Origin of the sequence: Haladaptatus sp. DYSN1 (genome assembly GCF_029489995.1) — an archaeon.
GTDB lineage: Archaea > Halobacteriota > Halobacteria > Halobacteriales > Halococcaceae > QDMS2.
This window is the reverse complement of sequence record NZ_CP120470.1, coordinates 2,938,600-2,992,767: the sequence shown is the minus strand read 5'-3', so window position 1 is coordinate 2,992,767 and position 54,168 is coordinate 2,938,600. Positions and strand designations below refer to the sequence as shown.

The 54,168-nt window shown below is 63.7% G+C and carries 62 protein-coding genes, 2 tRNA genes and 1 pseudogene (2 of these 65 cut by a window edge); 35 read left to right on the top strand and 30 right to left on the bottom strand.

Annotation, left to right across the window (positions count from 1 at the left end; genetic code table 11):
• From P0648_RS16220 to P0648_RS16195, 6 genes are all read right to left on the bottom strand, one after another.
• Window positions 1-734, bottom strand: the 5' portion of a protein-coding gene (locus tag P0648_RS16220; protein ID WP_276246257.1) for a DUF5787 family protein. 232 nt of this gene lie to the left of the window's left edge; 734 of the gene's 966 nt are visible here — the first part of the coding sequence; it begins with the start codon at window positions 732-734; its stop codon lies off the left edge, out of view.
• A gap of 322 nt (window positions 735-1,056) precedes the next feature.
• Window positions 1,057-1,740, bottom strand: coding sequence for a haloacid dehalogenase type II (locus P0648_RS16215; protein ID WP_276246258.1), 684 nt, complete (start codon window positions 1,738-1,740; stop codon window positions 1,057-1,059).
• Between the two features lie 38 nt (window positions 1,741-1,778).
• On the bottom strand, window positions 1,779-2,024 hold the full coding sequence (locus P0648_RS16210) for a hypothetical protein (protein WP_276246259.1): 246 nt from the start codon (window positions 2,022-2,024) through the stop codon (window positions 1,779-1,781).
• Window positions 2,025-2,133: 109 nt separating this feature from the next.
• Complete coding sequence (locus P0648_RS16205) at window positions 2,134-3,045, bottom strand: helix-turn-helix domain-containing protein (protein WP_277504797.1); 912 nt, start codon at window positions 3,043-3,045, stop codon at window positions 2,134-2,136.
• A 65-nt stretch (window positions 3,046-3,110) separates the two neighbouring features.
• Window positions 3,111-3,377 carry a hypothetical protein gene (locus P0648_RS16200; protein ID WP_277504796.1) on the bottom strand — a complete coding sequence of 89 codons (267 nt, stop codon included), beginning with the start codon at window positions 3,375-3,377 and terminating at the stop codon, window positions 3,111-3,113.
• A 99-nt stretch (window positions 3,378-3,476) separates the two neighbouring features.
• Complete coding sequence (locus P0648_RS16195) at window positions 3,477-4,394, bottom strand: helix-turn-helix transcriptional regulator (RefSeq protein WP_277504795.1); 918 nt, start codon at window positions 4,392-4,394, stop codon at window positions 3,477-3,479.
• Window positions 4,395-4,568: 174 nt separating this feature from the next.
• On the opposite strand from P0648_RS16195, the gene P0648_RS16190 reads away from it, so the two are divergent.
• The 10 genes and pseudogenes from P0648_RS16190 to rdgB all read left to right on the top strand — a co-directional run bounded on the left by P0648_RS16190 (window position 4,569) and on the right by rdgB (window position 10,548).
• The gene (locus P0648_RS16190) at window positions 4,569-5,801 is read left to right on the top strand and encodes a translation initiation factor IF-2 subunit gamma (protein ID WP_276246263.1); all 1,233 of its coding nucleotides are present in this window, start codon (window positions 4,569-4,571) and stop codon (window positions 5,799-5,801) included.
• A 19-nt stretch (window positions 5,802-5,820) separates the two neighbouring features.
• Window positions 5,821-6,189: a twitching motility protein PilT gene (locus P0648_RS16185; RefSeq protein WP_369685074.1), complete on the top strand. Its 369-nt coding sequence runs from the start codon at window positions 5,821-5,823 to the stop codon at window positions 6,187-6,189.
• A 2-nt stretch (window positions 6,190-6,191) separates the two neighbouring features.
• Window positions 6,192-6,761: a DNA-directed RNA polymerase gene (locus P0648_RS16180; RefSeq protein ID WP_276246265.1), complete on the top strand. Its 570-nt coding sequence runs from the start codon at window positions 6,192-6,194 to the stop codon at window positions 6,759-6,761.
• 2 nt (window positions 6,762-6,763) lie between these two features.
• A complete protein-coding gene (spt4, locus tag P0648_RS16175) occupies window positions 6,764-6,964 on the top strand; it encodes a transcription elongation factor subunit Spt4 (RefSeq protein WP_276246266.1) in 201 nt (66 codons plus the stop codon).
• Window positions 6,964-7,515, top strand: a complete 552-nt coding sequence (locus P0648_RS16170) for a GTP-dependent dephospho-CoA kinase family protein (protein WP_277504791.1) — start codon at window positions 6,964-6,966, stop codon at window positions 7,513-7,515. Before spt4 ends, P0648_RS16170 begins: the two co-directional genes overlap by 1 nt.
• Before the next feature lie 63 nt (window positions 7,516-7,578).
• Complete coding sequence (locus tag P0648_RS16165; RefSeq protein ID WP_276246268.1) at window positions 7,579-7,896, top strand: 30S ribosomal protein S24e; 318 nt, start codon at window positions 7,579-7,581, stop codon at window positions 7,894-7,896.
• Window positions 7,897-8,031 carry a 30S ribosomal protein S27ae gene (locus tag P0648_RS16160; RefSeq protein WP_276246269.1) on the top strand — a complete coding sequence of 45 codons (135 nt, stop codon included), beginning with the start codon at window positions 7,897-7,899 and terminating at the stop codon, window positions 8,029-8,031.
• Between the two features lie 3 nt (window positions 8,032-8,034).
• A complete protein-coding gene (locus P0648_RS16155) occupies window positions 8,035-9,612 on the top strand; it encodes a bifunctional N(6)-L-threonylcarbamoyladenine synthase/serine/threonine protein kinase (RefSeq protein WP_277504790.1) in 1,578 nt (525 codons plus the stop codon).
• Between the two features lie 31 nt (window positions 9,613-9,643).
• Complete coding sequence (locus P0648_RS16150; protein WP_276246271.1) at window positions 9,644-9,916, top strand: DUF5808 domain-containing protein; 273 nt, start codon at window positions 9,644-9,646, stop codon at window positions 9,914-9,916.
• Window positions 9,917-9,985: 69 nt separating this feature from the next.
• A pseudogene (gene rdgB, locus P0648_RS16145) lies at window positions 9,986-10,548 on the top strand (RdgB/HAM1 family non-canonical purine NTP pyrophosphatase).
• 30 nt (window positions 10,549-10,578) lie between these two features.
• Here rdgB and P0648_RS16140 read toward each other — a convergent pair.
• Together P0648_RS16140 and P0648_RS16135 are read right to left on the bottom strand one after the other, a co-directional pair.
• Window positions 10,579-11,049, bottom strand: coding sequence for a hypothetical protein (locus P0648_RS16140; protein WP_277504789.1), 471 nt, complete (start codon window positions 11,047-11,049; stop codon window positions 10,579-10,581).
• A gap of 117 nt (window positions 11,050-11,166) precedes the next feature.
• Window positions 11,167-12,249, bottom strand: a complete 1,083-nt coding sequence (locus P0648_RS16135) for a putative sulfate/molybdate transporter (protein WP_277504788.1) — start codon at window positions 12,247-12,249, stop codon at window positions 11,167-11,169.
• Between the two features lie 137 nt (window positions 12,250-12,386).
• Between P0648_RS16135 and P0648_RS16130 the strand changes: the two genes are divergently transcribed.
• The 3 genes from P0648_RS16130 to P0648_RS16120 all read left to right on the top strand — a co-directional run bounded on the left by P0648_RS16130 (window position 12,387) and on the right by P0648_RS16120 (window position 15,507).
• Window positions 12,387-13,391, top strand: coding sequence for a substrate-binding domain-containing protein (locus P0648_RS16130; protein ID WP_277504787.1), 1,005 nt, complete (start codon window positions 12,387-12,389; stop codon window positions 13,389-13,391).
• A gap of 677 nt (window positions 13,392-14,068) precedes the next feature.
• Complete coding sequence (locus P0648_RS16125; protein ID WP_276246276.1) at window positions 14,069-14,758, top strand: ABC transporter permease; 690 nt, start codon at window positions 14,069-14,071, stop codon at window positions 14,756-14,758.
• Window positions 14,755-15,507, top strand: coding sequence for an amino acid ABC transporter ATP-binding protein (locus tag P0648_RS16120; protein WP_277504785.1), 753 nt, complete (start codon window positions 14,755-14,757; stop codon window positions 15,505-15,507). Before P0648_RS16125 ends, P0648_RS16120 begins: the two co-directional genes overlap by 4 nt.
• Here P0648_RS16120 and P0648_RS16115 read toward each other — a convergent pair.
• Entirely contained in the window at window positions 15,504-16,181 is a 678-nt protein-coding gene (locus P0648_RS16115) for a TrkA family potassium uptake protein (protein WP_276246278.1), read from the bottom strand. The two genes, P0648_RS16120 and P0648_RS16115, sit on opposite strands and share 4 nt — an antisense overlap.
• Before the next feature lie 88 nt (window positions 16,182-16,269).
• On the opposite strand from P0648_RS16115, the gene P0648_RS16110 reads away from it, so the two are divergent.
• A complete protein-coding gene (locus P0648_RS16110) occupies window positions 16,270-16,464 on the top strand; it encodes a hypothetical protein (RefSeq protein ID WP_276246279.1) in 195 nt (64 codons plus the stop codon).
• Window positions 16,465-16,567: 103 nt separating this feature from the next.
• Window positions 16,568-16,753 carry a hypothetical protein gene (locus tag P0648_RS16105; RefSeq protein ID WP_276274746.1) on the top strand — a complete coding sequence of 62 codons (186 nt, stop codon included), beginning with the start codon at window positions 16,568-16,570 and terminating at the stop codon, window positions 16,751-16,753.
• Between the two features lie 3 nt (window positions 16,754-16,756).
• Here P0648_RS16105 and P0648_RS16100 read toward each other — a convergent pair whose 3' ends face one another.
• Both P0648_RS16100 and P0648_RS16095 read right to left on the bottom strand, forming a co-directional pair.
• Window positions 16,757-18,040, bottom strand: a complete 1,284-nt coding sequence (locus tag P0648_RS16100) for an LVIVD repeat-containing protein (protein WP_277504780.1) — start codon at window positions 18,038-18,040, stop codon at window positions 16,757-16,759.
• A gap of 147 nt (window positions 18,041-18,187) precedes the next feature.
• A complete protein-coding gene (locus tag P0648_RS16095) occupies window positions 18,188-18,490 on the bottom strand; it encodes a hypothetical protein (protein ID WP_276246281.1) in 303 nt (100 codons plus the stop codon).
• Window positions 18,491-18,637: 147 nt separating this feature from the next.
• On the opposite strand from P0648_RS16095, the gene P0648_RS16090 reads away from it, so the two are divergent.
• Window positions 18,638-19,462 (top strand): alpha/beta fold hydrolase, encoded by an 825-nt coding sequence (locus tag P0648_RS16090; protein WP_277504778.1) that lies wholly within the window; start codon window positions 18,638-18,640, stop codon window positions 19,460-19,462.
• A gap of 132 nt (window positions 19,463-19,594) precedes the next feature.
• Here the strand turns inward: P0648_RS16090 and P0648_RS16085 are convergent.
• Together P0648_RS16085 and P0648_RS16080 are read right to left on the bottom strand one after the other, a co-directional pair.
• Window positions 19,595-19,666 (bottom strand) — tRNA-Thr (locus tag P0648_RS16085).
• A 48-nt stretch (window positions 19,667-19,714) separates the two neighbouring features.
• Entirely contained in the window at window positions 19,715-20,389 is a 675-nt protein-coding gene (locus P0648_RS16080) for a hypothetical protein (RefSeq protein ID WP_277504777.1), read from the bottom strand.
• Between the two features lie 60 nt (window positions 20,390-20,449).
• On the opposite strand from P0648_RS16080, the gene P0648_RS16075 reads away from it, so the two are divergent.
• Complete coding sequence (locus tag P0648_RS16075) at window positions 20,450-21,148, top strand: enoyl-CoA hydratase/isomerase family protein (RefSeq protein ID WP_277504775.1); 699 nt, start codon at window positions 20,450-20,452, stop codon at window positions 21,146-21,148.
• 30 nt (window positions 21,149-21,178) lie between these two features.
• The gene (locus tag P0648_RS16070; RefSeq protein WP_276246285.1) at window positions 21,179-21,760 is read left to right on the top strand and encodes a hypothetical protein; all 582 of its coding nucleotides are present in this window, start codon (window positions 21,179-21,181) and stop codon (window positions 21,758-21,760) included.
• Window positions 21,761-21,778: 18 nt separating this feature from the next.
• Here P0648_RS16070 and P0648_RS16065 read toward each other — a convergent pair whose 3' ends face one another.
• The 4 genes from P0648_RS16065 to P0648_RS16050 all read right to left on the bottom strand — a co-directional run bounded on the left by P0648_RS16065 (window position 21,779) and on the right by P0648_RS16050 (window position 26,027).
• Window positions 21,779-22,612, bottom strand: a complete 834-nt coding sequence (locus tag P0648_RS16065; RefSeq protein WP_276246286.1) for an NAD+ synthase — start codon at window positions 22,610-22,612, stop codon at window positions 21,779-21,781.
• Between the two features lie 108 nt (window positions 22,613-22,720).
• Window positions 22,721-22,791, bottom strand: a tRNA-Gly gene (locus tag P0648_RS16060).
• A gap of 112 nt (window positions 22,792-22,903) precedes the next feature.
• Window positions 22,904-24,136: an MFS transporter gene (locus P0648_RS16055; RefSeq protein WP_276246287.1), complete on the bottom strand. Its 1,233-nt coding sequence runs from the start codon at window positions 24,134-24,136 to the stop codon at window positions 22,904-22,906.
• Window positions 24,137-24,212: 76 nt separating this feature from the next.
• Entirely contained in the window at window positions 24,213-26,027 is a 1,815-nt protein-coding gene (locus P0648_RS16050; protein ID WP_277504772.1) for a hypothetical protein, read from the bottom strand.
• Between the two features lie 364 nt (window positions 26,028-26,391).
• Between P0648_RS16050 and P0648_RS16045 the strand changes: the two genes are divergently transcribed.
• Window positions 26,392-27,015, top strand: a complete 624-nt coding sequence (locus P0648_RS16045) for a transcriptional regulator (RefSeq protein WP_277504771.1) — start codon at window positions 26,392-26,394, stop codon at window positions 27,013-27,015.
• On the opposite strand, the gene P0648_RS16040 is transcribed toward P0648_RS16045, so the two are convergent.
• From P0648_RS16040 to P0648_RS16020, 5 genes are read right to left on the bottom strand one after another with little or no spacing between them, the layout of a single operon-like run.
• Entirely contained in the window at window positions 27,012-27,722 is a 711-nt protein-coding gene (locus P0648_RS16040; RefSeq protein WP_277504770.1) for a hypothetical protein, read from the bottom strand. The genes P0648_RS16045 and P0648_RS16040 overlap by 4 nt on opposite strands.
• Window positions 27,723-27,752: 30 nt before the next feature.
• Window positions 27,753-28,034, bottom strand: coding sequence for a hypothetical protein (locus P0648_RS16035; protein WP_276246291.1), 282 nt, complete (start codon window positions 28,032-28,034; stop codon window positions 27,753-27,755).
• A 50-nt stretch (window positions 28,035-28,084) separates the two neighbouring features.
• A complete protein-coding gene (locus tag P0648_RS16030; protein WP_277504767.1) occupies window positions 28,085-29,176 on the bottom strand; it encodes a sorbosone dehydrogenase family protein in 1,092 nt (363 codons plus the stop codon).
• 8 nt (window positions 29,177-29,184) lie between these two features.
• Window positions 29,185-29,712 carry a gamma carbonic anhydrase family protein gene (locus P0648_RS16025; RefSeq protein WP_276246293.1) on the bottom strand — a complete coding sequence of 176 codons (528 nt, stop codon included), beginning with the start codon at window positions 29,710-29,712 and terminating at the stop codon, window positions 29,185-29,187.
• A 49-nt stretch (window positions 29,713-29,761) separates the two neighbouring features.
• Window positions 29,762-30,664: an acyltransferase gene (locus P0648_RS16020; RefSeq protein ID WP_276246294.1), complete on the bottom strand. Its 903-nt coding sequence runs from the start codon at window positions 30,662-30,664 to the stop codon at window positions 29,762-29,764.
• 133 nt (window positions 30,665-30,797) lie between these two features.
• Between P0648_RS16020 and P0648_RS16015 the strand changes: the two genes are divergently transcribed.
• Together P0648_RS16015 and P0648_RS16010 are read left to right on the top strand one after the other, a co-directional pair.
• Window positions 30,798-31,856 carry an aldo/keto reductase gene (locus P0648_RS16015; protein WP_276246295.1) on the top strand — a complete coding sequence of 353 codons (1,059 nt, stop codon included), beginning with the start codon at window positions 30,798-30,800 and terminating at the stop codon, window positions 31,854-31,856.
• A 234-nt stretch (window positions 31,857-32,090) separates the two neighbouring features.
• Entirely contained in the window at window positions 32,091-32,471 is a 381-nt protein-coding gene (locus tag P0648_RS16010; protein WP_276246296.1) for a DUF6176 family protein, read from the top strand.
• Window positions 32,472-32,475: 4 nt separating this feature from the next.
• Here P0648_RS16010 and P0648_RS16005 read toward each other — a convergent pair whose 3' ends face one another.
• From P0648_RS16005 to pyrH, 4 genes are read right to left on the bottom strand one after another with little or no spacing between them, the layout of a single operon-like run.
• Window positions 32,476-34,299, bottom strand: coding sequence for a heme-binding protein (locus P0648_RS16005; protein ID WP_277504763.1), 1,824 nt, complete (start codon window positions 34,297-34,299; stop codon window positions 32,476-32,478).
• A 40-nt stretch (window positions 34,300-34,339) separates the two neighbouring features.
• Window positions 34,340-36,109, bottom strand: coding sequence for a site-2 protease family protein (locus P0648_RS16000; protein WP_276246298.1), 1,770 nt, complete (start codon window positions 36,107-36,109; stop codon window positions 34,340-34,342).
• Between the two features lie 55 nt (window positions 36,110-36,164).
• A complete protein-coding gene (gene lysS, locus P0648_RS15995) occupies window positions 36,165-37,790 on the bottom strand; it encodes a lysine--tRNA ligase (RefSeq protein ID WP_276246299.1) in 1,626 nt (541 codons plus the stop codon).
• 1 nt (window position 37,791) lies between these two features.
• Window positions 37,792-38,508 (bottom strand): UMP kinase, encoded by a 717-nt coding sequence (gene pyrH / locus P0648_RS15990; protein ID WP_276246300.1) that lies wholly within the window; start codon window positions 38,506-38,508, stop codon window positions 37,792-37,794.
• 87 nt (window positions 38,509-38,595) lie between these two features.
• Here pyrH and P0648_RS15985 point away from each other — a divergent pair, with 87 nt between their 5' ends.
• From P0648_RS15985 to P0648_RS15975, 3 genes are all read left to right on the top strand, one after another.
• Window positions 38,596-39,384 (top strand): molybdopterin synthase, encoded by a 789-nt coding sequence (locus tag P0648_RS15985; RefSeq protein WP_276246301.1) that lies wholly within the window; start codon window positions 38,596-38,598, stop codon window positions 39,382-39,384.
• A 280-nt stretch (window positions 39,385-39,664) separates the two neighbouring features.
• Complete coding sequence (locus tag P0648_RS15980) at window positions 39,665-39,916, top strand: hypothetical protein (protein ID WP_276246302.1); 252 nt, start codon at window positions 39,665-39,667, stop codon at window positions 39,914-39,916.
• A 195-nt stretch (window positions 39,917-40,111) separates the two neighbouring features.
• A complete protein-coding gene (locus tag P0648_RS15975; RefSeq protein ID WP_276246303.1) occupies window positions 40,112-41,230 on the top strand; it encodes a site-2 protease family protein in 1,119 nt (372 codons plus the stop codon).
• Here P0648_RS15975 and thiL read toward each other — a convergent pair.
• Window positions 41,227-42,108 (bottom strand): thiamine-phosphate kinase, encoded by an 882-nt coding sequence (gene thiL, locus P0648_RS15970; RefSeq protein ID WP_277504757.1) that lies wholly within the window; start codon window positions 42,106-42,108, stop codon window positions 41,227-41,229. The genes P0648_RS15975 and thiL overlap by 4 nt on opposite strands.
• Before the next feature lie 90 nt (window positions 42,109-42,198).
• Between thiL and P0648_RS15965 the strand changes: the two genes are divergently transcribed.
• From P0648_RS15965 to P0648_RS15950, 4 genes are all read left to right on the top strand, one after another.
• Window positions 42,199-43,218: a lysylphosphatidylglycerol synthase transmembrane domain-containing protein gene (locus P0648_RS15965; RefSeq protein ID WP_277504756.1), complete on the top strand. Its 1,020-nt coding sequence runs from the start codon at window positions 42,199-42,201 to the stop codon at window positions 43,216-43,218.
• 39 nt (window positions 43,219-43,257) lie between these two features.
• Window positions 43,258-43,713: a 30S ribosomal protein S19e gene (locus P0648_RS15960; protein ID WP_277504754.1), complete on the top strand. Its 456-nt coding sequence runs from the start codon at window positions 43,258-43,260 to the stop codon at window positions 43,711-43,713.
• An 82-nt stretch (window positions 43,714-43,795) separates the two neighbouring features.
• On the top strand, window positions 43,796-44,149 hold the full coding sequence (locus tag P0648_RS15955; RefSeq protein ID WP_277504752.1) for a DNA-binding protein: 354 nt from the start codon (window positions 43,796-43,798) through the stop codon (window positions 44,147-44,149).
• A complete protein-coding gene (locus tag P0648_RS15950; protein WP_277504749.1) occupies window positions 44,149-44,739 on the top strand; it encodes an alpha hydrolase in 591 nt (196 codons plus the stop codon). Before P0648_RS15955 ends, P0648_RS15950 begins: the two co-directional genes overlap by 1 nt.
• A 1-nt stretch (window position 44,740) precedes the next feature.
• Here P0648_RS15950 and P0648_RS15945 read toward each other — a convergent pair whose 3' ends face one another.
• Window positions 44,741-45,463, bottom strand: coding sequence for a bifunctional 2-polyprenyl-6-hydroxyphenol methylase/3-demethylubiquinol 3-O-methyltransferase UbiG (locus P0648_RS15945; protein ID WP_277504748.1), 723 nt, complete (start codon window positions 45,461-45,463; stop codon window positions 44,741-44,743).
• A 112-nt stretch (window positions 45,464-45,575) separates the two neighbouring features.
• On the opposite strand from P0648_RS15945, the gene hisS reads away from it, so the two are divergent.
• From hisS to P0648_RS15910, 7 genes are all read left to right on the top strand, one after another.
• Window positions 45,576-46,880 (top strand): histidine--tRNA ligase, encoded by a 1,305-nt coding sequence (hisS, locus tag P0648_RS15940; protein ID WP_276246310.1) that lies wholly within the window; start codon window positions 45,576-45,578, stop codon window positions 46,878-46,880.
• A gap of 261 nt (window positions 46,881-47,141) precedes the next feature.
• Window positions 47,142-48,392 carry an aminoacyl--tRNA ligase-related protein gene (locus tag P0648_RS15935; protein ID WP_276246311.1) on the top strand — a complete coding sequence of 417 codons (1,251 nt, stop codon included), beginning with the start codon at window positions 47,142-47,144 and terminating at the stop codon, window positions 48,390-48,392.
• 54 nt (window positions 48,393-48,446) lie between these two features.
• Window positions 48,447-49,253, top strand: a complete 807-nt coding sequence (gene truA, locus P0648_RS15930; RefSeq protein WP_276246312.1) for a tRNA pseudouridine(38-40) synthase TruA — start codon at window positions 48,447-48,449, stop codon at window positions 49,251-49,253.
• Window positions 49,254-49,300: 47 nt separating this feature from the next.
• Window positions 49,301-51,088: an oligoendopeptidase F gene (pepF, locus tag P0648_RS15925; RefSeq protein WP_276246313.1), complete on the top strand. Its 1,788-nt coding sequence runs from the start codon at window positions 49,301-49,303 to the stop codon at window positions 51,086-51,088.
• Window positions 51,089-51,205: 117 nt separating this feature from the next.
• Window positions 51,206-52,426, top strand: a complete 1,221-nt coding sequence (locus tag P0648_RS15920) for a proteasome-activating nucleotidase (RefSeq protein WP_276246314.1) — start codon at window positions 51,206-51,208, stop codon at window positions 52,424-52,426.
• A 45-nt stretch (window positions 52,427-52,471) separates the two neighbouring features.
• Entirely contained in the window at window positions 52,472-52,951 is a 480-nt protein-coding gene (locus tag P0648_RS15915) for a pyruvoyl-dependent arginine decarboxylase (RefSeq protein ID WP_277504745.1), read from the top strand.
• Between the two features lie 59 nt (window positions 52,952-53,010).
• Window positions 53,011-53,397, top strand: coding sequence for a DUF5811 family protein (locus P0648_RS15910; protein ID WP_276246316.1), 387 nt, complete (start codon window positions 53,011-53,013; stop codon window positions 53,395-53,397).
• On the opposite strand, the gene P0648_RS15905 is transcribed toward P0648_RS15910, so the two are convergent.
• Together P0648_RS15905 and infB are read right to left on the bottom strand one after the other, a co-directional pair.
• Window positions 53,394-53,627, bottom strand: a complete 234-nt coding sequence (locus tag P0648_RS15905; RefSeq protein WP_276246317.1) for a hypothetical protein — start codon at window positions 53,625-53,627, stop codon at window positions 53,394-53,396. The genes P0648_RS15910 and P0648_RS15905 overlap by 4 nt on opposite strands.
• Window positions 53,628-53,680: 53 nt before the next feature.
• Window positions 53,681-54,168, bottom strand: partial view of a translation initiation factor IF-2 gene (gene infB, locus P0648_RS15900; protein ID WP_277504742.1) — the final stretch only. It continues 1,312 nt past the right edge of the window; only the last 488 of its 1,800 coding nucleotides appear in the window; its start codon lies beyond the right edge, outside the window — the gene reads right to left on this strand; its stop codon occupies window positions 53,681-53,683.

Sequence of the window (54,168 nt, the reverse complement as noted above, 5' to 3'; positions counted from 1 at the left end):
GGAAGGTCGAAACTTCGCCAGCCTTTGCCATACGCGCGCTCGGCCATCCGGCGGCGGAGTCGGGCCTTTTCTTCGGGCGTCGCGACGCGCATGTCGGTCCGCCCGGCGAACTCGTCGACGATGTCTACGCCCGACGCAGACGGGTCAAGCGGGGTCGGTTCCCGCACGACTTCGAGCCCCCCCGTTTCGGGTCGAAACCGCCAGACACCGACTTCTGCGGGGATGCGGTTCAGGTGCGCCCGTGTCACGTAGGATTCAGTGGCGAGAATCACCTCGTCGAACACGCCGAGAGAGACGTCTTTTCGCAACTGGAGTTCCAAATCGCCCGGCACGGAGAGGTCTGGTTTGTTCTCGATGCCGACGACCTTCCCGAACCAGTCGTCGGGATAGCGCGCCGTCTGGCGGACGTAGAGGCGTGACCCCCGGCGCACGCGCTCGAAGAAACCGATGTCGATGGCGCGCTCTGCGACGCTCCGTGCCCGCTCTGGGTGCATATCGAAGCAGTTGCGGTAGTATTTGGCCTGCCCGACGCCCGCACTGCTCTCGATGGCCGCGTCGGGAATCTCGTGGGGTGTAATCGACGCCCGGGCGTCGAACTCGGGGCCGGGTTGGACGCAGACGATGTCCATGATGCGCCGCCCGTGGACGCTCGCGCCCAGTTGGCGGGCGATAATTTGCGCTCGCTCGCGCTCGAGCTGGGCGCACAGGGCCACCTCGAACGCGAATTCAGACACGTATGAAGGGTGGTGTTGGTGGCTGAAAAACCTCGTGCTAGATGGAGTTTTGTGTGGGTATTCTGGAGCTGTGTCACACGGGGCTTCCAACACCTCGAAAGCCCCCGACTTCTCGACGGCTGCACCTCGCTGCGCGCTTCGCTCGCCGAGAAGTCGGCCCCTTTCAGTCCCACCCACGTGGTTTGCCTCCCCGCTCTACGGGCCGGGAAGCGCGTCTCGTCGCGCGACCCGGGGGAGGGCAGGCATGCTATCTCTCATTGTGGCTCGTGATTCGTGCGGTCTTGGACCACTCACGAACTTCTCCCGAGCAACTTCGACCCTCCTAAACACCCAGCTCGTCAGCCAGGTCGTAAAACGTCTCAATCGTCAGGTCAGGCTCTCCGCCGAACGTCTCGTAGGGCGTGCCCTTCCTATCCACCCACACGCCTTGCATCCCGGCGTGCTGTGCGCCCATCACGTCGAACCAGCCGGCCGAAACGTGGGCGATCTCTTTTATCGGGGTTCCCGTCCGCCCCGCCGCGTGGCGATAAATCTCGGCGTCCGGCTTGAACGTCTCTACCTCGTGGGCTGAAATCGTGTCGGCGAGGAGGTCCGTGATTCCGGCGTGTTTCACCATCGAGTCGAGCATCTCGGGGTTTCCATTCGAGACGACGTAGCAGTCGTAGCCGCCGTCTTGCAGGCGCTCTATCCCGTCGCGCACGTCGTCGAACACGTCGAGTTCGTGGTAGACGGCGAGGATTTCGTCGCGCTCGTCGGTGGAGATGTCCACGCCGTGGACGTCTAAGGCGTACTGGAGGGCGTCGCGGTTCATCTCGTAGAAGGGCTGGTAGGCGTCAACGAAGTTCGCGACCATCGTGTACTCGATGGAGCGCGCGCGCCACAATTTAGAAACGGGTTCGGGGTCCGCAACCCGGTCCGCGAGCGCCTGCTCTGCGGCGTCTACGTCGACAATTGTACTGTACGAATCGAAGGTGACGGTCGTAACCCGGGCCGCGTCGAATGCCATGTCAGTGGGTTGCGCGCCGGGTTACAGAACTGTTTCCCTCACCGGGTGAGGAGCGACCCCACGGCGAACGGGAGCGCAAGCAAGCCGGCGACGCCACCGACCCACAGCGCCACGAACAGGGCTGGTGCGGGCAGGAGGGCCGTCGCCGCCACCGCGAGCGCGGCGAGTGCCGCGAACGCGAGGGTCACGAACAGCAGCGTGACGAGTGCGTCTGCGGCGGCGTCAGTGGGCGTTCTCGGGCCGAGTCGGGCGGCGGATGACAGGTGCGGGTTGGTTGCAGCCATGGGCTTCTTCCTCAGATAAAGAAAGGAGCCACGGCACCTTATATGATTCCTGAATTACATTTCTGTAAACGGGTGGACTGAACTGCGTTTCTGGAAGAAATGTGATAGTTCAGGCGGTCGTCCGCGAGTCGGCGGGTGCGGTGGCGGGGAACGTCTCTACGTCCGTCACGCGCAGGTCGCCGTCGAGGGTGACGCGCAGTTCCTCGTCGTCGAGCGGAATCGTGACCTGAATCGACCACGGGTCTTCGGAGACGATGGTGGTGTGGTTGTCGGAGACGCACCAGTCGAACTCCCAGTACGGCGTCGCACAGAGGTCGATGCCGTGATTTCGATGGAAGGTAACCACGTCCGACTGGTCGAGCAGTTTCAGCCCCACCGCAGAGCTAATCTGGTGGTTGCACTGCGCGCAGGTCAGCTCGACGCAGACCTCGCCCGCGAAGTCGGCGTCCTCGGCCCGTCTGAGGGTGGTCTCCATCCGCCCGGTACACTCGGGGCAGACGCCGTCGGCAGCGAGACAGTGGAGGTGGCGCACGCGCTGGTTGAACGCGGCCATGATCTCTTCGCGGGTGCGGTCGTTCAGGCCGCCCGGCGGGAAGGAGTAGCGAGAGTGAAATCGCCCGCAGACGGTGCAGTCGATGGTGATTTGTTCGTCGGCATAGGCGGCCTGTAGCCCGCCGCCGCAGTCGGCACACGACCCGGAAATCCCGAACGAGGGTAGTTCCGGATCCTCGTTGAACGAGCCTTCGAGGACGGCGCGGACGACCTTCTTGCCCGCGTGGCGGAAGTCGTAGCCGTCGTCGGTTTTCTTCACGAAGTGACCGGTCAGCTTGCCGAGGTGGTAGTTGAATTGCGCGGAGTCGCGCATCCCGACCGACCGCCGGAGTTCCGAGAAACTGACGGGCCGCTCGGGAGCCGTCCAGAGCGCCTCCAGGATGGCGAGGCGCGTCTCGTTTGCGATGGTGGAGAACGCGTCGGCAGGGGCGAGACACTCCTCACAGTCCTGGATAGAGGATTCCTTCATTGTGGTAACAGTTGTGACCTTCCTGCAAAAAGGTTCAGTGAAAAAAATTTAGTATGCTTTTGTGATTACGTCTCGACCGCCGAAACGACGAGTTTGATGGCCGCGAACGGGACGAGCACGAGGGCGCTCACGAGGCCGACCATCCCGAGGACGAACAGCGCGGGGCCGGGGAGGAGCGAACTGACACCCACGGTCAGGACCGCGAGGGCGGTGGCGATGGCGAGTAGGATGACCCCAGCGCGGAGGTACTCGCTGAGGCGCTCTGCGGCCGTTCGAGCGGGTCTGCGGTAGGCGTACTGTGCGGCAGACAGGGTGCGAGTGTCGGTCTTCATGGACAGGTGAACGGAGGCGTTCGGGGTTAAAAAGAGTAATCTGAATTACATTTCTGTAAGCGACGATACTGAAGTCTGTTTCTGTCGAAAATCGGATAATTACTCGCGCCGGTAGGACTTCGCCCGCTCGACGGCGACGACGTCGAAGGTGTCGTCGAGGGTGACGCGCAGTTCCTCGGCTTCGAGGCTGATGTCGACGCGTGCCATCCACGGGTCGTCCTGGATGACGGTCGTGTGCTCGTCGCCGACGCACCACGGCAGTTCCCAGTAGGGAATGGTTCTGAGGTCGATGCCGTGGTCGCGGTAGAAACTCACCACGTCGGGCTGGTCGAGCAGGGTCATCCCGACGGCGGCGATGGCGCTCGCGTCGCACTGGACGCAGCGGTGGCTCACGGCGATTTCGAGTTCCGGCAGGCAGTGTTCGCCATCGACGATTTTCGAGCCCATCGAACTGCCACACTCGGGGCAGACGCCGTTGGCGGCGAGGCCGTAGAGGTGGCGCACCCACCGATTGTAGCCCGCCATCAACTCGTCGCGGGTGCGCCCGTAGATGCCCGCTGGCGGGTAGGGGTAGGCGCTGTGCACGCGGTCGCAGGCCGGACAGGCCACAGTCAAGTGTTCGCGCTCGTAGGTCGCCACGAGCGTCTCGCCACAGGAGACGCACGTTCCGGGGAGCGGGAACGCGTCGATGCTCACGTCGTCGGTGAACATCCCCGAGATGAGGGTGCGCATCACGCGCTTGCCGGCGAACGTGAGGTCGTAGCCGTCGTCCGATTTCTTGACGAAGCGGTCGAGCAACTGGCGCAGGTGGTAGTTGAACTGCGCCGAATCCTTCATGCCGACCGCGCGATGCAGGTCCGAGAACGTCACGGGTCGCATCTCTGCGGCCCACAGCGCCTCTAAGATGGCCAGCCGCGTCTCGTTCGAGATGACGGCGAACACCTCTGCGGGCGCGGTTTTCGGCGTCGCCGAGAGTGGCACGACGGGTGCATCGCCCGGCGTGGGATGTGAAGACATACCTCCTGTATGCCGCGAGGGGGCTAAGCCCTTCCCTGAAGGAATCTTCAGTAGGCCTGGAAAAACCCACAGCAGGCGGAGGGGCGCTCTGGGCCGCCCTCGCGCGGGGTGTGGGGCGAGAACAGTAGGTTTATGCGTCGCTCGGGGTGACTACTCTGTAAGATTACTCTCGAAATGACAGGGAAACATCAACAACCGGAGGTGAACATCGGACTCGTCGGTCACGTCGACCACGGAAAGACGACGCTCGTGCGAGCGCTCTCGGGGGAGTGGACGGACCAGCACTCGGAGGAGATGAAACGCGGTATCTCCATCCGCCTCGGCTACGCCGACGCGACGTTCCGCAAGTGTCCCGGTGTCGAAGCGCCGGCGTGTTACACCGTCGACGAAGAGTGCGAAGACGGCACGGAGAGCGAACCGCTTCGCACCGTCTCGTTCGTGGACGCGCCCGGCCACGAGACGCTCATGGCGACGATGCTCTCCGGAGCAGCCATCATGGACGGCGCGGTGTTGCTCGTGAGCGCCACCTCGCCCGTGCCACAGGCACAGACCGAAGAGCACCTGATGGCCCTCGACATCATCGGCATCGACAACATCGTCATCGCCCAAAACAAGGTCGACCTCGTCGACGCAGAGCAGGCCCGCGAGAACTACAAGCAGATAAAAGAGTTCACGAAGGGCACGGTCGCAGAGGACGCTCCCGTCGTCCCCATCAGCGCCCAACAGGAGGTCAACTTAGACCTGCTCATCCAGGCCATCGAAGAGGAGATTCCGACCCCAGATCGCGACCCGAGCGACGATGCCCGACTGCACATCGCCCGCAGTTTCGACATCAACCGCCCGGGGACGACCTGGGAGAACCTGACCGGTGGCGTCATCGGCGGGTCGCTCGTCGCGGGCGGTCTCGAAACCGACCAGGACATCGAAATCCGCCCCGGCCGCGAGGTCGAAGAGGGCGGCAAGACCGAGTGGCGACCGATTACGACGAACGTCCGTTCCATCCAGGCGGGTGGGCAGTCGGTCGATTCGGCCACGCCCGGTGGCCTGCTCGGCGTCGGTACTGGCCTCGACCCAAGCCTCACGAAAGGCGACGGACTCGCCGGCCAGATTGCAGGGCCACCAGGGTCGCTGCCACCGACGCGTGAAGCCTTCGAGATGACGGTGGACCTCTTAGACCGCGTCGTCGGCGACGACGAGGACACCGTCGACGAGATTTCGACCGGCGAACCGCTCATGATGACGGTCGGGACGGCCACCACCGTCGGTGCCGTCACGAGCGCCCGAGACGGCGAATGTGAAGTTCGCTTAAAGCGCCCGGTCTGCGCCGCAGCAGGCGCGAAAGTCGCCATCAACCGCCGTGTCGGCGCGCGCTGGCGACTCATCGGCGTCGGCACGATTACGGAGTAGGATGGCGGTGACGGTGCTCATGGACGCGAACGCCCTGATGATGCCGGTCGAACTCGACGTGCGCGTGTTCGACGAACTCGACCGGTTGCTCGGCGTGGTCGACCTCGTGACACCCGAAGCGGTCGTAGCCGAGTTGGAGAAACTCGCTGCGGGCGCGAGTCGCGAGGCGGTCGCCGCGAGCGTCGGAGCGGACCTCGCCCGCGAGCGCTGTCGCACCCTCACACACGATGCATCGTATGCGGACGACGCGATCGTCGAACTCGCCGACGACGGTGAGTGCGACTACGTCGTCACGAACGACGGACCCCTGAAACGGCGGTTGCTGGCCGCTGGCGTACCAGTAATTGGTATAAGGGGCCGGAACAAACTGGCAATCACTCGACCATAAGTATGTACAAACGGGTCAGACTCAAGGACACAGTCGAGGTGCCACCGAAGCACCTCGCGGACGTGTCTCCACAACTGGTAAAGCAGCTGTTACAGGACAAACTCGAAGGGCGGATGGACGAAGACGTGGGCAGCATCGTCAGCGTGACGAAGGTCCACGAAATCGGCGACGGCGCGGTCATCCCGAACAAGCCCGGCGTCTACTACGAAGCGGATTTCGACGCCCTCACCTACGACCCACAGATGCAGGAAGTCGTAGACGGCGAAGTCGTCGAAGTCGTCAACTTCGGCGCGTTCGTCGGCATCGGTCCCGTGGACGGGCTGCTCCACGTCTCACAGATTTCAGACGAATACCTCGCGTTCGACGAGGAGGGGCAGCAACTCGCCTCCCGCGAGTCCAACCGCGCCCTCGGCGTGGGCGACTCGGTTCGCGCCCGCATCGTCACGAAGAGCATCGACGAGCGCAACCCACGCGACAGCAAAATCGGCCTCACGGCCAAGCAGGTCGGCCTCGGCAAACACGGCTGGCTGAAAGAGGAACGCGAACGCCGGCAGGCCGCCGCGGGTGAGTAGACATGGCGAAAAAGCGCAAAGTGTGTCGCGACTGCCACCGCGTCCTCGAAGTCTCGGACGGTGACGTCTGTCCGGACTGTGGGTCTACGAGCCTCACCGAGGACTGGGCGGGCTACGTCGTCATCGCCCATCCCGAGAAGAGCGACATCGCCAAAGAGATGGGCGTCACCTCGCCCGGCGCCTACGCACTGAAGGTTCGATAGTGACCGACGACGCCGTCCTCACGCTCCCCGACGATTTGCGGTCGGCGTTCAAAGACCCGCTCGGACCGCTGTTTACCGACCCGGACGAACTCCTCCAGCAGGCAGGCCGCCCGATTATCGCCGTCGGCGACATCGTCACCTACCACCTGACGCAGGCGGGCGTCGTCCCCGACGTGGCCGTCATCGACGGCAAGACCAAGCGCAAAGCCGTAGACGAGGCCATCTCCGAGGCCATCGGCGGATACGACCGTCGTCTCACGTCGGTCAACCCGGCCGCGACGCTCACCGAGGAGTTGCTCTCGGTGCTGCGGGAGGCCATTGACGCGCCGGAGACCGTCGTCATCGTCGTCGAGGGCGAAGAGGACCTCGCGACGCTGCCGGCCATCGTCGCCGCCCCGGAGGGGGCAAGCGTGGTTTACGGCCAACCCGACGCGGGCATGGTGCTCGTCACCGTGACGCCGGAGGTCCGCCATCGCATGTTTTCGCTGCTCGAAGCGATGGCGGGCGACCACGAAGCGGCGTGGACAGCCCTCGGCGTTGACGCAGAATAGGCCGCCAGTCCCTTCGAAATCCTTTTAGCCGGTTCGCCGCCAAATCCCTGTAACTGAGTTACCATGGACATTACCATCCTCGAAGAATCGGAAAATCCGATGCTTCACCGAACGGACGTTCGCTTCGAAATCATCCACGACGAGGCCACGCCGTCGCGCCTTTCGGTCCGCGACAGCCTCGCCGCGAAACTGAACAAAGACGCCTCGGAAGTCGTCGTCCGCAAGATGGACACGAAGTTCGGCATGCGCAAGACCCGCGGCGTCGCGAAGGTCTACGACAGCTCCGAGTTCGCCCGTGAGGTCGAACAGAAGCACATGCTAGAACGCAACAAGATTCTCGCAGACGGCGAGGACGCAGACGCCGAGGCGGAGGAAGCGTAGATGGCCCGTCACGAACTCTACAACGAAGACGGCACGACCGACCGCGAGATGTGCCCAGAGTGTGGCGACGCATTCCTCGCAGAGCACAGTGACCGCTTCCACTGCGGCCGCTGTGGCTACACCGAGTGGAAATAGGGGATGCGCGTACTCGGTATCGAGGGGACCGCGTGGGCGGCGAGCGCGGCGATTCACGACACCGAGACCGATTCAACTGTTATCGTCTCAGACCCCTACCAACCAGCGACGGGTGGGATTCACCCGCGCGAGGCCGCAGAACACATGGCCAGTGCCATCCCTCGCGTCGTCTCCGAGGTCCTTGACGAGGCAGCGGGCCCCGTCAACTACGTCGCCTTCTCTCGGGGACCGGGACTCGGCCCGTGTCTCAGAATCGTCGGTACGGCCGCCCGGTCGCTCGCACAGGCACTCGACGTTCCGCTCGTCGGCGTCAACCACATGGTGGCTCACCTGGAAATCGGCCGCCACCAGTCGGGATTCGACTCGCCGGTCTGTCTGAACGCGAGCGGCGCGAACGCCCACCTCCTCGGCTTCCACAACGGGCGCTATCAGGTGCTCGGCGAGACGATGGACACCGGCGTCGGCAACGCAATCGACAAGTTCTCTCGGCACGTCGGCTGGTCGCATCCCGGCGGCCCGAAAGTCGAAAAGTACGCCGAGGGCGGGGAACTCATCGACCTGCCCTACGTCGTCAAGGGAATGGACTTCTCGTTTTCCGGCATCATGAGTGCGGCCAAACAGGCCTACGACGACGGCGCGTCTGTCGAGGACGTCTGTTTCTCGCTGCAAGAGAACATCTTCGGGATGCTCACCGAAGTCGCAGAGCGCGCGCTCTCGCTCACCGGAAGCGACGAACTCGTCCTCGGGGGTGGGGTCGCCCAGAACGCCCGCCTTCAGGAGATGTTGCGGACGATGTGCGAGGAGCGGGACGCTGACTTCTACGCCCCCGAACCGCGCTTCCTGCGCGACAACGCCGGCATGATTGCGGTGCTCGGCGCGACGATGGCGCAAGCAGGCGACACCATCGCCGTCGCGGAGTCGGCGGTCAACCCCGACTTCCGCCCGGACCAGGTGCCCGTCACCTGGCGCGAGGACGAGAGCGTCGCCGTCGTTGGCGAGGCCGGACGTGAACTGGTCGGCGCGGAGGCCACCGTCACCGTCGAAGGTAACCAGGTCGTGAAACGCCGCCTGCCCAAGACGTATCGCCATCCCGAGTTGGACGCCCACCTCCGCAAGACTCGCACCGTTCAGGAGGCGCGTCTGTTCAGCGAGGCGCGAAAACACGGCGTCCCGACGCCCGTCGTCTACGACGTGGACGTCCGCGAGGGCGCGCTCACGCTCGAATTCGTCGGCGAGAAGGATTTGAGTGCGGACCTCACCGCCGCGCGCGTTCGGGACGTGGGCCGCCACCTCGCCGCGCTCCATCGGGCGGGATTCGTCCACGGCGACCCGACGACACGCAACGTCCGCGTCGGCGAGTTCACCTACCTCATCGACTTCGGCCTCGGGTTCTACACCGACCACGTCGAGGACTACGCGATGGACCTCCACGTCTTCCACCAGAGTCTGACGGGGACGGCGAGCGACCCAGAACCGCTGCGCGACGCGGTAGAGGCCGGCTATCGCGAGGCGGGCGACGAGCGCGTCCTGCGCCAACTCCGGGAAATCGAGGGTCGCGGGCGGTATCAGGAAAGCCACTAATTCCTTAACCCTCCCCTTCGTATGCGTTCGTATGGCTGACAAACCATCGTCCGGAGAGATACTGGGGATTCCGTACAACTTCGAACGCCCGAGCCTGAAGCGCATGCTGCAGTCGTACTGGCAGCCAGGCGACGAGATGCTCGTCGAGAAGCCCTTCGGCATCGGCTACACCCTGAACCTCGCCAACTGGCGGTCGTGGATCGTCCTCGGCGTCGTCGGCGCACTGCTCTACCAGGAGCGCAACAAGGTCGTCGAGAAAGAAGACCTGCCGGACGAGGGGCCGGTCGAGGTCATCGTCGACTGAGCGCGACTCGTTTTTCCGCCCGGCATCGACATTCGACAGGCTATTTTCCCCGCCCACGCCCACTTGGATATGCTCCGGTTCGTCACAGGCAACGAGGGGAAGGTCCGCGAGGCAGAAACCTACCTCACGGAACCACTCGCACAGGCCGACTTCGACTACACCGAAATCCAGAGCGACAGTTTAGCCGAAATCGCGCTCCACGGCGCACGAGAGGCGTTCGACCACCTCGACGGCGACGACCCCATCATCGTAGACGATTCGGGACTGTTCATCGACGCACTCGGCGGCTTTCCCGGCCCGTACTCGGCGTACGTCGAGGACACCGTCGGCGTCGAGCGGGTCTGGAACCTCACTGAGATGGAGGACAATCGCCGCGCTCGATTCCGCTCCGTGGTCGCTTACTACGACGGCGAACGGGCGGAGACGTTCGAGGGAGCGTTCGTGGGCGCATCGTCGCGCCCCGCGGTGAGGGTGGCTTTGGCTACGACCCAATCTTCGAGCACAACGGGACGACGCTCGCGGAGATGGACGTGGAGACGAAAAACTCGATTAGCCACCGCGGGCGGGCGCTGGCGAAGTTCGCCGAGTGGTTCAGCACCGACGGCGAGTGGAATCCGGGCGTTCCGGAATAGGCGCGAGCGTCGAGGGTTGCCTGCCCCAGTCTACGCACGCGGGTCGCGGTCCGGGCCGGGATACTCGCCGCCGCCGACCACGTCGTAGAGCGATTCGGGGTCGAACAGTTTTGCGAAGGCGTCGGGGTGCTTGACGCTCGTTTTCACGCGTTTTTGCATGGCCACGCCAGCCTTCGCGCTCCGGAAGCCTTCGTCGAACGAGAGGATGTGGGCGGCCTGCCCGTGGTAGGCCGAGGCGAGCGCGGGGTGGTCTTGTGGCGGATGTTCGACGCGCACTCGGAGGGTCTCGATTTTCGCGCGCCAGTCTGCGGCGAGTTCGGCGTCCGCGAGTCGGGTGATGACGGCTTCTGCGTCGTCGAGCAACTCGTCTGAGGCCACCAGTTCGACCCACGAGTGGCGGCGAACGTGGTCGAGCGCCTCGCGGGCGGGGCCGCCGACGAGCAGGTCCGCGGCCAACACGTCCGCGTCGGCGACCACGCGTGCGGGGTTGGGGTTACTCATCGCGCACCTCGGTGAGGGCGTCTCGCACCGCTCGTTCGGTGGTTTCGTGACGCGCCGCACGCTCGAACAGGTCGGCCCAGGTCATGCTCGCAGGTTGCAGGGCGCGGGCGAAAACCGTTACGCGCGCCGGGAGAGAAGCCACCAGCCAGCGAGGCCGACGACGAAGGCGACGCCCACGCCGAAGACGAGGCCGAGCAGGCCCACCGCGATGGTGACCGGCAGGTGGTCTGATTCGAGCGAGACGCGACCCAGCTGGAGGGCGACCACGACGAGAAGGACGCCGAGCAGCGCCATCGGGAAGCCAACGAGCACGCCCGCCACGAGTGCCGCAAGCCCGTAGAGGACGCCGAGGATGACGTTCGCGCCGCCGGTTCGCGCACCGAAGGCGTACTTGCCGGCGAGGCCGCCGCTGCCGTGGCACATCGGAAGGCCGCCGAGCGGGACGGCGAGCAGGTTCATCGAGCCCATGCTGCCGGCGAGGCGGTCTGCGGACACGTCGCGGTCGAAGAGGTCGGAGAGCAGGAGCGAGGTGGCGACGGCGGCGTTGCCGACGGTCATCGCTAACTGGCCGGCGAGGCCCTCCGTTGCGGCGAGCGAGAGCGTGGGTGGCCCGGCCGGGAATAGTGCCAGCGAGGGAACGGAAACAGTAAACGGCGTCTGTGAGAGGGCCACGAAAACCCCGACTCCGAGCACGACGAGCGCACTCGCCTGCGTGTATCCGAAGAGCGCGACGACGCCGACGAGTGCCACGCCGCCGACGGCGATGGCTGGGTCACCGACACCAAGGGAGAGACCGGTCTGGGCGAGCAGGAGGGCGACGGCGAGTTGTACGCCTCGGATGACCGGTAATCCCACGCTTTCGGAAAGTCGAGAGAGCGTTCCCAGTCGCCCCGCGACGAGCAAGATTCCTCCGGCCAGCAGGCCCGCGGCGACGAGTTCGCCGTGGGTGATTGCGCCGGCGATCGCGAGTCCGGCGAGTGCCTTCATCGGTTCGACCGAGAGGGGAAGTCCGTAGCGGACGCCCCAGACGACCTGAAACAGCCCGAAGAAGAGCAGAATGTGGGCGAGCGACGCTTCTGTGAGCGTTCCAATCGCGACGATGAGCGGGAGGGCCGTAATCGAATCTCCTAACGCACCAGTCAGCTCGTTCGTCGTGAATTTGAGTGCCGGATGGGTCCGCTCGGCGTGCCCAATCGCCATTGTGTGGGTCGTAGCGCTCGATTGGCTTCATTCTTCTCAGTAACCTCATCTCCAAACGTTTTCCACACAATGAAACCGAATTTGGTTATTCCGCTTCATCAAGATTTAATGCGGGTACCGCCATCGATACGCTCAGGATGCAACGACGACGGTTCCTCCAGGCGACGGGCGCGGGCGCGCTTCTCGGGCTCAGTGGCTGTCTCGACTCCGATGGCAACGACGCGGCGAACAACCAACAGACGCCCGCGCAGTCCGGGCAAATTGGCGACGGCGAACTCGTCCTCGCGACGACGACGAGCACGTACGACACGGGCCTCCTCGACGCGATTCACCCGACCTTCGAGAAGAACTTCGGTGTGACGATAAAGACCCTCCCGAAGGGGACGGGTGCGAGTCTCCGAACCGCCCGTGATGGGGACGCGGACGTCATCCTCGTCCACGCCCGGAACGCAGAAGACGAGTTCATGCAGGACGGGTTCGGCGTCAACCGCCGCGACGTGATGTTCAACGACTTCGTCGTCGTCGGCCCCGAGGACGACCCCGCTGGCATCAACGGAATGGGGAGCGCCACGGAAGCGTTCTCGACCATCGCCGAGTCTGAAGCCGTGTTCGTCTCGCGGGGTGACGATTCCGGCACGCACAAGAAAGAACGCATCATCTGGGAGGAGGCCGGCGTCGAACCGAGCGGTGGGTGGTACCGCGAAGTCGGGAAAGGGATGGGTGATACGCTCATCCAGGCAGACCAGACGGGTGCCTACACGCTCGCAGACCGGGGGACGTACCTCTCGATGCAGAGCGACATCGACCTCGTCATCCACGTCCAGGGGCCGCTCAAGGGTGGACCGGTCATCCTGAAAAACCCCTACGGCGTGATGGCCGTAAACCCCGCAAAGTACGAGGACGTGAACTACCAGGCCGCGATGGCGTACATTGGATTCCTCACGAGCCCTCAGGGCCAGTCGATGATCGAGAACTACACCGCGAACGGCTCGCAGTTGTTCTTCCCGAACGCCATTTCAGAAGAGCCGAACTTCGAGCAGTACGTCCCCCAGGGTTACTCCGCGTCGCAGGCGCAGTCGCTCTCGACGCGCGACAAGCAGTACCTCTACTGGGTCGACCAGCAGGTTCCGGCCGATTACTAACGGCCACTTTCACCCACAGCGTGTGCCCGCCCGATTCCCCACTCACAGAAATACAAGGAGGAAGCCCACGGCTTTAGCCGTCCTCAGAACGGCAGAGCCGTTCTGATGGGCTGCACAAGAGCTGTACTCTTGTGAACGTGGGAGGAATCCGATAGCAGATGGATACCGACGACGTTACATTGCCAACCCCATCGAAAACGCTTTGATTGGTGGTGTTGGCCCTTGAACTGCCTGATTGGGATGTTGCACCACGGGAACTTCGTCCAACACAGGCACACGTCGCGGGCGCACTGCGAGCGACGTGAACCCCGCTTCGTGGGGCGAGGGCGCATCCTCTCCGTCGAAACATCCGACGTCCAGCATGGAACACTGTACCACGGGGCACAAGAACCGCAGGCGGTTGTGCTACCTCCACGTTTCGGTGGACGCTGTTCTGGCCACGTCCGCGTGAGACACGCACTCCCTGTGGGTTGGGTCGCCCGTCAGGAGGCCCGAGAGTCCGAGACGATGAACACGAGTGGTTGCTCCATGCTCCCACGCTGTCAGGCGTTAGAGTCGGAGTCTCCTGGACAATTAAATTGCCACGGCGGGTGGCCCACCGCTGAGGCAAACCCACGACTGTAGTCGTGAGTACCTGACTCGTGGCCTTTTAGTCACCTGACACCCGAGGACAGCACGTGTTAGAGAGCCTCGCGGACCTGAACTGGCGCTATCTCATCAGCATCACTGTCGTGTCCCTCCAGGTGAGCACGACGGCGGTGCTATTGAGCACCCTGTTCAGCCTGCCCGTGGCGCTCTCTGTAGGATTCACCGACTTCCCCGGTAAGCGCGTCGTCACCGCCGTCATCAACACGGGGATGGGTCTCCCGAGCGTGGTCGTCGGCCTCGTCGTCTTGCTCGCGCTCTCTCGGTCCGGCCCCCTCGGGAGCCTCCAACTGTTGTTCACCCCGGAGGCCATGATCATCTCGCAGGTCATCCTCGCGGCCCCCGTCATCACGAGCGTGACGCTCTCGGCCATCGAGAGCGTCGGCCAATCGGTCAGAGACGCCGCCTATGCCGCCGGTGGCACCCAGCTGGACGTGGCCCTCGTCGTCGTCAAAGAAGCCCGGTACGGCATCGTCACGGCCATTCTAGCGGGTTACGGTCGGGCAATCAGCGAGGTCGGGTCGATTCTTATCGTCGGGGGGAACATCGTCCTCTCCGACGGCACGTCGCTCACCCGAACGCTCACGACAGCCATCACCGTGGAGGCTCGACGCGGGCGCTTCGAGACGGGTATCGCCCTCGGTATCGTCCTCCTCGTCCTCGTCCTCGGCGTGAACGCGCTTGGGGCGTGGGTCCGCGACCGCGGACGGTGGGACGCATGATTCGAATCGAGAACCTCTCACACGGCTTCGACAACGGGCGGGTCCTCGCCGACGTTTCGCTCGCCGTCGAACCGGGCGAAGTCCTGGCTATCGTGGGTCCCTCTGGAACCGGGAAAACGACGCTGTTGCGCCTGCTCGCGCTGTTCGACCCGCCTCAGGAGGGGTCGGTTCGCGTAGACGACACGGACGTCTGGTCGCTCCCACGAGAGAACCGCCTCGCGCTCCGACGACGCATCGGCATGGTGTTCCAGGACCGAAGTCTGTTCAGTACGACCGTCGGCAAGAATGCGGCCTACGGCCTCGAAGTGCGTCGGTCGTGGACCGACCGCCTCGCCGGGCGACTGTCCCGAAACGGCACCCACGAGGCGGTCCTCGACGCCCTCGAAACGGTCGGCATGCGCGACCAGGTAGACCAACACGCCCTCGGGCTGTCGGCGGGTGAAGCCCAGCGCGTCGCGTTCGCCCGGGCACTTGCCGTCGAACCGGACGTGCTCCTCCTCGACGAACCGACCTCGAATCTGGACCCCCGGAACACCGCGTTGCTCGAACAGGCCGTAGACCGGGCGCGTGATCGTGGCATCGGCGTCGTCATCGCGACCCACGACATGCAGCAAGCACGCCGCGTGTCCGACCGCACGGCGGTGCTGTTGGCTGGTGAGTGTATCGAACGCGGGCCGACAGAACGAGTGTTCGAGCACCCACACGACGAGCGGGCGCGAAAGTTCATCACCGGCGAACTGGTGTACTAGCTGGCCGTCGCCTGTCGGTTCTCACCAAGCAGGACGTTTTTCACTTCGTCCATGTCACCAACCTCTGCGATGACCGAGACGCGATCTCCCGGCTGGACGACGGTCTGGGGTAGCGGGATAGTCTGGGCGTTGTGCGCCCGACCGTGGGCGTAGAGGACGGCCCGGTCTGGGAGTTCGATTTCGCTGATGTGCAGGTCGATGACCGGCGAGTCGTCGGGCAGCGAGAAACTCGCGAGCGAGAGGTCTGCGGTGAGGTCTGCGATGATGTTGAAGTCGCCGCCGAGCAGCGCGTTCTTCGCGCCGATAGCTCCGAGGCGCTCGGGATAGATGATTTCGTCTACCTCTGCCGCGTACTTCTGGTAAATTTCTTCGCGGTAGTCCTCGTCGATGCGCATGACCGTTCGACAGCCGTGGTTCGCGGCGACGATACAGGCCGCGTAGTTCACGTTCAGGTCGCCGGAGAGGCCGCCGAAGGCGTCCGCCGAATCGAGGTCTGCGTCGTTCAGTATCTGTTCGTCCATCGCGTCGCCTTCGATGACCGAGAACCCCTCGTCGCGGGCACGGTCACACTTTTTCGGGTCGATTTCGATGATGGTGACGTCGTGCCCCTCCTCTTTTAGAATTCGCGCGGTTCGGTGACCCACGCGCCCGAAGCCTACAATGACATACCTCATACGGCCTCCATACGACGGCGGGCGTAAAAACGTTAGTTACTGACTATCACGTCGCAAGCTTCAGGCTCATCCTCCGTCTTCGTGGTGTATGGCGCGACAGCGAACCGCCGTCCGGGGATTCGGTCTCGCGATGATCACCCTCGCGTGCGGTGGTCAGGTCTGGCTGTTCACCATGGTCGGAACGCCCGCGGTCGGCGAGTGGTTCCTCTACCTCTCGCCAGCCTTCGGACTGCTCGGATTCGTCGGCTTTGGCACCCTGCTCACCTCGTATATGGACCGGTAATCGCTCACTTCACGCCGCTCCCGTCAGTTAATTTCAGAACGTTGGACAGTAGATATAAGTTCGCGCGGCCCAATCGTCCATCCGGGGGTGGGACGCGGTGACTGTGCCACGAACCTCGTCAGTCCGGTTCGTCGCATACCGCCCTGAATGCCGTCGGATTGGGGTCCCGGCGGCGGTCCCCTTCGTTTCGACGCAGACGCGACAAGCCGTGCTCACGTCCGTCATCATCCACGGTTCGTGGCTCGACTGTCCACGCCGTCTCCTGCCCCTTTCGAAAAACGAGGAGTGACGACTATTCTTCGCCGTGTGGCGGCTGGAGCGCTGCGTTGCTCGGCCGCGACCCGCTGAACTTCGGCGCGGCGCGTTTGCCGCGGTCGTCGCTGAGGAACACGATTCCGCGACCGATGTCGCTCGCGATGGTCGTCCCGCGCTCGTAGACGGCCCCCCAGAACGAGGACCCATCGGGGTCGTAGCGAGACAGTTCCTCGGGATTCGCAGGGTCGGTCACGTTGAACACCGTGAGGCCCCCGTCGTACCACGAGGTATAGAGGCGATTGCTCGTCACGTCGAAATTATGCGACGTGCGGAACGCCTCGACGTCAGGCGGACTGATGCGTGCCACCTGTTCGGGATTGTCGAAATCAGTCACGTCGAACACCTTGATGCCGCCGTAGTCGTCGTTGTCCGGGTTGTCGACGTATCCGCCGGGGAACGTCTCTGCGCCCACGAACACGTACTTGCCGTCGGGAGTTGGTTGGACGTAGTGGGAATTCCCCGGGAGGGTGAGGAGGCGTTCCCAGAGATTCCCGTTGGGAGCTTGGTCCGCGTTCGGAGCCATTCCGAACCCGCTTACAGCCTCGGGGTTTGCCGGGTCGCTCACATCGAGCACCCACGTCCCGGCGTCCCAGTAGGCGAGGTAGGCGTAGTCACCCTGAACGTACACGTCGTGGATGAAATTGGTCTCTCGGTCGAGTTCCGGTCGGTCGTCCTCGACGGCCCACCGCGAGAGCAGCGACGGGTTCGTCGGGTCGCTCACGTCCACGATTTGCAGTTCGCTGTCGTCGAACGGCGCTTCCTTCGCAATGTAACAGACGTCTCCGACGAGGTAGTGGTTGTGGACTCCCTCGGGAAGGACCTGCCACGTCCCCTGGAACTCGGGGTTCGCTGGGTCGCTGATGTCGTAAAAGTGCGTCCCGATTTCGTCTTCGGGAGCGCGGTCTTCGTCCCCATCGCCGTCGCCGTGGTCGTGTTCTTCGCTACCCTGACTGCTGATGGCGAGCAGGTCGCCGTCTACTTTCACGTCCCAGACGCCCGCGCCGGGGACTTCCATGTCTACGAGCAGTTCCGGGTCGTGGGGTTTACGCCAATCGACGACGGCGAGTCCATCGTTCGTCGCCGCGTAGGCGTAGGTTCCCTGCGTCGTCACCTCCGTGATTCCGCTCACGCCGACTTCGCCGAGCAGTGAGAGGGTTCGGTCGTCTTGTTTCGCACTCGCTACGCCCATACCGCCCGCCGCAACCGCGGAGGCGCCGAGCAACTTGAGCGCCTGCCGTCGTGTCGTGTGGTTGGAAGGCATAATCCATCCCTTCGGTCACGCCGGAATTAATTAAAACATTCTTACGTTAGGAATAATATTGACGTTGATAGTTTGACACGCTTGCGCAGCTGGTTTTGCGACGACGGCCACGCGAGACAGACGACCTAATCGTCTTCAAACGCCGCGTCAGAACGACTGGTCTTCTTCGTCTTCGGATTCGCTCGCCTCGTTTCCGCTCGTTCCCCTGTCCGTGTACCCCTCGCGTCCGACGTACTCAGCTGGCAGATTTGCCTGAATCGACTCGAACAGTTCCACTGGCGAGCCGTACTCCTCGTCTTCGATGTGCGAGAGCACCTCCGCGATGGTCAGCTCGTCGTCGGTGTTCGCCGATTCGAGTTTCGTCTCCCCAATCTCCTCGCGGACCGTCGCGATGTCTGCGGGAAAGTCGAGTTCGGATTCGAGGTAGTCCTGCAGTTCTTGAACGTCCATGCTCGGAGATTCGTGAGCCAGTGGTTTCGGTGTTGTGGCAGTCTTCACGGCAATCCAAACTCTCACGTCCTTCGCAGATGCCGTATGTGGACGCCTCACGGCTCCTGTCCGCACACGTTCATCTTCTCACGCGACGCTGATACACCTGTGCCAACGATCCGAACGAACGACGTTCTCACCTACTACGAGGAGCGTGGCGACGGGCCACCTCTCGTGTTCATTCACGGGGCCATCGTGGACCACAACCAGTGGAACCCGCAGATAGACGCCCTCAGCGACGGCTACCGGACCATCGCCTACGACGTGCGCGGCCACGGCCAAACCGGGGGCTCCGACCGAGACGCCTACTCCATCGACCTCTTTGCGGACGACCTGGACGCGCTCATCGACGGCCTCGCTCTCGACCGACCGGTCCTCTGTGGCACCTCGACGGGTGGCTGCATCGCGCAGGTGTACGCCGCCCGCCACCCCGAGAAAATCGCTGGCCTCGTGCTTGCGGACACGTTCACGCCCGCCCTCCTCACTCGCGGCGAGTGGCTCCAGCGGTCTGCGATGCTCAAAGCGACGATTCCGTTCGTTCGCCTCGTCGGCTACGAGCGCGTCGAGAAGGTCCTGGTCTGGATTCAAGAACGCCTCTCCCGGGGCTCGAGCGGCGATTACGAGCAAATCGAACGGCTCCGCGAGCAGGGACCAAAGATGACCACCGACGAGTTCGCGAAGGTGATTCGAGCCGTCGCAAGTTTCCACGAGACGACCGTCGAGTACGCGGCGATTACCGCCCCGACGCTCGTGCTCTACGGCGAAAACGAACCGCCGTTTCTCCGCCGCCACGCACCCCTCCTCGGCGCTCGAATCGACGGGGCCGTCGTCCGGGCCGTCCCCGAGGGTGGCCACGCCTCGAACCTCGACAACCCGGCGTTCTTCAGCGATGCGATGCGGGCGTTTCTGGAGGCGAACGTCGTGGCTGTGTAGGATTTGGATTGCTGGGACACGTGAGGCTGGGATTTGAACTCAGTCGCTAACGCTCCTTGCTCAAATCCCGCTGACGGCTCACTACTCACTCGAAACGACTCGCTATCGCTCGTTGTGTGAGTTCGTAAGAAGAGCCCAGGCCGGGATTTGAACCCGGGCTCTCGTCCTTACCAAGGACGCGCTTTACCGCTAAGCTACCCAGGCAGGCATTACCCACTTACGGCGGTTTGTTGTTAGACGTTTCGATTCGCATCAGGGATCCGTCGCCGAGGTTCGGACCCCGTCGTCCAGTCCCTTGCCCGCGTCGTGGGCCGCGAGATGGCCTGCGAGCGACTCCGTGACGGCGTCCGTGTAGAGAATCGTCGCCGTGGGGAAGGCGATATCGTCGTAGGTCGTCGTCAGGTCGCGGACGAACGCCCGCAGGGCGGGTGAGATAGTCGCGCCGACGGCGGTAGTTCCCGCGACGAGCGCGAGGTCGAGGACATCGCGTTCTAAGTTGCGGTCTAAGTCGTCGGTGTCGGCGTCGGGTTCGCCTCGCAGCGTCTGGTCGCGGCCGAAGGCCTGGACCGTCGCGACGGCGTTGTCCGCGGCTTCGGTCCGGGCGAGAAGGTGAAATCCGCGGGAGACGAGCACGTCCGCGGCGAGTACGTCCAAATTCGCCTGTTCGACGTTGGTCTCCCACGAGGGGTTCTGTGTGAGGGTTCGCGTGAGGCGAAGGCCTTCGTAAATTAGCTGGACGCCCGCGGCCCGGGTTCGAATCGCGTGTGGTTCGGCACCGTCGATGGCCTGGGCACAAAGGAGCGTCAGGACCCCCGGGGCCATCGACCCTGTAGAGAGTATGGCCTCCAAGTCGCCACGGAGGCGCACTGGCTCGATTTCACGTATCGCGTCCAGCGCGGCGCGGCGGACCGCATCGGCTTCCTCCATTGCCCCAATTTAGCGGCGGGAAGGGCAAAGACCTTTGGAAACGGACGGTCACTTCCTGCCATGATTTCGACCACGGATACCGGGGCTTTGCGGGTGGTCACTCTGGACCGCCCCGCCCAGCGAAACGCCCTCACGGTCGACGGTCTCGAAGCCCTCTCCGAGGCCGTCACCGAGACGGACGCGACAGTCGTCTACATCCACGGCGCGGGCAGCGCCTTCTCCGCGGGGGCAGACCTCTCCGAAGTGCGGGACTTGGACGGCCAAGCAGCGAAGGAGTTCGCCGAACTCGGCCAGCGCGTCGCCGCGAACATCGAGAATGCGGAGGCCGTCACCGTCGCGGGTATCGACGGCGCGGCGCGCGGTGGCGGCGTCGAACTCGCGCTCGCCTGCGACGTTCGGGTGGCGACCCAGCGGGCGACGTTCGCGGAACCCGGCGTCGTGTTCGGCCTCTTCGGTGCGTGGGGCGGGACGGTTCGCCTGCCGAAAATCGTCGGCCAGGGCGAAGCACTCGACATCGGCCTCACCGGTCGCATTATCGACGCGGACGAGGCCCTTCGCGTGGGGCTCATCTCCCAGATCACCGAAAACCCGCAGGCGGTCGCAGAGCGCATCGCGTCGAACAACCCGGCTGCACTCCGAGTCGTGAAAGAACGCATCAGAGACGAGGCCACGACGGACGCTCAAGAGCGCGCCGAGGCCGAGGCGTTCGCCGACCTCGTCGAGACGGCGGTCGATTTTGACTCTCACCGAAAAGGTTGAGTCGCTTCCACGTGCAGGAGTTGCTAACCAATGCCCGAGTGTTCGTACTGTGATGCGTCGTTCGCAGACGAGGCGGCCTACCACCGTCACCTGCGCGACGAACACGCCGCAGAACTCGGGCCAATCGACCGCAGACGGGTGGGCGTAGACCGCGACCAGCCGACGGCCGTCGATGCCGCACCCTACGCGCTCGTGGTGGTCGTCGTCACCGTCGCGGCCATCATCGGCTACGTCACCTTCTTCGCGGGAAGCGACGAGATTCGCCCGACGAACTTCGGCGGCGCGCACTTCCACGGTCCAATCACAGTGACCATCGGCGGTGACCAGCTGGATTTCAGCCAGGACCGCTTCCAGCGTCAGGACGCCGCCTTCCACTTCGAGGGCGGTGACGGCACCACCTGGCACGGTCACGCGAATCAAATCACGCTCAAATACGCCATGGGGACACTCAACATCTCGGTGACGGAATCGACTGTCTCGTACGACGGCACGACCTACTCGGAAGCCGACGGCGACACGGTGCGCGTGCAGGTAAACGGCCGGTCTGTGACGCCGGGTGACTATCTGCTCGCTGAGGGTGACCGCATCGCCATCGTCGCGGAAAAAGGGTAGGTCCCGAAACGGAACGCCTCAGTGCCCCGAGAGCGGGTCGGGGCCCGGCGGGACGTGACGTTTGTGCTCGCTTTTCGTGTACAGTTCGTCTACCCGGTCGACGACGGACTCGTCTACGCCGAGGGTCGCCATCGTCTGTGCCTTCGTGAGCGGGCCGTCTACGTGCAGGGCGAGCACCTGGTCTAAGGTGTCGTAGGAGACGCCCATCTCTTCTTCGTCGGTCTGGCCGACCCACATCTCCGCGGTAGCGGTCTTCGCCGCGAGGTCTTCGGAGACGCCGACGTGGCGGGCCAGTTGCCGTACCTGCCCCTTATAGAGGTTCGCGATTGGGTGGCAATCGACCGCGCCGTCGCCGTACTTCGTGAAGTAGCCGACGAGCGCCTCAGACCGGTTGCCCGTCCCGAGGACGAGTCGGCTGTCGTGATTCGCGACGAGGTAGTTGAGCACGGCTCGCGTGCGGACGCGGACGTTCCCGGCGGCGAGCTGGTCGTCTGCGGCCTCCGGCACGGCGGCGAGGAACTCTTCGACGATGGGGTTGATTTCGATGACGTCGTACTCGATTTCGAGCAGCTGGGCGACGCGCTCTGCGTCGCTCATGTTGTCCGCCGCGTTGACCTCACTCGGGAGGACGAGGCCTCGGACGTGTTTCTTCCCGAGTGCTTCGACCGCGAGAAACGCTGTGAGCGTCGAGTCGATACCGCCCGAGAGACCGAGGACGGCCCCATCGACGCCCGCGGCGCGAACCTGGTCGCGGATGAACTGAGTGATGTGTTCGCGGTGGGCGTCGAGTTCGGCCTCTGTAAACGAGAGGTCGATTCGAGTTGCGACGTCGGCGGACTGAGTATCGGTCATTGGCGAAAGTAGGGGCGGGAGCGTCAAATAGCCTTGTTACCACGGCGAATTTGTGGACGTTCGTAGCGCGAACGGGGCCGTGGCTCGTCGATTCGAGGGTCTGAGAAGTGCGCCCGCCGGGAATTGAACCCGGATTGTAGCCTTGGGAAGGCTAAGTCATGCCATTAGACCACGGACGCGCTGTCTGCGTCTTTCCATTCTTCGGCGTCACACTTGAACGTAGCGCTTCTCTCGGGTCGTGACTGCGCGGCTGTACAGCGATTCGGTTCCGCAGCGGATGTACGTTCGCCCTCACGTCCCGTAGGTTCCGGGTACGGGCAACAGCGCGTAGACGATGGCCGAGACGACAGTCACGCCGCCGAGGACGAGGAACGTCGTCTCGAACCCGGAGAAATCGCTGAGGAGGCCGACGAGGGCCGGACCCGCCGCGCCGACGAGGAAGAACACGGTTCGGACGAGTCCCCACGATGCGCCCTGCACCTCGTCCGGGAGCAACCGGATGATGTAGGCGTTCGTGACCGGATAGGTCCCGAGTCGCACCCCGACTACGGCCGAGAGAATGGCGAACGGGACGACCCCGGAGACGAACGGGACGACGAACAGCGGGAGTGCGCCGATGGCCGCCGCGACGGCGAGGACGGCCCGGTCGCTGTACGTGTCGGCGAGGCCGCCCGCGAGCGGTTGGGCCACCGCTCCGGCGAGGAAAATGAGCCCATAGAGTCCCGCCGCTGTCCCCTGATTGAGTCCCTTCACTTCGGTCAGGTAGGTCGGAAAGAACGCGGCGAAGCCCTGAAAACTCGAGAGCAGGAGCGTAATCGCGACGACGGCGATGAGTACCGGACGCTTGAGCACACCCTCGACGATGCCGTCCATATCCTTGGCGACACTGCGCCCATCGTTGCCGACTGCTGCAGACCGGGCACGAGGGACGACGCGCCAGACGAACAGGGCGATGAGCGCGAACAGGGGGACGAGCAGGCCGAGGGTGGTGCGCCAGCCGATGCTGACCACCAGCACCCCGGCCAGAAAGGGGATCAGCGCCCCGCCGATGCTCCCCGCGGCGAACGTCACGCCGATTGCGGTTCCATCGCTTTTGTCGTACACTGCAGAGAGTATCGTCCCGCGTGCCGGGCCGTAGAGTCCCATCCCCAGGCCGAGCAACAGGCTACCGAGGACGAACGCGGCGAACAGCGGCGAGAGTGCGAGTCCGGCGACGGCAAGCGCGGTGAGGCCGAGACTCGCCACGAGGAGCGTCCGCTCGCCGAAGCGGTCGACGAGCAGCCCCGCCGGAAACTGCATGATGGCGTAGCCACTCCACAGCGCGGAGTAGGCGAGGCCGGCGGCGGCGTTGTCGAGGACGAACGCCGTCTTGATTTGCGGTAGAATCGCGGGCACCGCGGCTCTGAGTCCGTAGACGAGAAACCAGCCGAGCGCAATCGAAACGAGAATCGGGCCGCGGCCATCGCTCCAGAGTCCCCGAACGTTCGCTGCGAGTGAGGTTCGTTCGGGGGACTCTGTGGCCATGCACCGGGCGTTTCGGGCGAGCCCTCAAAACGGTATGTGAGCCGTCAGGGTCTGCCGGATTCTCAGGTTGCCTCGGTTAGAGGCCGCCCTGATTGACGCTGGTCGTCCAGCCTGTTCGTTCGCCCGACATGCTCGTTCCGCTTCTGAAGCGATTGCCCGTCACGATCCCGTTCTTGAGCGAGGCGCGACTGTACTGGTACAGCTTTCCGGCTTTGAAGTCGTTGTTCTGAAGCCGGATGTAGTCGGCACCGTCGTCGAGCAGCAGCGAGAGGCCGTCGTCTCCCTTCCCGTGATAGAACGTACAGCCACTGATGTCCACCCACGGCGCGTCGATGACGAGGCCGTGGCGCTTGCCGTCGGACGGCGGGTTCAACCGGACTTCCCAGTCCTTAATCTTCACGTTCGCGCGGCTGATGCGCCCGAGTTGCGCCCGGGTGCCGCTCCCGCCAGTGTCGTTGATGGTCCAGTTCGAACAGACGATCATCCCTTCGTCGTCGCCGCTGCCCCTGAACTCACAAATGTACTGGGAGTCGTCGGAGTTGACGTGAATGTTCGTCAGTTGGCAGTGTTTCGTGTCCTCGTTTACGCGGATGAGTTCGGAGGGCGTCCCCTGAACCGCATCGATGTAGATGCTGTTCGCGACGGCGTGGCGGGCTTTCGCGACCCAGAGGGCGGCATAGGAGTAGTCGCGGTCCTCCGCGTCGTCGTTTATCAGGTGGCACTTGTACGCGAAGTCCCCGTCACCGAGGCGGAGCATCCCGGCACCACAGTTTTTGATCTGGGTGTTTCGGACGCTCACCTGGCCGTTGTGACCGGCGCTGTAGATTCCGTTGTTGATGAACCCCTCGATGAACGAGTTCTCGATGACGATGTGACCGAGGTGGTCACGTTCGAGCGAGATGCCCATCGGGTGTTCTTGCTCTCTCTGGTCCGGGTTGTAGTACCCACCGTCCGGCATGGTGACGCTCACGTAGCCGCGACCGGTGTTCTTGAGCAGGGTCGGGTGGATGGAGTAGACCTGACCGTAGTCGCGGTCCATCTCGCCGATGATTTTGATGTTGTTGATGTAGAGGTACTCGTCTACAGCCGCCTGGATGGAGGAAGCCGCACACTGCGGCATGGTGATGTCGAACGTGATGTTCTCTGAGAGGAACATGTCTGCGTTGTCCTTCGCCCCGCTGCCCAACTTCAGGAAGTGGGTCATCTGCGGATCTCTGCATTTCACCCTCGCCTGTGGCTTCCCGATGATACCGAAGGCGTCGAACTTCTCGACGGTGACTGCGGTGTTCCAGGTGTACTCGCCCTCTGGGAGAACGTAGATGGTCGTGCTGTTGACGCCACCGTCGAAGTCGTCCTTGATGAACTTCCCGAGGTCGTCGTCCGTTCCCGGCTGGATGCCGCGCTCGGTGACGTCCACGACGTTCCAGCTCTTGACGGACATCGAATCGAGGATTGCGCCCTTGGTGATTTCCAGGCTTCCTGGATTTACGGCACCGGCATCATCCTCGTCTGCGCCCGAAATCGGCGACTGGAATTTGACCGGGCCGGGGGCGTCGCCGTCGCCCTCGTAGGCCCGCATCGACCACGTCTGGGCGGTCGAGTCACGGAGTTGGATGGTCCCGTTTCCGGAGCCGGAGGTGCTCCAGGACGAGAAATCATCCGACGTCGTGATGTCGTTCAGATTGAGGATGTTGTTCCCCTCCATGTTGAGGTTGCCGTCGATGGAGAGAGCGTCGTTCTCCGGGGTCAGATTTCGGAACGATGCGTTGGGGGATGGTCGGCCGTTGCCAACCACGCTCAGCCCTGTGAGCCCCGCCAGCGCGAGTAACCCCCGTCGAGTCGTATCGAACGTCTCGTCGTTGTCGTCCGGTTCGTCAGTATTTTCTTTCATGGTATAAATTGCCCCTCTGCAAGACAGTAACGAACTAACGACTGTTATTATAGAGTGACTAAACTATGACGAAACGAAAGGATGATGCTGCGTTAACAACTCGTTATCCAGCATAATTACGGGTTATTCCGGGTTTTACGGGCTCGTATTCCGGATGAAACGACATTTTCGAGATTGACATCTACAGTGGCTCACATTTTCGGCATCCGGCGGGTGTTTTTCCCGACAACCGTTATCGGAGCGGCCTTTCGACGTAGCAACCCCGTTATCAGGTAGGTAACAATACCCATGGCTCACTCATCACATACTGGGGGAAACGCGTGTACGGACAATCGGACAATTCGGCAACCGTGGGGGGTCGCCGATGAAAACAGTCTCAACAGGTATCGAAATTTTAGATCGCAAACTCGGTGGTGGCATTCCGGCCGGCAGTATCGTCGCGCTCGTGGCGAAGCCTGCGAGCCAGGCAGAACTGGTGCTCTTGGAATTGACTGCCGAGCACGAAACGCTGTATCTCACCACCCAGCGATCCGCACAGGCGGTCCGCGACGCGATAGACCGAACGTCTACGCGAGTGGGTGAACCGGTCGTCCAGGAAGTCGAAGCTGAAGCGCCAATCGACCACGCGCTGGCACTGATTCGACAGCTGCCAGAGGGGGTCAACCTCATCGTAGACTCCGTCGACGTGCTCGAAGCAGATGGGGGCGTTCGGTATCGCAACTTCCTGAACGACCTCCAGACTCACATGGTGAACATCGGCGGCGTTGCCTACCTGCACTGCCTCGACGGGCGGGCCGTTTCGCCGATGCGAGATACCACCGAGTACATGGCGGACCTCGTCTTCACGCTCTCGACGGACGTGAAGGGCGAAACCATCGAGAATCGCCTGACGATTCCAAAGTATCGCGGCGGGGCCGCGATTCGAGACGCCATCAAGCTCCAGTTGGCAGACCGAGTCGCCATCGACACCAGCCGCGACATCGCCTAGTCCTGCGTTTTCTCCCCGAGTTCTGCCCGAAGTTTTTCAGTTGCAGATTCATCGAACCGCAGCGGTCGTCGCCACCACGGTCCCTTTCCAGAATCGCTGGACCACTCGGTGACGGCGTGATTCGCCGTCGCTCCCGCCTCCGGCGTGCTGAGCGGGAACGCCCGGTCGAACAGGCGCGACTCATTGGGGTCGCCGCGAAGCAACACTCGGGCGTCGAAGGGATCGCGTTTGAGGTGGGCGTTCGAGGCGAATGCCGCTTTCTCAGTCGCCGAAAGCTCGTCGAAATCGTCGCCCGAAACCGGGTCGCGGGCGAGTTCGAACTGCCCGATGATGTAACAGCCCCAGCGCGGGGCAATCCAGGGCGCGGGGTCGTCGCCCGCTGTCGAAAGGGTGGCGTAAAAGTACACGAAATCACCCGCTTCGAGCGATTGCAGCGGTCGGGCTTTGACGCCGAACGGGTCGCCGTAGGTGTAGTTTTCACACGGACCATAGTCGGCGAACTCCGGGTCCAAGTGGACCGGTGTCTCGCGGATTTCTGCTGGTATCTCCATCGAGAGACCGAGGTCTGCGTAGGTCGGGACCGGGTCGGTCGTGGGCGCTTCTTCCGGTATCGGGACGTACTCGAAACTGCCGTCGTCGTAAATCGGGCCGCGAAAGCCGGGCGCGTTGGTGTTCGCGCCGATGTTGATGGCGACGCTTCGTGGCATAGTGGTCACTCGGGGCACGACGCTAAAACGTTAAACGGAGAGTGGCTGGATACACTCTTTGCAAAAGACGAACACCGGGTCTGCCTCGTTCTGGGTGCCACAGTGTGGACACTGGCGGAACTCGCCCGGGACGTGCCCGCTCTGGGTTCCGTAGTCCGCAGTCGCGCTCGACCCCTCGTACCCGGAGGCGTCGCTCGGCGAGAATTGTTCGAATCGAGACTCATCGCTCGTGCGGAGGTATTGGTAGACCAACAGGTGGATGACGGTGAACCCGATGATGTAGGCGACAACCCACCCCCACGCGTCGAGCATACTTTGAGATACGGTGTCAAGGTACTTTGTCTCTTCGGCGTTACAGGCCCTTAGGCTGGTCTAAGCCGGATGACGCGATCGTCACCGTCCTTGGCAAGTCCGCGCCCGTCTCGATTGCTCGTCGTGACGTAGAGGTGGCCGCCCGGTCCCGAAAATGCCGTCCTGAGTCGGCCGAATTCATCGACTAACAACTGTTCTTGTTCGGTTACAGTCCGGTTATCGAACCGAATTCGCCGCAGATACGACCCTTTCAGCATCGGCACGAAGAGGTCACCCTGCCACTGGCTGATGGGGCCGTCGTAAAACGCCGCGCTCCCCGGGGCAATCGTGGGCGTGTAGGAGACGAGCGGGTCGGTGTACTCGCCACCGGAATCGCCCATCACGTCGGGCCAACCGTAGTTGTTCCCGGCTTCGAGGACGTTGATTTCGTCCGCGCGGTCCGGGCCGTGTTCACTCGAAAAGAGCACGCCGTCATCACGGAAGGCGAGGCCCTGTGGATTCCGGTGGCCGTAGGTGAACACCGCGTTGTCGAAGTGATTGTCCGGGTGTGGTTCCCCGTCGAGGGTCAGGCGTAGCACCTTCCCGTTTAACGTCTCTGTGTCCTGTGCGCCGTCGCGTTCGCGGGCGTCGCCCGCCGTCGCGTACAGTGCGCCCTCGGGACCGACCGCGAGGCGGCCGCCGTCGTGGGTGGTCGCGCCGGGGATGCCCGAAACGATTTCTTCGAATGCCCAGTCGTTCCCGACGTCGTGGCGGAGGATACGATTCAGCATTCGCGTGTTCGGGGTGTGCGTCTGGTAGGTATAGGCCACGTCGGGGTCGTCGGGGTGGAATACGAGGCCGAGCAAGCCAGCCTCGCCGCTCGCGGCGGTCGAATCGGTCATGTCGCGGACCACCTCGCGCTCGCCGTCGCGAACGCGGACGATGCGGCCCGGGCGCTCGGTGAGATACAGGTCGCCATCGCGAAACGCTGCCCCCCACGGGACCTCGAGGCCGGTGGCGAAGGTTTCGACCACGACCTCCTGGTCACCGACCGTGGTCGTCGAATCGTCGGGGGCGGACCCGCCGAGGCCGGGGAGGGTACAGCCGGCGAGTCCGGCCGTGGCAGTGGCTGCGACGCCTGCGAGGTAGGCGCGTCGATTCATGCTCGCAGTTAGGGCTCACGGGCGGAAAAGCCCTCGTCTGCGAGCAATTCCGACGTTTCCGCGTGGCGCTTTGAAAGGGCGACGTACCGGTCGCCGGCGGCGAACCAGCCCGAGTCCTCCAGTTCGAACTTCACTTCGGCGGGCGACCCGGCCACGAGCACGCCGCCGGGGATTTCGGTGTCCTCGGTGACGACGCTGCCGGCCGCGACGATGGACTTCTCGCCAATTACCGCCCGGTCGAGGACGACGGCGTTCATGCCGACGAGACTTCGCTCGCGTACCGTCGCGTCGTGGACGATCGCGCCGTGGCCGACGGTGGCGTAGGGTTCGAGGACGGCGTCCTCGTGGAGCGTCGCGTTGTCCTGGACGTTCGCCCCTTCGCCGATTTCGATGGTTCCGACGTCCCCTCGGAGGACGGCGTTCGGCCAGACGCTGGCGTCGGGACCGATTCGCACGTCGCCGATGACCACGGCTGCGGGGTCGACGTAGGCACTGTCTGCGATTTGGGGTTCCTTCCCGTCGAACGAGCGGAGCATAGCCTCGCTTGGTGGGTCTGGGCCAAAAGTCCTCGTCTGGGTGGGAAAATCAGTTCGGCGGCTGTCGCGTGCGCCCGAATTCGTCGAACTCGTCTAACTCCTCGGGGAGTTCGTACGGAATCTTGCGCTCGTCGCGGTGGCTCTCGTAGCGTTCGTCGACCGGGTGGGCGACTGACTCCCAGCCGGGTTTGACGCGGACGCTCTTTGCGGGCTGGCCGACGACGACGTGGTGGGGTGGCACGTCGTGCTGGACGACCGACCGGGCACCGGCGACCGAGTTTTCGCCGACTTTGACCCCGGCGCGAACCATCACGTCGAACGTCAGGCGTGCGTCGTCTTCGACGATGGTGTGGAAGTTTTCGACGGCGGTCTGGTCGTTGATGTCGTGGTCGTGGCTGTAGATGTGGACGCCGTCGGAAATCGAACAGCGACGCCCGATGGTGAGCTTGCCGCGGTCGTCAAGGTGGACGTCGTCGTGGATGACGGTGTTGTCGCCGATGGAAATGTTGTGCCCGTAGGTCATCGTGACGCCCTTGAAGATGCGGAGGTTGTCGCCTGCATCCTCGAAGAGGTGGTTCGCGAGCATTTGCCGGAAGCGCAGGGCGAACTCGATGTTGTCCGCCATCGGCGTCGCGTCGAACTGCCGCCAGAGCCACTGGAGGTGTTTCGAGCGCTTGAACTTCTCCTCGTCTTTCTCCGCGTAGTACTCGCTTTCGAGGGTGGAGTTACACGGGTCGTAGCCCTGCAGGCGAACGCGCTCTGCGGTAGAGACCGACTCGCCGTTCTGCCAGCGTTCGTATGCGTCTCGGTCGCCGTAGAGGTCTACGAGAACGTCCTCTACGACCTCGCAGGTACTTTCTTCGTCACCCGAGAGTCGCTCATCGACCTCGTCGATGAACGCCCTGACGCCTGCCTCTGCGGCGTCAGGCAGGTGGACGTGTCGCTTCGTCATGGCAACTCGTTCACGCTGGTGACTGATAGGGGTTTCCGTTACGGCACTTCCGGAACCGCACTCCACAATAACTGTAACGGCCGGTCGGGGCAGAATGCACACGGATAAGTGCGTCTCGTCCCTACCCCCGCCCATGCACTACCGAACACTCGGCGACTCGGGCGTCGAGGTCAGCGAAGTCGGCTTCGGTGCGTGGGTCGTCGGCACCGACTGGTGGGGCGACAAATCGGAAGCCGAATCCATCGAGATGGTCCAGCACGCCCTCTCCGAGGGAATCACCTTCTTCGACACCGGTGACGTGTACGGCCACGGCCGCAGCGAGGAACTCATCGGCCAGGCACTCGCAGAACACCGCGACGAAGTCACCATCGGCACGAAAATCGGCTACGACTTCTACAACCACGCGCAGGCCGGCCACGGCGAGATTCCGAAGAACCTCGACCCCGACTGGATGCGCCAGTGCGTCGAAAAGAGCATCGACCGCCTCGGCGTCGAGCACATCGACTTCCTGCAACTGCACAACGCGAACGTAGACGAGGTCACGCCCGAGGTCATGGACGTGCTCTACGAACTGCGCGACGAGGGCCGCGTGGATGCCCTCGGCTGGGCGCTCGGCCCCTCGATTGGGTGGCTCGCAGAAGGCGACCGCGCCGTCGAACTCGACTTCGACGCCATCCAGACGGTGTACAACATGTTCGAGCAGGTGCCCGGCCAGCACTTCCTCGACACCATCCGTCGTGAGAACGCGGACACCTCCATCATCGCCCGCGTGCCCCACTCCTCGGGCCTCCTGAACGAGCAGGTCCGTCCGGAGACGGAACTCGAATCCGGTGACCACCGTGGGTTCCGCCCCGACGCCTGGTACGAAACCGGCTGGGAGAAACTCGAAACCGTGCGCTTCCTCGAACGGGATGGCCAGCGCTCCATGGCCCAGGCCGCAATCCAGTGGCTCCTCAGCCACGACGAAGTCGCCTCCGTCACGCCGACGTTCCACTCCACCGACGACATCACCGAGTGGGCCGCTGCCTCCGAGACGCCGCCGCTCTCGCCGGAAGAACAGGAGCGCGTCGCCGCGCTCTACGAGACCAACTTCGAAATCGACCGCAACGACGGCATGGACAGCCTTCGCTCCTCTGTCGATGGCGAAGACATCGAAGCCGCCGGCCTGAAACTTAAGAACGCTGGCGCGTAATCGCAACCCCTCGGTTGCAACTCGAAAACCGAATGCAGGCTGGCGTCTGACGCTGATTTTCGTTCACTTTCACCACGGTTTACCTGTCAGCGACAGCGCGTAACTGAACTGCAAAGTCGAACCCCTTCGTTGCGAGTCGAGACCCGCTTACGGAACCTGTCTGACGGTCGAAGTGAAGTGGGCGAACCTGTTGACGGGCCAAGACTTACGCACCGACGGTGCGGAGGTCTTCACATGGTAGACGTGCTCCTCGTGAACCAGCGCATCGCGGACGGAAACGTAGACCGCGCGAAGGCTCTCCTGTCGCAGCTGGACGACCCAGAAACGCTGGACGCCGCACTCGCTATCCTCGACGCGGAGGGCGTCCACACTGAATCGGCGTTCCTTCGGCACGACGACGAAGGCCCGTTCGTCACCTACTACATCGAAGCCGAAGACGGCGCGACGGTGTACGACGTGTTCAAACACGTCACCGAAAATCCCGAGGCGCAACCCGACGAGATGGCGGCCTTCATCGAAGAATTTAACGCCGTGATGGACGGCGACCCGTATCTCGTCGAATCAGAGGTGCTGTACCATCTGGTGAATCCCGAGCGGCCAGAAAAGGTGAACTGAACTTCTACGCCAAGAAGACGTGCCGCGGCCGGTCTGCAAGGATGTCGCGGCCCCACTGCACGGTGTCGCGGAAAGCTTCACTGCGGAAGAACGCCATCGCGTCCTCCTTGTCGCGCCACTGGCTGGCGATGAACATGTCGTTCTCGTCGTCCAGATTGGCGAGCAGCGCGGTCTCTAAGTGGCCGTCCATGTCGTCGAGCAGGCCGCCGACGACCTCGAACTTCTCGACGAAGTCCTCGCGGTGCTCCGGTTTCACGGTGTAGAACATTCCCATTGTCCCGAAGCCGGATTCTTCGCCGGCGCGGGCGACGATGCCGGGCAGGTCTGCGAGGAACCCGCCTGCGGTGTTGGCCGCGCTCTGGGTCTTCCAGATGCTGACGATGGCCGTCTTGTCGGCCATCTCGGCGTCGTAGACGGCCGTCTTGACGTGGGTGTCGTAGTGGTCGAACCGTTCGCGCATGCCGTCGACTTCGTCGTAGACTTCCTGCGGGTCGGCCTCCGAGTAGAGCACCATCGCGTAGACATCTTCGCCGTGTGGCTGGCCGGAGTAGATGTTCAGGTCCTCCAGTTCGGCGCGGAGGTCTGCGTCTTCGTCAGTGCCGTGTGAGGCGGTCTCGTCTGCTTCGTCGTCGCTCTCGGTGCCCCCTTCTTCGCCAATCTGTGCGCCCATCCCCGACTGGACGCCTTCTAAGTCGGAGAGGAAGCCGGATGCGGTGTCGGCGGCGCGCTTGTTCTTCCAGAGGCTGATGACGCCCGCGTGGCCGGCGTCGGCCCGCACCGCGGTCATGACGTGGGTGTCGTAGTGGTCGAAGTTTGTGCGCAGGCCGCTGACTTCGGCGGCGAGGTCCTCTGCGTCGGCGGTGGACTCGAAGATGAGGCCGTAGCCCGTTTCTGGATACTCGTCGAGTCGGACGCCGTACTTGCGCAGTTCCTGTTCGAACTGGTCGCGGTCGACTTCCTCGTGGGTGTCCTCTTCTGGAACCGGTGGCTTGCCGCCTGAACTGGCGCTGTCTGCGGATTTCTGCTCAACTGCGGGGGCCGTTCCGGTCGGGACGTGTTCGCCCGCGAGGTAGGCTTCCAGGTCAGCGGGCGGGAATCGGCGCCCGACGTAGAACTGGCCGAACTCCGCGAAGCGGGAGGTAGAGGGGTCGAAGCGCATCTCGTTGAGCAGTTGTTTTACGTCGGTCAGGTCGTCGGCGAACAGGGTGACGCCCCACTCCCAGTCGTCCATGCCGATGGAGCCGGTGATGACCTGTTTTACCTTCCCGGCGTACTGCTTGCCGATTTCGCCGTGGGCCGAGAGGTGGTCCGCCCGCTCGTCGAACGGCAGGTCGTACCAGTTGTCCTCGGGGCCGCGGCGCTTGCTCATCGGGTAGAAGGAGACGAACTCGGCGTCCGGGATGTCCGGCTTGATGCGCGACTGGATGTACCGGGCGATGCTGGTGTCCACGTCGCCGTCCTCCTCGAAGTACTCCTGGGACATGTACCCCGAAACCTCCGTCACGGAGACGTACGAGGAGGTCTGCTCTGTGAACTGGGCGAAGGCGGTCTGTTCGAACTGGCGCTCTGCGACGTCAAGGTGGGCCATCGTCGGGCGCAGGTGCAAGATGAGCAGGTCGGCCTTGTGCCCGAGAATCGAGAAGACGGCCGACGCACCCTCCTCCGCATCGGCGAGTGCCTCGTGGTCGGTGAGGAACTCGACGCCCTCTGCTGTGGCTCGCTCTCGGATGCGGGCGGGGGCCTCGCGCCAGGCGTCCCAGTCCACCGTCCGAAAGTCGTGCAGTGCGTACCAGCCCTCGTCGGTCTGTGGCGGTTCGCGTCGCTCCATGGATGGACGTTAGCGGGCAAAGATAAGGGCGTTTTGAGTTTCAGGCGAGCAGTTGCGGCCCGAAGATCATCACCACGAGGCCCGCGAGCATCGTGAGGCTAATCGAGGTCGTAATCGCTCTGGACAACTCACGGCCGTCCTGCACGGGAAGTCGCGAGACGATGGCTTCCGTGCTCGTCCGGAGAATGTGCCCGCCGTCGAGCGGGAACGCCGGAATGCAGTTGAAGAAGCCGAGCTGGAGGTTCACCCAGCCGCTCCAGAACAGGACGTTGGCGAGGGTGAACACGCCACCGCCGAGGAACGCGAGCGGGCCGCGAATCTCGTAGAAGTTCGTCACCATGTCCACGAACCCGGCGAAGTTGTAGCTGAGTCCGGGCGAGAGGACGCTCGCGAACGGCAGGAACAGGATGACGCCGATGCGCTGGATGAACGACACTGCGCCGAACCCGCCCTCGCCGTCGCCGCCGAGTGCCGCGAGGTACTCGTCTGCGGGGTACGGGTCCACGCCGAAGTCGTCAACCGTCACACCGGAGATGCCGGGCTGGGTGAACACGCCGAGCAGACCGCCACCCGTCCGTGGGTTCTCGTCGAGTTCCACGTCGTAGCTGACCTGTTCACCGTCGAGGACGCCTTCGATGGTCACCGTCTGGCCGGCCTGCGTGTTCGCGAGTGCTCGCTGGAGTGCCTGCTGGTCCACCGTCCGCGTGCCGTTTACGGACGTGATGACCATCGTCTCCTCTTCGGGTGCGCCAGCGTCGGTGAGCGGGCCGTCGGGGCTCACCTGTACGAGTGCCCCGGCGGCGAACGTCGCGCTCCCTTTGTCCGTCTGGATGGTCGAGACGGTGCGGTTCTGGAGGGCGTCACGGAGTTCTGCCTCCGTGCCGACTTGCGTACCGTTCACCGACTGAATCGTCGGCGGGTCGCCAGAGAGGTCGATGCCCTCGACTACGCGGGGGACGGCCCCGGTAATGATGAGCGACCGCTCTACGGTGCGTTGTTCGCCGCTTTTGAGCGACACGTCCACGGTTCGGCTCTCGTTCGCGAGGACGGCGTCGAGTTCGCTCGCGCTCGTCACGTCCTGGCCGTTTATCTGCGTGATGACGTCACCGGGTTGGAGGCCGGCAGCAGCGGCCGCAGAGCCGTCTGCGACGTTTCCGACCGGTGCGCCGGGCACGACGGCGATAGAGCCGACGACGGGACCGAACAGCAGCGCGAACGCCACGAGCGAGATGGCGAAGTTGTTGGTCACGCCGGCGGCGAACATCCGCGTCTGTCCGCCGCGGTCGGCCTTCTGTCTGCTCTCCTCGTCGGGTTCGACGAACGCGCCGACGGGAATCAGCGTGAGCAGGGCGAGGCCCATCGACTCGATTTTTATGTCTTCGACCCGGCAGAGCAGGCCGTGGCCGCCCTCGTGGACGACGAGGCCGATGAGGAGGCCGAGGACGATTTCGGGGGCCGCAGAGAGCGGGAGGAAGTCGTTGACCCCCGGAATCACGAGGACGTTTCGCGGTTCGGTGATGGCACTCGCCGTTGGCTGGGTGAGCGTGCTGTACGCAGAGAAGAGCACGGCGAGGAACGACCCGACCATGATAACGAGCGCGATGCCGATGCCGAGATTGCCCCACGCCCGCCAGAACCGACGGGGGCCCGCCAACCAGTCGAGAAATGCCTTGCCGCGTTGTGTATGAATCGTCGTGATGGGGCCCTGAATCCGCACGGACGGCGGGAGCAGGCCCCGTGCTCGCAGGCCCATTGCGACGACCGTATAGAAGGCCAGGCCAGCGAGTACCCACACGAGGGTGTCTACCATTACCCCAAATCAGGTGCCTAACCGCAAAGAGGGTTTTGGGGTACGACGAGGTGGGTCAGCCCTGTCGGCGCAGGCGGGTCACGACGAACTCCCGGTCGAGTTCGCCGAGGAAGGTGCCGAGTCGCGGCCCCTGTTCGGCGTCGAAAAATAACCGGTAGCCAGCGGTGAAGAAGTCGCCGACGCCGACGTCGTGGCGCTTTGCCGTCTCGTAGATTTCGCCCTGAATCGCCTCGCCGTCGTGGCCCGCTTCGACGAACTCAGCGAGGTCTTCGAGGGCGGCCTGTGTCGCCTCGTCGAAGTCCGTCTCCGGCAACTCAACTTGCAGGCGGTAGTTGTACTCGTTGTCCATGCGCTCGGCCCAGTTGCGCGCCTTCTCGACGCGCTTCAGGGCGTCTTCGACCGCCCACGCGGGCGTGTCGTCGGTGAAGTGCTCCTCGTTGCGCGCCATCTCTTCGCGCAGGTCCACGTCGTCGGTCATCCCGAGGACGGCCGCGAAGGTGTAGGGTAGGCGCACGCGGTCTTCGTTCACTTCGTCTACGAGGAACGGATAGACGCGGTCTGCGAGCGGTTTCAGGTCCTCGTCGTCGGTGCGGTCGAAGTAGATGGCCTCGAAGCGGTCGAAGTCGTCGACGAGCTGGTTCAGCCGCGAGACGTCGAAGTCGCGGGCCTTCTTCGGCGAGAGCGAGAAGAAGTACTTGAACACTTCCGGTTCGAGGAGTTCGAGCACTTCGTGGGCGGTCACGACGTTCCCGGCGGAGGAGGAGAGTGCCTCTCCATTGTAGGTGAACCACTCGTATACCATCGGGACGGGGGCCTCGTTACCGAGGACGTTTTCTGCGATGTCCTTGCCGGAGGGCCACGACCCGGCGGCGTGGTCCTTGCCGAACGGTTCGTGGTCGACCTTGAGGACCTGCCACTGGGCGGGCCACTCGAAGCGCCACGGCAACTTGCCGTCGCGGAAGGTGGCCGTGCCTTTGTGCCCACAGCCCTCGATGACGTTGCCGCCGGCTTTCAGGTCGGTACACTCGTACTCGACGGTGCCCGCCTCGATGTCGTAGGAAAGCACCGTCTCGGTGAGTTTGCCGCAGTTCTCACAGATGGGATTGAACGGAATGTAGTCGGCATCGACCTTGTCCTGATACTTCGAGAGCACATCTGCGGCCTTCTCCTGATTTTCGAGCAGGTAGGCGACCACGTCGTCGAACTTGCCTTCGGCGTACAGTTCTGTGTTCGAGATAACCTCGATTGGGATGCCGAACGCTTCCGCATTCTTCGCGAGCAGTTTCGTCTGGTGTGCGCCAAAGGAGTCACAGCACCCGAACGGATCGGGCACCGAGGTCAGTGGCTTGCCGAGGTTGCGCCCGAGTGCGCCCGGATTCTCGAGTTCGCCGAGTTCCTTGATGTTGAAGTCCAGGTCGGCGAGTTTACGCGGAATCTTGCGCAGCGGGTCCTTGTCGTCGGAGGTGAACACCTGTCGGACCTCGTGGCCGCGCTCGCGGAGGACTTCGGCGACGAAGTAGCCGCGAATAATCTCGTTCAGGTGGCCGATGTGGGGGATGCCGGAGGGCGAGACGCCGCCCTTGATGATGATGGGGTCTTCGGGGTCGCGCGCTTCTATCTCGTCTGCCACCTCGTCCGCCCAGAAGACGCGGTGTTCGGGAGCGGCTGCTGTGTCGCTCATCTTACGGAACCCAGAACGTCGGTTCGTTGCCCACGCCCTCGGGGACGATGTCCGTACCCTCGTGTTCGCCGGTGCGGACGGCCTTCCCGATGCGCTCGGGGTCGGTGCCGTCTAAGACGATGGCGCGCATCGAGGAGCGCTCGATGAGTTTCGCAGCGAGCAGGTCGACCGGGGCACTCGACCCCGCGCTCATCTCGATGTTGGCGATGACGTCTACGAGTTCGCTCGCGGTCATCTCCTCGAAGCGCGTGGCGTCAGCTTCTGTGCGTGGGTCAGCCGAGTAGACACCGTCCACGCTCGTCGCGTAGACGAGCAAGTCGGCGTTCACGTACTCCGCGAGTGCGGCGCTTACGGCGTCGGTCGTCTGGCCGGGGGTGACGCCACCCATCACGGCGATGTCGCCGCGACGGAGGGCTTCGCCCGCTTCCTCGTAGGTGAGGGCGGGTTTCGGCGCGGCGCGCTCGCCGAGGGCGGTGAGCAGGAGGCGCGCGTTGAGCCGCGTCACGTCGATGCCCAGCTGGTCGAGCTGGATTTCGTTCGCGCCGTGGGCGCGGGCGGCCTTGATGTACTGGCGGGCGACGCCGCCCCCACCGACGACGATGCCGAGGTTGATTCCCTCTCCTGCGAGCGATTCGACGACGGCGGCGTGCTCTTCGACTCGCTCTGACCCAAGCGACGGTGCGAGCACGCTCCCACCGATAGAAACGACGACCTTCATGTCTGTTCGTGGTAGCCCAGAGTTCGCCTTAAGAGTTGCCAACTTGGCGGCGAAGCGTACAAGCGAGTCGCGCCCGTTTCGGCGGATATGCAGGTCTTCTCAGTTTGTGGCGACGGGGCCGACGCGCTGGCGGCACGACTCGCCGCGCGACTCGATTCGAACGGGCGGGTAGCGACGATTTCTCGGGTGGACGTCACACCCGAGGACCCGCGTCCAGCGGGCGTTTCGACAGCCTACACGCTCACTGACGCCGGCTGGTCGGGCGCGGGCGACGGGTCGCTTTCGGCCCTCATCGACCGCGTCGCGCCGGACCACGCCTACGCCATCGTCACGGGCGAGCCAGGTGCGCGACTGCCCCACGTCGTCTGTGGCGACGTCGAACACGCGGGCGAGACGCTCTACCGGGTCGAGGACGCTGAATCGGCAGCCGTTCCCGCAATCGTCGAAGCCGTAGCGGACCTCGAACCGTACGAGACGCTCGAATCGCTCGTCGCACAGGTCAAGGCTTCAGAACGGGCAGAACTGTCGGGCGCGATCGCCACGTTCACGGGTCGCGTGCGTGCGAAGGAGTCTACTAACGATGCGCCGACGGAGTACCTCCAGTTCGAGAAGTACGAGGGCATCGCAGAGGAGCGCATGGACACTATCTCGCGGGAACTCGAAGAACGCGACGGCGTCCTCGACGTGGTGATGCACCACCGGACGGGCGTCATCGAGTACGGCGAGGACATCGTCTTCGTGGTCGTGCTCGCCGCCCACCGTGGTGAGGCCTTCCAGACGGTCGAAGACGGCATCAATCGCCTCAAAGAAGAAGTTCCGCTGTTTAAAAAGGAAGTGACAGTTGACGAGGAGTTCTGGGTCCACGAACGCCAGTAGTCTGCGCGCCACTGAGCGCGCGCAATCCGAGGCAAACTGTGCTTGCGGAACAATTTGCCGCATTTGTGGACTCGAGACGCTCGAATTTCCCTCGAATATCGTGACTTACCAACTCTTGATTTTACGCCGTTAGCTCGGGCTTTAAAATGTTAAACGCCCGCAAAACACGTCGTAAAAGATTGTCTGACGGACGCTTCAGCGGTAAAACGACCCAAATCAATCCTAAGGTTCTGGCCCTTATATGCTCCCGAAGTTTGAATGAGCAGTCGAGGTGTTAGAGATGAGCGCTACAACGCAGCAGCCCTCCACTGTCAGCAAAGAAGATCGGCTCAAGAACTACCTGAAGCAACGCGCAATGGAGAAGGGTGAATTCTTCTTCAAAGGCAAGTTCATCGCCGACGACGTCGGTCTCTCCCCAAAGGAGATCGGCGGGCTGATGGTCAAGCTCAAGGAGTCAGCTACTGACATTACCATCGAAAAGTGGTCGTACACGAGCGCCACCACCTGGCGCGTTCAGCAGGCCACGGTCTAAGCGCCAAACTGCACCTACAGCGAAACCAGTCACCGCGTGCCACCACACGCACTGACATCCCAACAGACGGTCACCGCGTGCCACATTGGTGACCAACCAATCTGCGTGCCACCACACGCACACCACACCGTTCCACTTCTCGTCCCGTGATTCCCGTCACGGGATTTATCAACGCTCCACCCGTAGCGAGAGCCAATGGACCCCCCCGGTCCACCGGAAGACGGCCCACCGGTGGATGCATTTTCGACCGCGTTTCACGTCTACGAGACTCGGACTGACGGAACGCGCCTGTTCTACTACGGCGTGCCCCTCGACACGACCGAGTCGGTCGAGCGGCAGGTCTGGCCGCTGTTCAAAGAACACGGCTACGAAGTCGTCCTCACCCAGCAGACCGGCGAACACGTCCTCGTCGCCGAACCCCGGTCGAACGGCGGCAACGGCTTCCCGTGGACGAACGTTTTGATGGCGCTGCTCACGATTCTTTCGACGCTCTACGCGGGCACGGCGTGGTACTACATCGACCTCGCCGAGAACCCACTCGACATCGTTCAAGCCCTCCCCTTTACCCTCGCCATCCTGGGCGTACTCGGCGTTCACGAGTTCGGCCACTACATCATGAGCCGGTACCACGACGTGGACGCGAGTCTTCCGTACTTCATCCCGTTCCCGACGCTCATCGGGACCATGGGCGCAGTCATCCGGATGCGCGGGCGGATGCCAGACCGCAAGGCGCTGTTCGACATCGGCGTCGCCGGCCCACTCGCTGGTCTCGTCGCTGCGGTCGTCGTCACCGTCATCGGCCTGTTCATGGACCCCGTCGTCGCCCCCGCCCACGTTCTGAACGACCCGGGCGCGGTGCAGGTGCGGTTCAACAACCCAATCCTCCTCGAATGGATTGCCGCCGCCGTTGGCCAGCCACTGGAGTACGCAGACCCCGCGAAGTCCGTGAATCCCGTCGTGATGGGCGGGTGGGTCGGCTTCTTCGTCACCTTCCTCAACCTGCTTCCCGTCGGGCAACTGGACGGCGGCCACCTCGTGCGCTCGATGCTCGGTGAACGCCAGGAGACGCTCGCGGCGTTCGTCCCCGCAGTCCTCTTCGGCCTCGCGGGCTACCTCTACTACTTCCAGGACGCCTCGAACGCCGCCGGCATCTGGTTCTTCTGGGGGCTGTTCGCGATGGGAATTGCCTACGCCGGGCCGGCCCAACCGGTCCACGACGACCCGATGGACGCAAAGCGCATCGCTGTCGGCATCCTGACCTTCGTGCTCGGCATCCTCTGTTTCACGCCGATTCCAATCGAGTTCCTGAGCTAATCCGGGCCGCCGTGGGTGTACCCCCGGTCAGGAAGCGAGTCTCCATCCATCTCGACGCCCTTTTCAGTGACTTCGCCGATGCGAGTCAGCGGGTCTGGACACGCGGCGACGGCCGCCTCCCACGACGCTTCGGGAACCGTCAGAAGTAACTCGAAATCTTCGCCGAAAAAGAGGCTCAGTTCGCGGCGGTCTGCCGCGTCCGCGGCGAGTTCGGAGACGGCGGCCGAAACTGGTATCGCCGCCTCTTCGACGGTGAATCCACAGTCACTCGCTTCTGCGAGTTGGTGTAGCGAGCGTGCGAGGCCGTCGCTCACATCCATCATGGCCGACGCGTGAGGCGCGAGCGCGACGCCCGCGGCCACGCGCGGCGTGAACTGGAACAGGTCGTTCGCCCGCGTCACGTCGTCCTGTTCGAACAGCCTGAGTGCGGCGGCTGACTGACCGAGTGCGCCCGTGACGGCCACCACGTCGCCGGGTTCTGCACCCGACCGCAACACGGGTGTGTCCGTCTCGCCGAGCGCCGTCGTCGCCACGGTGAACTCGGTGTGGGTGTCGAGGTCACCGCCGACGTACTCCGCGCCGACCGCCTCGCACACGTCGCTCGCGCCCGAGAGAAAGTCATCGAGTTCGGCCGCGTCGAAAGCGGGGGCGGCGTAGACCGCGACGGCGGCCGTCGCCTGTGCTCCCATTCCCGCGACATCTGAGAGCGACGCGCCGACGGCGCGCCACCCGGCGGTGTAGCGGGTCGTCCCCTCGGGGAAGTCCGTCCGCTCGTGGAGCATGTCGGTGGTGATGACCTGTCCGTCCACGACCGCGGCGTCGTCGCCCGCGGCCGCGAGCGTCGCTTCGATGCGCGAAAGGGCGGCCCGCTCGTCCATACCGAGTGCTTTCCCGCGAACCGAGAAAAAGGCGCGTGGTCCGCGTGTAGTCGGAGGGTTGAAGCGCCCCACCGCCGTTCGTGTCACCACATGGGCCTCGATGCCGACGTTCGAACGATTGCACTCGGATTTTTGAGCGCCATCGTCGTCCTCGCCGTCGTGTTCTGGCTCGTCGGCATCGACGCCATCCTCGCTGCACTCTCGACAGCGAACCCGCCGATTCTCGTCGGCGTGCTCGTCTCCGGGGCCGTCTGGATCGTCGCGTGGGGACTCGCCCTCTGGACCGTCGTGACGGTACTAAACGGCCCGATGAACGCGTTTCACGGCGTGATGCTCTACTCGGCGGCTATCTTCGCCAACAACATCACGCCCTTCGGACAGGCCGGTGGCGAACCGTTCAGCGCGCTGCTCATCTCGCGAACGACCAAGACGAACTACGAGACGGGTCTCGCGGCCATCGCCAGCGTAGACGCCCTCAATTTCGTCCCCTCCATCGGCCTCGGCCTCATCGCCGTGGGCTACTTCCTGACCACGGCGACGGTCGGCGGTCGCCTCGAAATCGCCGTCACGGCCGTGGGCGTCCTCGCCGTCGCAGTGCCGGTGGCTGGATTCCTCCTCTGGCAGAAGCGCGACGCAGTCAAGCGCCGGGCCGTGGGCGCACTCACGCCAACAGCGCGAATCATCGCTCGGGTGCTCCCCCGCGTCAAGCCGCCCGAACGCGAGAGCATCATCCGGCGTATCGACACCTTCTTCGCTTCGCTCGAGCGCGTCGCGGCGAGTCGGCGGACGATGGCGCAGGCGCTTGGCTTCTCCGCGCTCGGCTGGCTCGCGCTCGCTACGTCGCTGTGGTTCGCGCTGCTCTCGCTCGGCCACGCCGTGCCCTATCCGGTCGTGTTGCTCGTCATCCCGCTCGGGAGCGTCGCGAGCATCACGCCGCTGCCTGGCGGCCTCGGCGGCGTGGAGGCGGTTCTCGTCGGGTTACTCGTCCCGGTCACGAGCCTCGACCCGGCGACGGCAGGCGCGGCGGTCATCCTCCACCGCCTCGGGACGTACTGGCTGCCAACGGTGCTTGGCGGCGGGATGACGGCGGTCATCGCCAACCGGACGTGAAACAGTGAATTTAAACCTCGTGCGAAGGAAGGCGTAGCCATGCCAACGCTCTATGACGTGCCGGCAGATGCGCTCATCGAGGCGCTCGCCGAACGTCTTGCCGACGAACTCGAGGAGCCCGAGTGGGCCGCCCTCGCGAAGACAGGTGCCGACCGAGAACTGCCACCAGAGCAGGACGACTTCTGGTACATCCGCGCCGCAAGCCTCATGCGCAAGGTCGCCACGGACGGCCCCGTCGGCGTCGACCGCCTCAGCACGGCCTACGGCCAGTCGAAGAAGGGCTCGAACCGCTATCAGGTCGCTCCCGCGCACAAGGGCTCAGGCAGCAAGAAGGTAATCCGCACCATCCTCCAGCAGTTAGAGGATGCGGGCTACGTCGGCACCGAGGGTAGCGCCGGGCGCATCGTGACCGCAGAGGGTCGCAGTCTCCTCGACTCCGTCGCGGGCGACGTCATGGAAGACTTAGACCGCCCCGACCTCGAACGCTACGCCTGAGACCGTCTGCCGGCGTTCTCCGGTCGAGTACGTGTGACATGCCTCCGTAATTGTTTTGCCGACCAATCTGTAAGTGACAGCCATGAGTGGCACACCGGACGAAGACGAACTCGAGGAGCTTCGACGCAAGAAGATGCAGCAACTGCAGGACCAACAGGACCAGGGCGGGCAGAACGAAGCCGCCCAGGAGGCTCAGCGCCAACAGGCTGAGGCCCAGAAGAACGCGATGCTCCGGCAGTACCTGACCGACGGCGCGCGAAAGCGCCTGAACTCCGTGCGGATGTCGAAGCCGGACTTCGCAGACCAGGTCGAACAACAGATTCTCGCGCTCGCCCAGAGTGGCCGCCTCGGCGGTCGCATCGACGAAGACCAGATGAAGAACTTGCTGCGCGAACTCAAGCCGGACTCCAAAGACTTCAACATCCGCCGTCGGTGATGGAGGCTGGATTGTTGTTCAGCGGGGGGAAAGACTCCTCGCTCGCCGCGCTCATTTTAGACGAGTTCTACGATGTCACCCTCGTGAGTGCCCACTTCGAGGTGACAGATGCGTGGAAACACGCCCGCAAGACCGCCGAGGTGCTCGGCTTCGACTTCGAGCCCGTGGCCATAGACCAGGCGGTCGCCAAGACTGCAGTGGCCCAGATGGTCGACGACGGCTTTCCCCGAAATGGCATCCAGCAGGTCCACAGCCACGCGCTGGAAACCGTCGCCGCGATGGAATTCGACGCCATCGCGGACGGGACGCGCCGCGACGACCGCGTGCCGAGCGTCTCGCGCGCCCAGGCCCAGAGCCTCGAAGACCGCCACGACGTAGATTACCTCGCGCCGCTCACCGGCATCGGCCGCCGCGCCGTGGACAAGATGGTTGCCCAGACGCTCGAAATCGAGAGCGGGCCGAGCGAGGAGATTCGGAAGGGGGACTACGAGGAGGATTTGCGCGCGCTGATGGTCGAAGCCCACGGCGCGGAGATGGTCGGGAGGGTGTTCCCCGACCACACCCAGACGCGCGTCGTCGCCCGCCGCTGAATCACGCTTTTTCGAGTTTTACCCGGTAGTACGCGTCTCGCTCCCAGCACGTCCCGAGCTCCCACGGCGTCCCGATGAGCGTCTCGCGGAGGCGCGCGCGGCTGAGATAGCAAAAGTGGAGCGTCCGTCCCACGATACGCTCACCATCGCGTTCGTACTCGACGTGGAAGACGCGCTGGCAGACCCCTTCGCGGGGGTCGGGTCGGTAGCCAAAGCAGTTCTCGGGGGTGAGGTGGGTCGGGTCGTAACCGTCAACGACGGCGACTCCATCCTCGTCCGTCACCCGCGCGAGGTCGCCGAGGAAGGCTGAGACGCCGGCGGGCGACCCCGCGAGTCCGAGTTGCGTGCCGTTCACGAGCGCCGCGTCGAAGGCGTCGCGAGGGAACTCGAGGGCGAACATGTCCATGACACGGACGTCGCCGACGCCACGCTCGCGGGCCGTCTCGACCGCACCCAAACTCGCGTCGATTCCCACGACGTCGCGACCCCTCTCCTCCAACCACGTCGCGTACTGGCCGATGCCACAGCCTACGTCGAGGACGCTCCCCTGGAGCGCGGCGAGCGCCTCGCGCACGTCGTCGTCGAGGTCGTCCATCGGGTGGAAGTAGTTCTCGGCGATGTGCGCCGAGGCCACCTCGGGACCGTCTCGGTAGAGACAGTCACCCCTGAGGCCGCCGTGGTGGAAATCGAGCATCGCCTGGCCGAGCGCATCGCCAGAAGCCATACCGTGATAGAAGCAGCCATATGTAATAAATTCGCTACGATACGCTATCACGTCGCATGCTCCTCCCGCACGAACGAAAGGGTTCAAGCGACCCCTCCACCAACGGGCGGGCATGTACGACCGCATCAAGGGCTTTCGGGACTTCTATCCCGACGAGATGCAGGCCTATCGCGCCACCTTCGACACGCTCGAAGCCACGGCGCAGGGCTACGGCTTTCGTGAAATCGGCACCCCGGCACTCGAACGCACGCAGATGTACGTGGACAAGTCCGGCGAGGAAATCGTCGAGGAACTCTACAGCTTCGAAGACAAGGGCGGCCGTGACATCGCGCTCACCCCCGAACTGACGCCGACCGTCGCGCGGATGGTCGTCGCCAAACAGCAGGAACTCGCGAAGCCAATCAAATGGTTCTCGACCCGGCCGTTCTGGCGCTACGAGCAGGTCCAGCAGGGTCGCTTCCGCGAGTTCTACCAGACCAACATCGACATCTTCGGCTCCGCGGAACCGGAGGCCGACGCAGAGGTCATCGCCACCGCCGCGGACGCGCTCACCAACCTCGGCCTCGAAAACGAGGACTTCGAGTTCCGCGTCTCCCACCGCGACATCCTCGGCGGCCTGCTCGAATCGTTCGACACGGACGTTGACACCGAAGAAGCCATCCGCACGGTGGACAAGAGCGACAAAATCAGCCACGCCGAGTACATGGACCTCCTCGTCGCCGCTGGCCTCACCCGTGAACAGGCCGAGCAGTTCGACGACCTGCTCGCGGTCGACCCGGACGAACTGGACGACCTCATCGAGTTCGCCGGAACCGACCGCGTCGAGGAAGCCGTCACGAACCTCCAGAACGTCCTCGACGCCGCAGAAGACTTCGGCGCACGCCAGTACTGCACGCTCTCGCTCGAAACCGCCCGCGGCCTCGACTACTACACGGGCGTCGTCTTCGAGTGCTTCGACTCGACGGGCGAGGTCAGCCGTGCCGTCTTCGGCGGCGGGCGCTACGACGACCTCATCGAAGGCTTCGGCGGCCAGTCAACGCCCGCCGTCGGGTTCGCCGTCGGTGACGCCACGCTCTCGCTCCTGCTCCAGCGCGCCGGTGTCTGGCCGGACGAGGAACTCTCGACGGACTATTACATCCTGCAAGTCGGCGACACCCGCAAAGAGGCCGCCCGAATCGCCCGCGGCCTCCGCGAGCGGGGCCACGTCGTCGAATCCGACGTGTCCGGGCGCAGTTTCGGCGCACAGATGAGCTATGCCGACTCCATCAACGCGGAGACCGTCGTCATCGTCGGCGAACAGGACCTCGCGAACGACGAGGTCACGCTGAAGGACATGAAATCCGGCGACCAGGTGCAGGTCCCAGTAGATGGGTTTCCTGAGGAGTACGACCGACCGACGGTCGCCGACTTCGAATAACTCTCTCTGTCGTTTTCGCGGTTTCAAAATCGACAGACAGCGGGCGTTCGCTGGAACAGCCACCACGAACATTTATGTAGGGAAGCGAAGAAGTCTCAGTCACATGTGTCGAACTGAACACACAGTGACGCTCAACCGTGAGCCCGGCGCGGCTCACGGCTGGGTTCCGCGAAAGCTGCATCGACGCTGATTCTACCGTAGTCTTGACTGTACACACGCCCGCATTCGAGCGGAGTGGCGACGCTCTCGGAGGTGAGTCCCGTGCGTCGGAGTAAGACACTCCTCTTCACGCGTAGAGACACTGACACCCGTGAGTGGGACAACGAGACGGTGCAACTCACACTCCGCGCTGGCCTCGTCCGGCAGTTCGGTGGCGGCCTGTACGGATTTACGCCTACCGGAGAACGAGTTCGCCAGCACCTCATCGACCGCATCCACGCGGCGATGACGGCAATTGGCGGACAGGCCATCTCACTGCCCCAACTCCAGTACCGAGACATCTGGGAGCGAAGCGGGCGCTGGGCGAACTTCGAGGACGAGATGTTCACGCTCCAGAACCGCGACGGGCAGGACATGTGCCTTGCACCTTCGCACGAGGAAGGTGTCGTCCACCTCTGTGAGGGGTTCGTCAGGTCGTACGAGGACCTGCCCCTGCTCCTCTATCAGATTTCGACCAAGCACCGGGACGACCACCCCCGAAACGGCCTGCTTCGGACGAAGGAGTTCACGATGAAGGACGCCTACAGCCTCCATGCCTCCCACGAGTCACTCGACGAGTGGTATGACCGCGTGCAGGCGGCCTACTGCTCGCTGTTCGAGGGCCTCGGCATCGATTTCGTCGTCGCCAGTGCCGACAACAGCGTGATGGGCGGGAACGATTCAGAGGAGTTCATCGCGCCTGTCGAGTCAGGAACCGTCGAACTCGTCTACTGTGAGACGACCGACTGTCGCTTCGGAATCACCGACGAATCTCCCCGGAACGACCTGACTGCTGGCAATTCGTGCCCTACCTGTGGGAACGAACTCATCGAGGGCGAAGGCATCGAAATCGGCCACGTGTTCAAACTGGGCACCCGCTACGCAGACGCGATGGATTTCACCATCGACGTGGCAAACGGGTCGAAGCAGTCGGTCGTCATGGGGAGCTATGGCATCGGCGTGGAGCGCCTCATCCACACGCTCCTCGCCCAGCGCAGCGACGAGGCTGGTTGTCGGTGGCCCGCTGAGACAATGGCTCCCTACGCTGTCTCGATAATCCCCCTCCAATACGAGGGAGAAATTCGAGAGGCCGCAGACCGGTTGCACGAGGAGTTGGGAGTCTCGGACACAATCCTGTTCGACGACGACCGGCAGTCCATCGGCGAGCGATTCACCGAGAGCGACCTACTTGGGATTCCCCTGAAGGTGGTCCTTGGAAACCACTTCCTCGAAACTGGGGAGGTCGAACTCGAAACGCGTGACGGTGACAAAGCGTTCGTCGAACTCGACGAGGTGACGGGGCTCCGTGGGTAACGCTCGCTCGTCGAAACTGACACGCTTTTACTTTTCTCGCCCAATGTGCGAGCAATGCGCGCGTTCCGGGTGGCCTACGACGGCAAGCAATACAGAGGCTTCCAGCGCCAGCCACACGGACAGACGGTCGAAGACACGATTATCGAGAGCCTCCGAAAAATCGGGGCGTTCCCTGAAGACGACCCACTCCCACCGCAGTTCACAGCCTCGGGGCGGACCGATAAGGGCGTCTCTGCGCTCGGCCAGACGGTCGCGCTCGAGTGTCCCGACTGGCTCACACCACGGGCGTTCAACGGCGAGTTGCCGGGATCGATTCGAGCGTGGGCGATGGCCAAAGCGCCCGAGGGCTTTCACGCTACCCACCACGCCAAACGCCGCCACTACACCTACCACCTCTATGAGCCGGTGGTGAGCCGCGAGGACGTCGCTGCGGTGCTCGACTCGCTCTCTGGAACCCACGACTACCACAACTTCACGCCCGATTCTCGCAACACAGAGCGCGTCGTGGACGCCGCCGTTTCCCGGGACGGGAACTACCTCGTCTTCGAGATATCCTCGGACGGGTTTCCCCGTCATTTCGTCCGACGATTCGTCTCGCTGGCGCACGAAGTCGTGACGGGACGGCGACCGCGGTCGTTCGTCGACCGAGCACTTTCAGACGAGGTGCTGTCGGGTGGTGACGGCCTCCGCCCCGCGCCGCCCGAACCACTCGTGTTGCGCCACGTCGAGTATCCTCAGCTCGACTTTTCGGTAGACGAGGAGGCGCGAGAGAGTGCCTACCGTGTGTTTTCCGAGCGGTCGCGGTACCATCAGACGGCAACGCGGGTTGCAGACCAACTCCGCCACGGCATGGATGGCTAGCGAAAAACGTCCGAAGGCTTACTTCCCTCTCCGTGTAAGGGGAAGCCATGAGTTCGGTTCCCGAACGAAGCGAAATTTCTGCAGAGCATAAGTGGGACCTCGACAGTCTCTACGCCTCGGTCGACGAGTGGGAGACGGCCTACGAGGAAGCCGAATCCCAAATCGAGGACTTAGAAGAGTACGAAGGACAGGTCACCGACGACGCCGAAACGCTACTCTCGATTCTCCAGCTAGAGGAGGCGGTGATGCGCCGGGTTTCGAACGTCGCCTCCTACGCCCGAATGCGCCGGGACGAGGACACCCGCGACCAAGATGCACAGGCGCTCCTTGGCAAGGCTCAGACGCTCGTCTCGAAGGCGTCGAGCGCCTCCAGTTACATCGAACCTGAACTCCAGCAGTCCACTCGCGACCAGCTCCAGGCGTTCGTCGAGACCGAACCCGAGCTCGCGACCTACGAGCACTACTTCGACGAAGTGCTGCGGATGAAACCTCACACCCGGTCTGCGGAAGTCGAGAACCTGCTCGCCGAACTCGGCGAGGTGACCGGCGCGTCCGGTGAAATCTACAACATGCTCACCAACGCGGACCTCACCTTCCCGTCGGTCGACCACGACGGCGAGGAGGTCACCATCACCCAGAGCAACTTCACCAAACTCCAGCAAGAGCAGGACCGCGACCTGCGCCGGAAGGTGTACGAGACGTTCTACGGCGAGTGGGAGACCATCCGCAACGCGGTGGGGTCCTCGTACAAGAACAGCGTGAAGGCGGACGTGAAGCTCTCTCGGGCACGCAACTACGACTCCGCGCGCGAGGCCGCCCTCGACTCCGCGAACATCCCGGTCGACGTTTACGACAACCTCCTCTCTGTCGTCCGCGACAACCTCGACTTGCTCCACCAGCACGCAGAACTCAAGCGCGACAGCCTCGGCGTGGACGACCTCCAGATGTGGGACATCTACATGCCGATGGTCAACTCAGAATCCCCGGAGATCCCGTACGAGGACGCCCGCGAGTACATCGTCGAGGCGGTGGCTCCGCTCGGTGAGGACTACCAGAACCGCCTCGCGCGCGGACTAGATTCGCGCTGGGTCGACGTCTACGAGAACAAGGGCAAGCAGTCGGGGGCGTACTCCGGTGGCACCTACGACTCCCAGCCGTTCATCCTGATGAACTATCAGGACGACCTGTCGAGTCTGTTCACGCTCGCTCACGAACTCGGCCACTCGCTGCACTCAGAATACACGAGCGACACCCAGCCGTACGTCTACAGCGGCTACGAAATCTTCGTCGCGGAGGTGGCGAGTACGGTCAACGAATCGCTGCTCACCCACCACCTGCTGGAGACGGTCGAAGACGAGAACCTCCGGCGACACATCCTGAACGAGTACTTAGAGCGGTTCCGCTCGACGCTGTATCGCCAGACGATGTTCGCGGACTTCGAACACCAGACCCACCAGTTGGTCGAGAACGGCGAACCGCTCACGCCGGACCGACTGGACGGCCTCTATCGCGACCTGAAAAAGGAGTTCTACGAACCGGCCGTCGTGGACGACCACATCGCCCGCGAGTGGATGCGCATCCCCCACTTCTATCGCGCGTTCTACGTCTACCAGTACTCGACAGGAATTAGCGCGGCCGTCGCGCTCACTGAGGGCATCTTAGAGCGGGGCGAACCCGCCGCGAATGACTACATTGAGTTCTTGCGCGGTGGCTCTTCGACGTACCCACTCGAACTCCTCCGTGGGGCGGGCGTGGACATGGCCTCGCCGGAACCAGTCGAATCTGCCCTGTCCGTGTACGGTCAGTATCTCGACGAGTTCGCGCAGTTGCAGTAGCTGGCGCTCGAATTTTTATTCTCACCTATTACCAGTATCCTTTCACAGCAAGTGTTGCCGAAATCGACCGCGACCCAAAAGCACTTCTAAGGGTGGGTACTTAGTCGGCGTTGTCTGATGTCACGCAGCCCCTCTCTCCCTGACAGGCCGCGGCTCGACCTGGACAGCGATCTGTCCGATGACGAGCGCCTCGCGGTTTTAGAAGAACACTTCGCGGAGATCCTGCAGGTGAACCGCGAGCTCGGCAACCAACTCGAAAAGACCCAGAACCACGGTGAGAAACTTCGCGAGGACGTTTCGCGACTCGAACGGGAAAACGAGACGCTCAAGACGGCCTCGCTGTACCTCGCCACCATCGAGGACCTTACCGACGAGGGCGTCGTCATCAAACAGCACGGCAACAACCAGGAGGTGTTCGTGGAGGTCTCCCAGCAACTGAAAGACCGCCTCGAAGCCGGTGACCGCGTCGCGATAAACGACTCCTTCGGAATCCAGACGCGCCTCGAACAGGAGACCGACGCCCGCGCACAGGCGATGGAGGTCACGGCCAACCCACAGGTGTCCTATGAGGACATCGGCGGCATCGATGACCAAATTCGCGAGGTGCGCGAGACGGTCGAACTGCCGCTGCTCGACCCCGGCCAGTTCGAAGAAGTCGGCATCCAGCCACCCGGCGGCGTCCTACTCTACGGCCCACCAGGCACGGGCAAGACGATGCTCGCGAAGGCCGTCGCGAACCAGACCGACGCTACCTTCATCAAGATGGCTGGCTCCGAACTCGTCCAGAAGTTCATCGGCGAGGGCTCCCGGCTCGTCCGCGACCTATTCAAACTCGCAGAGGAAAAAGAGCCAGCGGTCATCTTCATCGACGAAATCGACGCCGTCGCGAGCAAGCGCACCGACTCGAAGACGTCGGGTGACGCTGAAGTTCAGCGGACCATGATGCAGTTGCTCTCTGAGATGGACGGCTTCGACGACCGCGGGGACATCCGCATCATCGCGGCGACCAACCGCTACGACATGCTCGACAGCGCTATCTTGCGCCCGGGCCGGTTCGACCGCCTCATCGAAGTGCCCGAACCGAACGAGGAGGGTCGCCTGCAAATCCTCCAGATTCACACGCGCCGGATGAATCTCGTAGAGGAAATTGACTTCGAGACGCTCGCCGCCGAAACTGAGGGATTCAGCGGCGCGGAGATAGAGAGCCTCTCGACGGAGGCCGGCATGTTCGCGCTGCGTGACGAGCGAACGGAAGTTCGGATGGCCGACTTCGTGGACGCCCTCGACAAACTCACGTCTGACGACGACCCCGTCGGCCAGCCAGTCGCGTTCTACTGAAGCGGAATCGTAACCGCTTACCCCGGTTCGCTGTTTTCCACACCTATGAGCACCATCCGCGTCGTCTGGGGGAGCGGGCGCGCGCCAACGCCCATGGCCTCGTTCGACGCCGCCCTCAAGGCGGCGAATATCCACAACTACAACCTCGTCACCGTCTCTTCAGTGATTCCAGACGACGTGACGGTCGAAGCCGTCGGTACGGCCCCCGACCTCGGTCCCGTCGGCAACCGCCTGACCGTTGTCGAGGGGATGGCAACCGTCTCCCCCGGCGCAGACGAATCCGCGGCGGCCGCCCTCGCGTGGGCGCAGACCTTCTCCGGAAAAGGCATTTTCTACGAAGCTTCGGGGACCGACCCCGAGGACGTTCGCGCCCGCGTCGAGGCCGGACTGGAGGCTGGAAAAGCGCTTCGCGACTGGGACTTTGGCGAGTCGCACGTCCGTGTCGAGACGGCCGAAGCGGACCCCGAGGAGTACGTCACGGCGCTCGTCGTGGCCGCCTACGGCCAGAGCGACCCACTCGTGTGAGAAACTCGCAAGCCGTCGGAGGGTTTTTACCTGCGTAGTCGTAACTGCTGGTAGCTTTTATGTATGGAAACACCCCGTATGCGGGCAACGACAGCACCGACCGGGCGGCGCACCCCCCAGCGCTCACGCCCGACCAGCGCCGGGAACTCAGGCGGGGCGTCGTCGGTGTCGCCGCGCGAACGCGGGAGTTCCTCCCAGACGAGTACGTCATCGGCACGGAACTGACCGCGGGCATGGACGGCACCCCCCACGCCTTCGTTGCGGTTCACCCGCCGATTGGCTCGCCCGTGAGCGCCGGCATCGCCCCCGACGACGGTGACTTCGAGCGCGAAGAGGGCATTATCAGCGCCGAAGACCGCGAGGAAGTCGCTCGCAGTCTCGCCGCACAGGCGGCGCTGCAGGTAAAGCAGTCACTCGATTCCGACGTCGACGCCACCGCCCGCTAGGTCACGGGGTCGGGCGGATTGTAGAACAGTACGTAGCCCATCGCCGCGAGCACGGGCAGCGAGCCGAGAACGACCGAGAAGTGCATCGGGACGGCGAACGCCCAGCCGGCGACGAACCCGACGAGGAGACCGACCGGTATCACCACGAACACGGCGTCGTAAGCCGTCTTGCCCGGCCAGTGGGCCACCACCAACTGGAGGAGGCGGTGAACCGGTCGCTTCAGTACCATCGTATTGGCGAAAACGAACGTATTCCCTTTAACGGTGGTGGCCTGTCGCGGCGTTATTTGCCCCAGAACGGGTCGCGCTTTCGGTGCTTCTGCAGGTACATGCTGAGCGCCTCGCGCTCGTCGGCTGGAATGTCTTCCTTCAGTTCCTGCTCTAAAATCTTCGCGTGCTTCTCGGGGAGCTCGGCCCAGAGCGTGTCGCCTTCGTCGATTTGGCGGCCAACGGTCGGGCCGTCGATGGCGACGCTCACGCGGGTTCCGGCGCGGGCTTCGTCCACGTCCTCACCGTGTTCTTGAATCCCTTTGACCATGCCGACGCGCTTGGGTTCTGCACCCTCGAAATCCACGACGGGCGTGTTGCGCTTGAGCGTTCCAGAGAGGACTTCGACGCCCACCACCGCGGGGTTCGACTGGCGGAAGACGTGGTCCTGGAGAATCTGGAAGCGGGCGGGGCGACGAATCTTGTCGAGCACCGCGGTCTGCTGGGCGCGTTTGATTTCGTCTACGTGTTCCTCGTAGTCGTCGATGAGCTGGTAGATGACGT

Bases quoted from the DNA above. Each gene is read 5' to 3' on its own strand.
- P0648_RS16025 (WP_276246293.1), bottom strand. From the start codon at position 29,712: ATGCTCCGCTCGTTCGACGGGAAGGAACCCCAAATCGCAGACAGTGCC.
- hisS (WP_276246310.1), top strand. From the start codon at position 45,576: ATGTACGACCGCATCAAGGGCTTTCGGGACTTCTATCCCGACGAGATG.
- P0648_RS16075 (WP_277504775.1), top strand. From the start codon at position 20,450: ATGATTTCGACCACGGATACCGGGGCTTTGCGGGTGGTCACTCTGGAC.
- P0648_RS16095 (WP_276246281.1), bottom strand. From the start codon at position 18,490: ATGGACGTTCAAGAACTGCAGGACTACCTCGAATCCGAACTCGACTTT.
- truA (WP_276246312.1), top strand. From the start codon at position 48,447: ATGCGCGCGTTCCGGGTGGCCTACGACGGCAAGCAATACAGAGGCTTC.
- P0648_RS16110 (WP_276246279.1), top strand. From the start codon at position 16,270: ATGGCGCGACAGCGAACCGCCGTCCGGGGATTCGGTCTCGCGATGATC.
- P0648_RS16100 (WP_277504780.1), bottom strand. From the start codon at position 18,040: ATGCCTTCCAACCACACGACACGACGGCAGGCGCTCAAGTTGCTCGGC.
- P0648_RS16040 (WP_277504770.1), bottom strand. From the start codon at position 27,722: ATGCCACGAAGCGTCGCCATCAACATCGGCGCGAACACCAACGCGCCC.
- P0648_RS15985 (WP_276246301.1), top strand. From the start codon at position 38,596: ATGCAGGTCTTCTCAGTTTGTGGCGACGGGGCCGACGCGCTGGCGGCA.
- P0648_RS16180 (WP_276246265.1), top strand. From the start codon at position 6,192: ATGTACAAACGGGTCAGACTCAAGGACACAGTCGAGGTGCCACCGAAG.
- P0648_RS16005 (WP_277504763.1), bottom strand. From the start codon at position 34,299: ATGGAGCGACGCGAACCGCCACAGACCGACGAGGGCTGGTACGCACTG.
- P0648_RS16205 (WP_277504797.1), bottom strand. From the start codon at position 3,045: ATGAAGGAATCCTCTATCCAGGACTGTGAGGAGTGTCTCGCCCCTGCC.
- pyrH (WP_276246300.1), bottom strand. From the start codon at position 38,508: ATGAAGGTCGTCGTTTCTATCGGTGGGAGCGTGCTCGCACCGTCGCTT.
- lysS (WP_276246299.1), bottom strand. From the start codon at position 37,790: ATGAGCGACACAGCAGCCGCTCCCGAACACCGCGTCTTCTGGGCGGAC.
- P0648_RS16035 (WP_276246291.1), bottom strand. From the start codon at position 28,034: ATGCTCGACGCGTGGGGGTGGGTTGTCGCCTACATCATCGGGTTCACC.
- P0648_RS16030 (WP_277504767.1), bottom strand. From the start codon at position 29,176: ATGAATCGACGCGCCTACCTCGCAGGCGTCGCAGCCACTGCCACGGCC.
- P0648_RS16140 (WP_277504789.1), bottom strand. From the start codon at position 11,049: ATGAGTAACCCCAACCCCGCACGCGTGGTCGCCGACGCGGACGTGTTG.
- P0648_RS16020 (WP_276246294.1), bottom strand. From the start codon at position 30,664: ATGACGAAGCGACACGTCCACCTGCCTGACGCCGCAGAGGCAGGCGTC.
- P0648_RS15960 (WP_277504754.1), top strand. From the start codon at position 43,258: ATGCCAACGCTCTATGACGTGCCGGCAGATGCGCTCATCGAGGCGCTC.
- P0648_RS15905 (WP_276246317.1), bottom strand. From the start codon at position 53,627: ATGGTACTGAAGCGACCGGTTCACCGCCTCCTCCAGTTGGTGGTGGCC.
- P0648_RS16185 (WP_369685074.1), top strand. From the start codon at position 5,821: ATGGACGCGAACGCCCTGATGATGCCGGTCGAACTCGACGTGCGCGTG.
- P0648_RS16045 (WP_277504771.1), top strand. From the start codon at position 26,392: ATGAAAACAGTCTCAACAGGTATCGAAATTTTAGATCGCAAACTCGGT.
- P0648_RS16115 (WP_276246278.1), bottom strand. From the start codon at position 16,181: ATGAGGTATGTCATTGTAGGCTTCGGGCGCGTGGGTCACCGAACCGCG.
- P0648_RS16200 (WP_277504796.1), bottom strand. From the start codon at position 3,377: ATGAAGACCGACACTCGCACCCTGTCTGCCGCACAGTACGCCTACCGC.
- P0648_RS16120 (WP_277504785.1), top strand. From the start codon at position 14,755: ATGATTCGAATCGAGAACCTCTCACACGGCTTCGACAACGGGCGGGTC.
- pepF (WP_276246313.1), top strand. From the start codon at position 49,301: ATGAGTTCGGTTCCCGAACGAAGCGAAATTTCTGCAGAGCATAAGTGG.
- P0648_RS15915 (WP_277504745.1), top strand. From the start codon at position 52,472: ATGAGCACCATCCGCGTCGTCTGGGGGAGCGGGCGCGCGCCAACGCCC.
- P0648_RS15910 (WP_276246316.1), top strand. From the start codon at position 53,011: ATGTATGGAAACACCCCGTATGCGGGCAACGACAGCACCGACCGGGCG.
- P0648_RS16210 (WP_276246259.1), bottom strand. From the start codon at position 2,024: ATGGCTGCAACCAACCCGCACCTGTCATCCGCCGCCCGACTCGGCCCG.
- spt4 (WP_276246266.1), top strand. From the start codon at position 6,764: ATGGCGAAAAAGCGCAAAGTGTGTCGCGACTGCCACCGCGTCCTCGAA.
- P0648_RS16150 (WP_276246271.1), top strand. From the start codon at position 9,644: ATGGCTGACAAACCATCGTCCGGAGAGATACTGGGGATTCCGTACAAC.
- P0648_RS16055 (WP_276246287.1), bottom strand. From the start codon at position 24,136: ATGGCCACAGAGTCCCCCGAACGAACCTCACTCGCAGCGAACGTTCGG.
- P0648_RS15975 (WP_276246303.1), top strand. From the start codon at position 40,112: ATGGACCCCCCCGGTCCACCGGAAGACGGCCCACCGGTGGATGCATTT.
- P0648_RS16065 (WP_276246286.1), bottom strand. From the start codon at position 22,612: ATGACCGATACTCAGTCCGCCGACGTCGCAACTCGAATCGACCTCTCG.
- P0648_RS16010 (WP_276246296.1), top strand. From the start codon at position 32,091: ATGGTAGACGTGCTCCTCGTGAACCAGCGCATCGCGGACGGAAACGTA.
- thiL (WP_277504757.1), bottom strand. From the start codon at position 42,108: ATGGACGAGCGGGCCGCCCTTTCGCGCATCGAAGCGACGCTCGCGGCC.
- P0648_RS16015 (WP_276246295.1), top strand. From the start codon at position 30,798: ATGCACTACCGAACACTCGGCGACTCGGGCGTCGAGGTCAGCGAAGTC.
- P0648_RS15945 (WP_277504748.1), bottom strand. From the start codon at position 45,463: ATGGCTTCTGGCGATGCGCTCGGCCAGGCGATGCTCGATTTCCACCAC.
- P0648_RS16160 (WP_276246269.1), top strand. From the start codon at position 7,897: ATGGCCCGTCACGAACTCTACAACGAAGACGGCACGACCGACCGCGAG.
- P0648_RS16135 (WP_277504788.1), bottom strand. From the start codon at position 12,249: ATGGCGATTGGGCACGCCGAGCGGACCCATCCGGCACTCAAATTCACG.
- P0648_RS16050 (WP_277504772.1), bottom strand. From the start codon at position 26,027: ATGAAAGAAAATACTGACGAACCGGACGACAACGACGAGACGTTCGAT.
- P0648_RS15950 (WP_277504749.1), top strand. From the start codon at position 44,149: ATGGAGGCTGGATTGTTGTTCAGCGGGGGGAAAGACTCCTCGCTCGCC.
- P0648_RS15955 (WP_277504752.1), top strand. From the start codon at position 43,796: ATGAGTGGCACACCGGACGAAGACGAACTCGAGGAGCTTCGACGCAAG.
- P0648_RS15980 (WP_276246302.1), top strand. From the start codon at position 39,665: ATGAGCGCTACAACGCAGCAGCCCTCCACTGTCAGCAAAGAAGATCGG.
- P0648_RS16195 (WP_277504795.1), bottom strand. From the start codon at position 4,394: ATGTCTTCACATCCCACGCCGGGCGATGCACCCGTCGTGCCACTCTCG.
- P0648_RS16190 (WP_276246263.1), top strand. From the start codon at position 4,569: ATGACAGGGAAACATCAACAACCGGAGGTGAACATCGGACTCGTCGGT.
- P0648_RS16130 (WP_277504787.1), top strand. From the start codon at position 12,387: ATGCAACGACGACGGTTCCTCCAGGCGACGGGCGCGGGCGCGCTTCTC.
- P0648_RS16000 (WP_276246298.1), bottom strand. From the start codon at position 36,109: ATGGTAGACACCCTCGTGTGGGTACTCGCTGGCCTGGCCTTCTATACG.
- P0648_RS16215 (WP_276246258.1), bottom strand. From the start codon at position 1,740: ATGGCATTCGACGCGGCCCGGGTTACGACCGTCACCTTCGATTCGTAC.
- P0648_RS15965 (WP_277504756.1), top strand. From the start codon at position 42,199: ATGGGCCTCGATGCCGACGTTCGAACGATTGCACTCGGATTTTTGAGC.
- P0648_RS16080 (WP_277504777.1), bottom strand. From the start codon at position 20,389: ATGGAGGAAGCCGATGCGGTCCGCCGCGCCGCGCTGGACGCGATACGT.
- P0648_RS16070 (WP_276246285.1), top strand. From the start codon at position 21,179: ATGCCCGAGTGTTCGTACTGTGATGCGTCGTTCGCAGACGAGGCGGCC.
- P0648_RS16155 (WP_277504790.1), top strand. From the start codon at position 8,035: ATGCGCGTACTCGGTATCGAGGGGACCGCGTGGGCGGCGAGCGCGGCG.
- P0648_RS15920 (WP_276246314.1), top strand. From the start codon at position 51,206: ATGTCACGCAGCCCCTCTCTCCCTGACAGGCCGCGGCTCGACCTGGAC.
- P0648_RS16165 (WP_276246268.1), top strand. From the start codon at position 7,579: ATGGACATTACCATCCTCGAAGAATCGGAAAATCCGATGCTTCACCGA.